Annotated in this window: 39 protein-coding genes (2 of these 39 cut by a window edge); 15 read left to right on the top strand and 24 right to left on the bottom strand. The window is 40.6% G+C overall.

The genetic code is table 11. The features are described 5' to 3' along the window. From pbpC to ACT8YW_RS00595, 6 genes are all read left to right on the top strand, one after another. Window positions 1-12: the final stretch of a penicillin-binding protein 1C gene (gene pbpC / locus ACT8YW_RS00620; protein ID WP_444103662.1), read on the top strand. It extends 2,433 nt beyond the left edge of the window; the window shows 12 of its 2,445 coding nt (coding positions 2,434-2,445); its start codon lies off the left edge, out of view; it ends in the stop codon at window positions 10-12. A gap of 26 nt (window positions 13-38) precedes the next feature. Further along, window positions 39-1,214 carry an MFS transporter gene (locus ACT8YW_RS00615; RefSeq protein WP_004296951.1) on the top strand — a complete coding sequence of 392 codons (1,176 nt, stop codon included), beginning with the start codon at window positions 39-41 and terminating at the stop codon, window positions 1,212-1,214. A 46-nt stretch (window positions 1,215-1,260) separates the two neighbouring features. Then, a complete protein-coding gene (locus ACT8YW_RS00610) occupies window positions 1,261-1,695 on the top strand; it encodes a hypothetical protein (RefSeq protein WP_004305936.1) in 435 nt (144 codons plus the stop codon). Between the two features lie 156 nt (window positions 1,696-1,851). Beyond that, entirely contained in the window at window positions 1,852-3,279 is a 1,428-nt protein-coding gene (gene nhaC, locus ACT8YW_RS00605; RefSeq protein WP_004296953.1) for a Na+/H+ antiporter NhaC, read from the top strand. A gap of 67 nt (window positions 3,280-3,346) precedes the next feature. Further along, the gene (locus ACT8YW_RS00600; RefSeq protein WP_004305931.1) at window positions 3,347-3,937 is read left to right on the top strand and encodes a DUF4251 domain-containing protein; all 591 of its coding nucleotides are present in this window, start codon (window positions 3,347-3,349) and stop codon (window positions 3,935-3,937) included. Between the two features lie 89 nt (window positions 3,938-4,026). Next, window positions 4,027-4,686, top strand: a complete 660-nt coding sequence (locus ACT8YW_RS00595) for a LuxR C-terminal-related transcriptional regulator (RefSeq protein WP_444103661.1) — start codon at window positions 4,027-4,029, stop codon at window positions 4,684-4,686. A 40-nt stretch (window positions 4,687-4,726) separates the two neighbouring features. On the opposite strand, the gene mnmA is transcribed toward ACT8YW_RS00595, so the two are convergent. After that, complete coding sequence (gene mnmA / locus ACT8YW_RS00590) at window positions 4,727-5,794, bottom strand: tRNA 2-thiouridine(34) synthase MnmA (RefSeq protein WP_444103660.1); 1,068 nt, start codon at window positions 5,792-5,794, stop codon at window positions 4,727-4,729. A gap of 180 nt (window positions 5,795-5,974) precedes the next feature. Between mnmA and ACT8YW_RS00585 the strand changes: the two genes are divergently transcribed. Together ACT8YW_RS00585 and ACT8YW_RS00580 are read left to right on the top strand one after the other, a co-directional pair. After that, complete coding sequence (locus ACT8YW_RS00585; RefSeq protein WP_444103659.1) at window positions 5,975-7,390, top strand: S41 family peptidase; 1,416 nt, start codon at window positions 5,975-5,977, stop codon at window positions 7,388-7,390. A gap of 6 nt (window positions 7,391-7,396) precedes the next feature. Beyond that, entirely contained in the window at window positions 7,397-8,191 is a 795-nt protein-coding gene (locus tag ACT8YW_RS00580; protein WP_444103658.1) for a DUF4595 domain-containing protein, read from the top strand. A 408-nt stretch (window positions 8,192-8,599) separates the two neighbouring features. On the opposite strand, the gene ACT8YW_RS00575 is transcribed toward ACT8YW_RS00580, so the two are convergent. Together ACT8YW_RS00575 and ACT8YW_RS00570 are read right to left on the bottom strand one after the other, a co-directional pair. Next, the gene (locus tag ACT8YW_RS00575) at window positions 8,600-9,418 is read right to left on the bottom strand and encodes an alpha/beta hydrolase (RefSeq protein ID WP_444103657.1); all 819 of its coding nucleotides are present in this window, start codon (window positions 9,416-9,418) and stop codon (window positions 8,600-8,602) included. Window positions 9,419-9,444: 26 nt separating this feature from the next. Then, the gene (locus ACT8YW_RS00570) at window positions 9,445-9,879 is read right to left on the bottom strand and encodes a putative signal transducing protein (RefSeq protein ID WP_008643234.1); all 435 of its coding nucleotides are present in this window, start codon (window positions 9,877-9,879) and stop codon (window positions 9,445-9,447) included. 181 nt (window positions 9,880-10,060) lie between these two features. Between ACT8YW_RS00570 and ACT8YW_RS00565 the strand changes: the two genes are divergently transcribed. From ACT8YW_RS00565 to ACT8YW_RS00550, 4 genes are all read left to right on the top strand, one after another. Then, the gene (locus tag ACT8YW_RS00565; protein ID WP_444103656.1) at window positions 10,061-12,439 is read left to right on the top strand and encodes a TonB-dependent receptor; all 2,379 of its coding nucleotides are present in this window, start codon (window positions 10,061-10,063) and stop codon (window positions 12,437-12,439) included. A gap of 32 nt (window positions 12,440-12,471) precedes the next feature. Continuing rightward, the gene (locus tag ACT8YW_RS00560) at window positions 12,472-13,254 is read left to right on the top strand and encodes a M48 family metallopeptidase (RefSeq protein ID WP_008774941.1); all 783 of its coding nucleotides are present in this window, start codon (window positions 12,472-12,474) and stop codon (window positions 13,252-13,254) included. Window positions 13,255-13,439: 185 nt separating this feature from the next. Beyond that, window positions 13,440-14,732: a hemolysin family protein gene (locus ACT8YW_RS00555; protein ID WP_444103655.1), complete on the top strand. Its 1,293-nt coding sequence runs from the start codon at window positions 13,440-13,442 to the stop codon at window positions 14,730-14,732. Window positions 14,733-14,789: 57 nt separating this feature from the next. After that, a complete protein-coding gene (locus ACT8YW_RS00550; protein ID WP_074706098.1) occupies window positions 14,790-15,266 on the top strand; it encodes a copper resistance protein NlpE N-terminal domain-containing protein in 477 nt (158 codons plus the stop codon). Window positions 15,267-15,427: 161 nt separating this feature from the next. On the opposite strand, the gene ACT8YW_RS00545 is transcribed toward ACT8YW_RS00550, so the two are convergent. The 20 genes from ACT8YW_RS00545 to ACT8YW_RS00450 all read right to left on the bottom strand — a co-directional run bounded on the left by ACT8YW_RS00545 (window position 15,428) and on the right by ACT8YW_RS00450 (window position 55,082). Continuing rightward, the gene (locus tag ACT8YW_RS00545) at window positions 15,428-16,648 is read right to left on the bottom strand and encodes a glycoside hydrolase family 88 protein (RefSeq protein ID WP_117514458.1); all 1,221 of its coding nucleotides are present in this window, start codon (window positions 16,646-16,648) and stop codon (window positions 15,428-15,430) included. Window positions 16,649-16,735: 87 nt separating this feature from the next. Then, window positions 16,736-18,385, bottom strand: coding sequence for a glycoside hydrolase family 43 protein (locus tag ACT8YW_RS00540; protein ID WP_444103654.1), 1,650 nt, complete (start codon window positions 18,383-18,385; stop codon window positions 16,736-16,738). Between the two features lie 247 nt (window positions 18,386-18,632). Next, the gene (locus tag ACT8YW_RS00535; protein WP_444103653.1) at window positions 18,633-20,036 is read right to left on the bottom strand and encodes an alginate lyase family protein; all 1,404 of its coding nucleotides are present in this window, start codon (window positions 20,034-20,036) and stop codon (window positions 18,633-18,635) included. A 5-nt stretch (window positions 20,037-20,041) separates the two neighbouring features. Further along, the gene (locus ACT8YW_RS00530) at window positions 20,042-21,574 is read right to left on the bottom strand and encodes an Ig-like domain-containing protein (protein WP_444103652.1); all 1,533 of its coding nucleotides are present in this window, start codon (window positions 21,572-21,574) and stop codon (window positions 20,042-20,044) included. 32 nt (window positions 21,575-21,606) lie between these two features. Further along, complete coding sequence (locus tag ACT8YW_RS00525) at window positions 21,607-23,340, bottom strand: RagB/SusD family nutrient uptake outer membrane protein (protein ID WP_444103651.1); 1,734 nt, start codon at window positions 23,338-23,340, stop codon at window positions 21,607-21,609. A gap of 3 nt (window positions 23,341-23,343) precedes the next feature. Then, the gene (locus ACT8YW_RS00520) at window positions 23,344-26,643 is read right to left on the bottom strand and encodes a SusC/RagA family TonB-linked outer membrane protein (protein ID WP_444103650.1); all 3,300 of its coding nucleotides are present in this window, start codon (window positions 26,641-26,643) and stop codon (window positions 23,344-23,346) included. A gap of 69 nt (window positions 26,644-26,712) precedes the next feature. Next, entirely contained in the window at window positions 26,713-27,228 is a 516-nt protein-coding gene (locus ACT8YW_RS00515) for an RNA polymerase sigma-70 factor (RefSeq protein WP_117935089.1), read from the bottom strand. Between the two features lie 699 nt (window positions 27,229-27,927). After that, window positions 27,928-30,753: a two-component regulator propeller domain-containing protein gene (locus ACT8YW_RS00510; RefSeq protein ID WP_444103649.1), complete on the bottom strand. Its 2,826-nt coding sequence runs from the start codon at window positions 30,751-30,753 to the stop codon at window positions 27,928-27,930. A gap of 106 nt (window positions 30,754-30,859) precedes the next feature. Next, window positions 30,860-32,416: a glycoside hydrolase family 28 protein gene (locus ACT8YW_RS00505; RefSeq protein ID WP_444103648.1), complete on the bottom strand. Its 1,557-nt coding sequence runs from the start codon at window positions 32,414-32,416 to the stop codon at window positions 30,860-30,862. Window positions 32,417-32,485: 69 nt separating this feature from the next. Then, window positions 32,486-35,617 (bottom strand): glycoside hydrolase family 2 TIM barrel-domain containing protein, encoded by a 3,132-nt coding sequence (locus ACT8YW_RS00500; RefSeq protein WP_444103647.1) that lies wholly within the window; start codon window positions 35,615-35,617, stop codon window positions 32,486-32,488. Between the two features lie 128 nt (window positions 35,618-35,745). After that, window positions 35,746-37,002, bottom strand: coding sequence for an alginate lyase family protein (locus ACT8YW_RS00495; protein WP_444103646.1), 1,257 nt, complete (start codon window positions 37,000-37,002; stop codon window positions 35,746-35,748). 14 nt (window positions 37,003-37,016) lie between these two features. Then, window positions 37,017-38,432 (bottom strand): Ig-like domain-containing protein, encoded by a 1,416-nt coding sequence (locus ACT8YW_RS00490; RefSeq protein WP_444103645.1) that lies wholly within the window; start codon window positions 38,430-38,432, stop codon window positions 37,017-37,019. A 29-nt stretch (window positions 38,433-38,461) separates the two neighbouring features. Further along, on the bottom strand, window positions 38,462-40,192 hold the full coding sequence (locus ACT8YW_RS00485) for a RagB/SusD family nutrient uptake outer membrane protein (protein WP_444103644.1): 1,731 nt from the start codon (window positions 40,190-40,192) through the stop codon (window positions 38,462-38,464). A gap of 12 nt (window positions 40,193-40,204) precedes the next feature. Next, complete coding sequence (locus tag ACT8YW_RS00480; protein WP_444103643.1) at window positions 40,205-43,414, bottom strand: SusC/RagA family TonB-linked outer membrane protein; 3,210 nt, start codon at window positions 43,412-43,414, stop codon at window positions 40,205-40,207. Between the two features lie 44 nt (window positions 43,415-43,458). After that, window positions 43,459-43,974 (bottom strand): sigma-70 family RNA polymerase sigma factor, encoded by a 516-nt coding sequence (locus ACT8YW_RS00475; protein ID WP_444103642.1) that lies wholly within the window; start codon window positions 43,972-43,974, stop codon window positions 43,459-43,461. A gap of 231 nt (window positions 43,975-44,205) precedes the next feature. Further along, window positions 44,206-46,980: a ligand-binding sensor domain-containing protein gene (locus ACT8YW_RS00470; protein WP_444103641.1), complete on the bottom strand. Its 2,775-nt coding sequence runs from the start codon at window positions 46,978-46,980 to the stop codon at window positions 44,206-44,208. Window positions 46,981-47,106: 126 nt separating this feature from the next. Further along, window positions 47,107-49,380: a heparinase II/III domain-containing protein gene (locus tag ACT8YW_RS00465; protein ID WP_444103640.1), complete on the bottom strand. Its 2,274-nt coding sequence runs from the start codon at window positions 49,378-49,380 to the stop codon at window positions 47,107-47,109. Between the two features lie 44 nt (window positions 49,381-49,424). Then, window positions 49,425-51,338, bottom strand: coding sequence for an alpha/beta fold hydrolase (locus ACT8YW_RS00460; protein WP_444103639.1), 1,914 nt, complete (start codon window positions 51,336-51,338; stop codon window positions 49,425-49,427). Between the two features lie 120 nt (window positions 51,339-51,458). After that, window positions 51,459-53,381 (bottom strand): glycoside hydrolase family 127 protein, encoded by a 1,923-nt coding sequence (locus tag ACT8YW_RS00455; protein ID WP_444103638.1) that lies wholly within the window; start codon window positions 53,379-53,381, stop codon window positions 51,459-51,461. 78 nt (window positions 53,382-53,459) lie between these two features. Continuing rightward, window positions 53,460-55,082, bottom strand: a complete 1,623-nt coding sequence (locus ACT8YW_RS00450; protein WP_444103637.1) for a hypothetical protein — start codon at window positions 55,080-55,082, stop codon at window positions 53,460-53,462. 153 nt (window positions 55,083-55,235) lie between these two features. On the opposite strand from ACT8YW_RS00450, the gene ACT8YW_RS00445 reads away from it, so the two are divergent. The 3 genes from ACT8YW_RS00445 to ACT8YW_RS00435 all read left to right on the top strand — a co-directional run bounded on the left by ACT8YW_RS00445 (window position 55,236) and on the right by ACT8YW_RS00435 (window position 57,542). Beyond that, on the top strand, window positions 55,236-56,018 hold the full coding sequence (locus ACT8YW_RS00445; protein ID WP_444103636.1) for a HipA family kinase: 783 nt from the start codon (window positions 55,236-55,238) through the stop codon (window positions 56,016-56,018). Next, a complete protein-coding gene (locus tag ACT8YW_RS00440; protein ID WP_444103635.1) occupies window positions 55,996-56,379 on the top strand; it encodes a DUF3037 domain-containing protein in 384 nt (127 codons plus the stop codon). Before ACT8YW_RS00445 ends, ACT8YW_RS00440 begins: the two co-directional genes overlap by 23 nt. A 320-nt stretch (window positions 56,380-56,699) precedes the next feature. Further along, window positions 56,700-57,542 (top strand): aldo/keto reductase, encoded by an 843-nt coding sequence (locus tag ACT8YW_RS00435; RefSeq protein WP_444103634.1) that lies wholly within the window; start codon window positions 56,700-56,702, stop codon window positions 57,540-57,542. Between the two features lie 100 nt (window positions 57,543-57,642). Here the strand turns inward: ACT8YW_RS00435 and ACT8YW_RS00430 are convergent, their stop codons facing one another. After that, window positions 57,643-57,671, bottom strand: partial view of a glycoside hydrolase family 97 catalytic domain-containing protein gene (locus ACT8YW_RS00430; protein ID WP_444103633.1) — the end only. It continues 1,939 nt past the right edge of the window; the window shows 29 of its 1,968 coding nt (coding positions 1,940-1,968); its start codon lies off the right edge, out of view; its stop codon occupies window positions 57,643-57,645.

The raw sequence follows: 57,671 nt of genomic DNA, 5'->3' as shown, positions 1-57,671 counted from the left end.
TTCATCGAATAAACATCTTATTTTATTATCTTTGCCGCATGAAACAGCCATTAAAAGAAAACGGTGGACTACCGGCATCTATCCTCTGGACACTTGCTATTGTGGCCGGTGTCTCGGTAGCCAACATCTATTATATTCAACCTCTATTAAATATGATACGCCATGAACTTGGCATATCAGAGTTCAGAACTAACCTGATTGCCATGGTCACGCAAATAGGCTATGCGGCAGGATTGTTGTTTATCACCCCTCTGGGAGATTTATATCAGCGTAAGAAAATCATCCTGGTCAACTTCACCGTTCTGATATTCTCTCTATTGACTATCGCCCTAACGCACTATTTTCATTTGATACTTATCGCTTCATTCCTCACGGGAGTTTGTTCGATGATTCCACAAATATTCATTCCGATAGCCGCCCAGTTCTCCCGTCCGGAAAATAAAGGCAGAAATGTAGGGATTGTCTTATCAGGACTATTGACCGGCATTCTGGCTTCACGTGTCGTCAGCGGATTTATCGGTGAACTGATTGGCTGGCGGGAAATGTATCACATCGCTGCAGGCATGATGTTTATCTGCGCAATCGTTGTATTAAAAGTCCTTCCTGACATTCAGACCAACTTTCAGGGAAAGTATAGCGGCCTGATGAAATCTCTGTTAGCCTTAGTGAAAGAATACCCGCAACTGCGCATTTATTCGATCCGGGCGGCACTGAATTTCGGTTCCCTCCTCGCCATGTGGTCCTGTCTGGCTTTTAAAATGGGACAAGCCCCGTTCTTCGCCAACAGCGACGTAATCGGTATGCTGGGACTTTGCGGAGTGGCCGGAGCATTGACTGCTTCTTTCGTTGGAAGATACGTAAAGCAAGTAGGTGTACGCCGCTTTAACTTTATCGGTTGCGGATTGATTCTCTTTGCCTGGTTACTGTTCTTCATCGGTGAAAACACTTTTATTGGTATCATTGCCGGAATCATCATCATTGACATAGGGATGCAATGTATCCAACTTAGCAACCAAACAAGTATCTTCGAACTAGACCCGCGCGCTTCGAACCGTATCAATACAGTTTTCATGACTACTTACTTTATTGGCGGTTCAATGGGAACATTTCTGGCGGGCAGCTTTTGGCAACTGTATGGTTGGCACGGAGTTATCGGTACCGGAGTCGTTTTAACCGGAATTTCTTTATTAATTACGACTTTCTACAAGAAGTGAGTCAACAAAACGGACGGTCAAACCGTTTATTACAATAAAAAAGCCAATGAAATACGGAGTTAACAGACAAATCTTACTTATCACAGCCGGCACCGTCTGGATTATAGCCGGTGCGAATATTCTGCGAATAGGAATTGTAACCTGGTTAAACACCTCCCAAGATTGGATGTTCAAAATAGGAGAAGCTACCGTCGTTTTCTTGTTATTCTTCGTTCTGGTGTTCAGAAGGCTTTATTATAAACATACCCAGCGAATCGAACAAAAGAAAGAACACAAAAATTGCCCGTTCTCCTTTTTCGATGTGAAAAGTTGGATTACAATGATCTTCATGATTTCTCTGGGAATTACCATACGTAGCTTCCATCTTCTGCCCGAAACGTTCATTTCTGTTTTCTATACCGGATTATCCATTGCCCTCATCCTGACAGGGGTACTTTTCATCCGTTACTGGTGGATAAGGCGTAAGACTTTCGCTAATTGAGCCGGTCTTATACATATTCCAATCAAATACAAACTTATAATAATTTTTATTGCCTGACGTTTTGAAGCAAAAGATTTCATTCTTTTTTGTTGTATCTTTGCGCGGCTATAAACAAAACAGTAGCCGGAAAACAAATAAAAGGTTATAAGAATCAACATGAAGAAAGCCCCCTCTCCCATTGTATCATTGATACCGATCATTGTACTGGTGTTATTATTGTTTGCCACTATCCGCACATTTGGCAGTGATGCCCTAAGCGGCGGAAGCCAAGTGTCACTACTCACCACTACAGCTATTTGTATCCTTATCGGTATGGTGTTTTATAAAATTCCCTGGAAAGATTATGAGCTCGCCATCACCAACAATATTGCCGGAGTGGCAACAGCCATTATTATTCTATTGATAATCGGTGCGTTGAGCGGGATCTGGATGATTAGTGGAGTAGTGCCTACGCTAATCTACTACGGGATGCAAATTATCCATCCCAGTTTCTTCCTGGCATCTACCTGCATCATCTGCGCATTGATTTCCGTTATGACCGGAAGTTCGTGGACTACCATTGCTACCATCGGTATCGCCCTGATGGGTATCGGAAAGGCGCAAGGTTTTGAAGACGGCTGGATTGCCGGAGCCATTATTTCGGGAGCATACTTCGGAGATAAAATATCTCCTTTATCCGAAACCACCATCCTGGCTTCTTCCATCACAGACACTCCCTTGTTCCGTCACATCCGTTACATGATGATTACGACGGTTCCATCTCTTGTCATTACGCTAATTATTTTCACCGTAGCAGGATTCTCTCATGATGCCAACAATACACAACACATCGCAGAAGTGGCAACAGCTCTGAATGAAAAGTTTCATATCACTCCGTGGCTGTTGATAGTTCCCGTAGCAACCGGCATATTGATAGCGAAGAAAGTGCCGTCTATCGTTACGCTGTTCCTGTCCACCCTGCTGGCTGCTGTTTTTGCTTTAATCTTTCAGCCGGATTTGTTGGAAGAAATTTCAGGAATTGCCGCTTCCGGATTCGATTCACTGTTTAAAGGACTAATGATGACTATCTACGGAGAGACAAATTTACACACGGATAATGCCGTTCTGACAGATTTAATTGCCACACGTGGCATGTCAGGAATGATGAATACGATTTGGTTGATACTATGTGCCATGTGTTTCGGCGGAGCAATGACAGCAAGCGGCATGGTGGGAAGTATCACTTCCATCTTTGTGCGCTTTATGAAGAAAACAGTCAGCGTGGTCAGTGCGACGGTTTGTTCCGGTCTGTTTCTTAATCTGACCACTGCCGATCAATATATCAGTATTATTCTGACGGGAAATATGTTTCGCGATATTTATGCCAAGAAAGGGTATGAAAGTTGCTTACTAAGCCGTACCACGGAAGATGCAGTAACCGTTACATCCGTATTGATCCCGTGGAACAGCTGTGGAATGACTCAAGCCACTATCTTGAGTGTACCCACACTTGTGTATCTCCCTTATTGTTTTTTCAACATTATCAGTCCCTTAATGAGTATCACCGTGGCAGCCATCGGATATAAAATTGCACGACGTTCGTGAACAATCTGGCATACACTTTGTTTTTGCAATAAACGAACAACGTATTAAACCTAAACAAAAAAAAGTTATGAAAAAGTTTATTGCATTAGTAGCATTAGTATTAGTGAGTGCAAGCACAATGATGTATGCACAAGAAAGTAACGCAGCAGCACGCCGCGCAGAAAGAAAAGCTCAAAGAGATGCAGAAAGAGCGAAACTCCGTGCCGAAGAAGAGGTGCAGGACATGGCAGCCTATCAACAAGCTGTACAAGCTTTGAAGAACAAGCAATTTGTATTGGAAGCTAATCAGGTTGTCTTCCGCAACGGTATGAGCGCTTTCGTTACTTCAAACACCAATTTCGTTTTGATGAACGGCAACAGAGCTACCGTACAGACTGCTTTCAACACTCCTTACCCTGGTCCTAACGGAATCGGTGGTGTGACAGTAGATGGTAATTCTTCGGATATGAAGATGAATATCGACAAAAAAGGAAATGTGAACTGTTCATTCAGTGTTCAGGGTATCGGCATCTCCGCTCAAGTATTTATTAATATGAGCAGTGGAAACAATACAGCTTCGGTTAGTATCAGCCCGAATTTCAGCAACAACAACCTGACATTGAACGGAAATATCGTTCCGCTTGACCAGTCAAATATCTTCAAGGGACGTTCCTGGTAATCCGGATACAAGAATCTTATCATAACTCCGCTACAAATCGCGCAAAATGCGTACATTTGTAGCGGAGTTTTTTTTATTCAGTATGGCTTATGAGAGAATTTATCATTGCAGACAATCAGGATATCAGTAAGGCAGGAATGATGTTCCTGTTGAGTAAACAAAAGGAGGTATCCCTTCTTTTAGAAGCTGACAACAAAGCTGAACTGATTCAGCAGCTACGATTGTATCCGCAAGCAGTGATTATCCTGGATTACACCTTGTTCAATTTTGCGGGGGCAGATGAATTGATTGTCCTGCAGGAAAGATTCAAGGAAGCCGACTGGATTCTATTCTCTGATGAACTAAGCCTGAACTTTCTCCGTCAGGTATTATTCAGCAGCATGGCTTTCGGGGTAGTGATGAAAGATAACTCAAAAGAAGAAATCATGACTGCCATTCAATGCGCCACCCGCAAACAACGGTATATTTGCAATCATGTCAGCAATCTGCTGCTTTCGGGAACTTCTTCTCCGATGGCAGCGTCAAGCATGGACGACCATTTGCTGACGCAGACAGAAAAGAATATCCTAAAAGAAATTGCATTAGGGAAAACAACGAAAGAGATTGCTGCAGAGAAAAATCTTAGTTTCCATACGATCAACAGCCATCGTAAAAATATCTTTCGTAAATTGGGAGTGAATAATGTGCACGAGGCTACTAAATATGCGATGAGGGCAGGGATTGTGGATTTAGCCGAATACTATATCTGACACCGCTATTCACTAACCTCTACCCCTCTAAGAAAACTATTTAACAGATGATTTCTCCGCTTCCCACACAAACTTTCGCCTCTTCATCATAAATCACCCCAAACTGTCCCGGAGCAATGCCTTGCAACTTTTCGGACGACAAAATGTGAAACTGCTTCTCCTCTTCCTGTATCAGTTTTCCTTTTGTAAATTCGGGAGTATGACGAATCTTGAAAGTGATATCTATCTCCTTCTCCTGCCCTTTCCAGGGATTATCAGTAATGAAATGGAAATCATGCATCCGGAATTCATTGCCGTACTGTGTTTCCACACCGTAACCGCGGGACACATAGATTGTATTTTCTTCAATATCTTTCTTGACTACGAACCAGGGACCACCACTCAATCCAAGCCCTTTGCGCTGGCCGATTGTATGAAACCAATAACCGCGATGTGTACCCAATTTCTTTCCGGTTTCCAATTCAATAATCGCCCCTTCCTTTTCTCCTAAAAAGCGACGGACAAAATCATTGTAGTTTATCTTCCCGAGAAAACAGATACCCTGACTATCTTTCCTTCTGGCACTCGGCAATCCGGCTTTATTGGCAATCTCACGTACTTCTTGTTTCATCAAACCTCCAATGGGAAACATGAGTTTGGAAACTTGCAGGTAATCAATCTGTGCGAGAAAGTCTGTCTGGTCTTTCACAGGGTCTTTCGCTGTGCCCAACCAAGTTTTACCGTTGCGTTGCAAGGTGGTGGCATAATGACCGGTTGCCGTAAAGTCGAAGTCTTTCCCGACACGCTGTTCAAAGCAGCCGAATTTGATAAGCTTATTACACATCACGTCCGGATTCGGTGTCAATCCCTGCCGGACTTTATCAATGGCATACGCCGCTACATTTTCCCAATACTCCTGATGCAGGTCTACCACTTCCAAAGACAGACCGTATTTACGTGCCGTAGCAGTAGATAATTCAATATCTTCCTCTGCCGAACAGTCCATATATTCCGCTCCGTCCATGCCTATCTTAATATAAAAAAGAGTGGGCTTATATCCTTGCTCACAAAGGAGATGTACAACAACCGAACTGTCGACACCTCCTGATAATAATGCAGCTATATCCATGAATAATGATTCGTCTATTAATAACGTTCTATATGTAAGCTAATACCTATTAAAAAATTCTATGCTACAAAGATAAGGCAAGAATCTCTAACAGCCAATCACATATTGAAGGCATTTTTATACCATAAATGTGGTAGATAAGCAAAGTATTTCCTACATTTGCACAGTAAAAAGCTTTTTATGATGACGAAATTAAGAAAGATAATCCTCATACCTGCCCTGAGCATCATATTTATCAGTGGCTTTTTCTCCTGTGGTGTCGACCGCTGGCCGGAGTATGCCCATCAGACCGCACTGGATACATGGATGTACGACATCATGCAGCAGAACTATCTGTGGTATCAAGATCTACCTTCCTACGATGATGTGAATCTGTTTCTGGAACCTGCCTCGTTTTTATCTAAAGTAAAATCAAAAAACGACAGTTATTCGTTTGTGGACTCTGTGATGGAGACCCCGCTGCCTACTTATGGATTCGACTATTCACTGGTTCGCAACCCAGACATCGATACTGCCTACAACGCATTGATTACTTATGTAATTCCTGGTTCGCCAGCTGCTGCCGTACTAAAGCGAGGCGACTGGATTGTAAAAGTAGATACATCGTATATCAGCAAAAAATATGAGGCTCAACTACTGCAAGGCACAGGACCTTTGGAAATAACTTTGGGAAAATATCAAAAAGTACCACCTACAGAGCCGCCAGTAGAAGGCGAGGAAGAAGAAGATATTTACCGAGTTGTACCGGTAGGCGACCCTGTAGAAATGGGAGCAGCCGTATCATTGGTAGACAACCCTATTCACTGCAAGAAAATATTAACGTTGACTGATGGAAGTGAAGTCGGTTACCTAATGTACAACAGCTTTACAGCAGGTACTAAAGACAATCCGGAAAAATACAACACTGAATTACGTGAATGGTCGGATGAGCTTGCCCAAAAGAATATCCATCAAGTGATACTCGACCTACGATATAACAAAGGAGGAAGCATTGATTGTACGCAACTATTAAGCACTATTCTTGTGTCTTCTTTTTACCTTGACCAAACAATGGCATTCTTGGAATATAATGATAAGAATACGGCAAAAGATGCAACTCTGATTTTTAATTCTGATTTATTAGGCACCTCCGGTGGCAAGAACCTGGATTTAACGACTCTTATCGTTTTGATTAGTGGAGAAACGGCAGGAGCTCCGGAAATGTTGATGCATAGCCTGAACGGAAAAATCCAACAGTTAATAGCTATCGGCAGTTCAACCAAAGGACAAAATGTAGCTACGGAACAATTTATCAATGAAGAATTTTTGTGGTCTATCAATCCGGCTGTATGCACTATCTATAATTCAGAACATGACACTTATGGTGGATTCAAACCGACATACGCAGTCAATGCTTCAACCGATTACTTAACTTTCCTACCTTTCGGTGATGAAAAAGAGACTTTGTTGAGTGTAGCTCTCGGGGTATTGAACAAAACTTATCCACCAAAGGATGAAGAAACCGAAGAGACCACAAAAGCGCAATTCAAAATAGAAAAAAGCGTAATAAGTCCGGCAAGTAGACGTTTTAGTAGTAACGGATTACGATTAAAATAAGAAAGGATGAAAAAAGTAGCTATTTTATTGCTGGCAATACTGATATTCAGTTGTTCGGATGATGACGAAAAGGGCACAGTAGAGAATAAAGGGCAATGGGCTATGATTTTCAATGAATCCGTCAAGAACGATTCAAACCCTGTAGATAAGACAGAGAAATTTATGTTCGATGGCGAGCGCCTGATTCAACATATTATAAAACAACGTTATTTCGAAGAAGAAATCAGCAACGAAGTAAACTTGAGCTACTCTGATAATCAGGTAACAGTTACCACTGACTATCTCACTTTAGTATATACATTAAATAGCGAAGGCTATGCCAGTCAATGTGTATACAGTTTGTCTTCACAAAATCGTATTTATCAATTCTCTTACTCTGCAGAAGGATACTTAACCGGAATTGTCGAGAATATTGACAATACAGAATACTCATCAACATCACTTACATACGAGAACGGAGATATAACCTCTATCAGTTCCAAGATGAACGGCCTTGAAAACAAGTTCATTTATGAACCGGGAGAAGAAAGTTCGACATACCATTTGCCCTGCCTCGGTTTATTAGAAATACACCCTCTGACATTCCATATTGAAGCTCTTTACGCTGGGTTATTGGGTAAGGACCCGCGCCATTTCACCATACGCAGTTGTCCTGCAGGAAGTAACGATGAAAAGACAATCTATTCGTATGAGTTTGATAAAAAAGCGAATCCATCCAAGATGATTTGTCAAACGACCTATACCGGAGGACAGGCCAGCTATTATCCATACACACGCAACATTTCGGTTTCTTTCGAATAATCTTTCATTCCGAACATCGAATTCTCTTTTAAAGTAGCACAATCACTCTATTTCTGTCAAGAGCAGAATTATAGATTCTTAACCTATAAAGCCCCTTTTCATACCTCAACTTTGTTTATTCCGAAACAAAGGCTCTGATTTTGCCTAACAAAGGCTTCAACTTCTCCTAACGCAGCGTTTAATGAGTCGTAACGCACCGTCTAATTTTTATAAAGCTGCGGTATAAAACACGTTAATCTCTGGTTTCATCCCTTTTATAAGCCGGGATAAAGCTCACGCCTCCCAAGTATACAACAAAAAAGGAGAAAGCTTCCGCTCCCTCCTTCTATCGTAGTTTAACCTCAATCTATTTTATGATTCTGTACCAAAGATACAACATTGAAAAGCCAAAGTCAAGTATTCCCGGTTTTATTTCTTGAAAAACTTATCGAAGAATAGAATCTGATAATCAATGGAGTTATTCCAATACTGTCCATTATGCGCTCCCGGGCGGGTAATAAAATCATGATCGATCTTCCTTTCCAACAGGCGGTTATGCAAATCCTTGTTCACATTCAGGAAGAAATCTCCTTCTCCACAATCGACAATGATAGCCAAATCGCCATTCTCTATCTTATCAATCTGATTGATAACGGTATGATTATCCCATACCTCCTTGTTCGATTCATATTCTCCCAACTGCTTGGACATATCCCAGTTTTTCGGGAACGGGCGAATATCCATCCCTCCGCTTGTACTTCCACTGGCACCAAACGTATCTTTATGACGGATTGCATTCCACATCGCTCCGTGTCCACCCATACTCAATCCGGTGATGGCACGTCCCTTGCGGTCGGCAATCGTCTTGTAATGTTCGTCGATATACTTCACCAATTCCGATGAAATAAAAGTTTCATAACGATAAGACGGATTGAGCGGACTATCCCAGTACCAGCTATTCTTTCCGTCCGGACAAACGAATATAATTCCTTTTTCGTCCGCAATTTGAGGAAGATTCGGTTTAATTCCAATCCATGTTTTAGCATTTCCACCGTAACCGTGCAACAAATAAATAGCGGGACAAGCTACTGCTTTCTTCCCCAGCGCAGCATCCGGCGTTACCACCACCACTTGCACATCCTTATTCATGGAAGGACTTTTAATTAACAAGGTATCTACTTTGGCAGCAAAAGAGGGAGCTACCCAAATTAAAAGAAGAGCAATTAATAGATTTTTTTTCTTTTCCATTGTGTGTTATAAATAGTTAGATATAATTATTCCTCTGGCTCTGCAGCAGGATTAAATTTAGCAACCGGCATTTCAAAGGTTTTATGACATTGTTTACAGGTATAGTTCCAGTGGTTGTCTCCCGGGGGAATGACCATTAATGCAGAAATGATAGCAGCCCCCATAGCACGCCAACGCTTTCCTTTTCTCAAAACCAACTGAATGTCCGATGAACCGCAGTACGGACAAAGCGTTAATTCTTCCGGCCAACTATCGTTATCCTTCAATACTTGGACAGCATTCTCGTAGTCTTCGTCTGCCACCAATATATCCACCCCTGCAATACTACTTACGCAACTTTTATACAAAGTAGAGAAATTCTCATTGTGCAGAATAGACTCGATGCCTTCATTCTCCAATGCTCCCTGAAGGATATGTGCCTTCATCGCATCATTACAAGTGATCAATTTTACAGTCTTCATAAGGAATCTGTTTTAATATGTCCCACAAAAATAAGATATAAAAATGAAATGTGAAACAAAACCCGGCTAACTTTATCAGCAGGTAAAACGAACCAAATCAGAAGTGATTCTATTTTTATTCACGGAAGGTATCATTATTTAATACTTTTTTCGTACTTTCGCAGCGACAATTGGCAATCACATGAAAAAACTATTGACACTGCTACTATTTTCCAACATCCTGTTTTCCCTGTTACAGGCACAACCTGTACATCAAATAAAGGGAACGGTGATTGAGAAAAACAGCCGTCAGCCATTAGAATTCATTAACGTAATGATTCTTGGGCTGAACAAAGGTGGTGTCACCAATGCGGAAGGTCATTTCACCATCGAACAAGTGCCTCCCGGCATCTACCGCCTACAAGCGACAGCCATCGGCTACAAGAGTGTCACTACTCCCGAATATATCTTATCTACCAAAGATCTGAACATTTCGATAGAAATGGAAGAGAACCTGACCGAACTCGCAGGAGTAACCGTCACCGCTTCTCCTTTCCGGCGCGACCTGGAAAGTCCGGTCAGCCTGCGTATCATCGGATTGCAGGAAATAGAAAAGAGTCCGGGAGCCAATCGGGACATTTCGCGTATTGTTCAGTCTTATCCGGGAGTTGCCTTCTCTCCTATCGGCTACCGCAATGACCTGATTGTACGCGGTGGGTCTCCTTCTGAAAACCGTTTCTATCTGGACGGAGTGGAAATTCCCAATATCAATCACTTCAGCACGCAAGGAGCATCCGGCGGTCCGGTGGGGATTCTCAATGCCGACCTGATCCGTGAAGTAAATTTCTATACAGGTGCTTTTCCCACTGACAGAGGAAACGCGCTTAGCTCCGTGCTTGATTTCAAATTGCGCGACGGAGACATGGAGCATAACTCACTAAAAGCTACCCTCGGAGCATCCGAAGTCTCTCTGGCCTCCAACGGACATATTGGAAAGAAAACCTCCTATCTGGTATCTGTGCGTCAATCTTATCTGCAATTCCTGTTTGATATGCTCGACCTGCCTTTCCTGCCGACTTTCACCGATGCGCAATTCAAATTGAAAACCCGGTTCAACGAACAGAACGAATTGACGGTATTGGGGCTTGGAGGAATCGACAATATGCGATTGAACACGAAAGCAGATAGCGAGGACAATGAATATATCCTTAGTTACCTGCCAAAAATCAAGCAGGAAACGTTTACCTTAGGTGCTGTATATCGTCACTATGCAGGCCCGCATGTGCAATCGGTGGTAGTCAGTCACAGTTACCTGAACAACCGCAATACCAAATACCGGCAGAATGATGAAAGCATTCCGGAAAATCTGATGCTCCGCCTCCGTTCTACCGAACAGGAGACGAAGTTCCGCTTCGAAAACAATTCTTCTTTCCGCAACTGGAAAGTCAATCTCGGAGTGAATCTGGATTATAGTCAATATACCAACACCACCTTTCAAAAGGCATATACCAATCAGGCACAAACGTTTGATTACCACACCTATTTGGGAATGATACGTTGGGGACTTTTCGGCACTATCAGCTACTCTTCGATGGACGAACGTTTCACAGCTTCCTTGGGATTGAGAGCTGATGCCAACAATTATTCGTCGGCCATGAAGTCACTCTCCGATCAGCTTTCTCCCCGCATATCGCTTTCCTACCAACTTGCCGAGCACTGGTTCGTAAGCGGAAATGCAGGACTTTATTACCAGTTGCCTCCTTACACGGCTCTCGGTTTTAAGGATAATAACGGAACGTATGTCAACAAATACAATCTCCGCTATATGAAAGTCAGCCAGGAAAGTCTGGGTATCAGTTGGCGCAAAGGAGATACTTTCGAAGTTTCCGTGGAAGGATTCTACAAAGATTATGATAAAATTCCGCTCTCCGTTGTAGATGGCATTCCTCTTACCTGCAAAGGGAATGACTACGGGGTGATTGGCAACGAATTGCTGACCTCCACCGCCCAGGGACGTTCGTATGGTGCGGAGATTTTGGTGAAATGGCTGATCGCCAAGAAACTGAATCTGGCTTCTTCCTTTACCATCTTTAAAAATGAATACCGCAACGACAAAGAGAGTGAATACATTGCATCCGCATGGGACAACCGGTATATCTTCAACTTACGGGGAACCTACAATCTGCCACGCCAATGGAGTGTCGGGATGAAAGTCAGTTGCATCGGCGGTGCTCCTTATACGCCTTATGATGAAGAAAAGTCATCTTTGGTATCTGCCTGGGATTCACAAGGTAAAGCATATTACGACTATTCTAAATATAATAAAGAACGTCTTCCGGCTTTTGCACAGGTAGACCTCCGTATCGACAAGACATTTTATCTGAAACATTGTATGCTGGGATTCTATCTTGATTTGCAAAATATCACGGTAAGCAAACTGAAACAGCAAGATGTACTGATGAGCACCGGTATCATCGAAAATCCGGAAGCCCCTGCCGACAGTCAACACTATAAAATGAAACGCCTCAAACAATCGAGCGGGACATTGCTCCCCACATTAGGAATAACATTTGAGTATTAATTTATGCATAAAACTGTAAACTAGAAAAGAGTATGAAAAGAGAAATCGCTATGATTGCCTTCGTATTGTTAGGCATGGGTATGACAGCTTCTGCACAATTCGGCAAGAAGATTAATTTGGGAAAAGCGTTACAAGCCGGTAAAGACGTAGTATCAGCCGTTACTTTATCTGATGCGGACATCGCCAACATGAGTAAGGAGTATATGGTATGGATGGATGCTCATAATCCATTGACCAAACCTGATACTGAATATGGCAAACGTCTGGAGAAATTGACGGGACATATCAAAGAAGTGGATGGACTGAAACTTAACTTTGGTGTATATGAAGTGGTAGACGTAAATGCTTTCGCTTGTGGCGACGGTAGTGTACGTATTTGCGCCGGTCTGATGGATGTGATGACGGATGAAGAAGTGATGGCAGTGGTAGGACATGAGATTGGCCACGTAGTTCACACAGATTCTAAAGATGCCATGAAGAATGCTTATCTCCGTTCAGCCGTGAAGAATGCAGCAGGTGCCAGCAGCGATAAAGTAGCCAAACTGACCGACTCCGAGCTGGGAGCTATGGCTGAAGCTCTGGCAGGCGCACAATATTCACAGAAGCAGGAAAGCGAAGCGGATGATTACGGAGTAGAGTTCTGTGTAAAGAACGGTATCGACCCGTATGCAATGGCTAACTCACTGACTAAGTTGTCCGAACTGTCGAAAGATGCTCCACAAGCTTCTTACCTGCAAAAGATGTTCTCGTCACACCCGGATACCATGAAACGTATCGAACGTGCGAAAGCAAAAGCAGCAACCTACGCTAAATAATAACGGACATCGTTCCTAAATCAAATAAAGGAGGAGATACTGCGGTTGACAAACCAATGTATCTCCTCCTCTGTTTTTGATAAAAAAGGACACACTATTATTAAAAAATCATTAATCTATAACATAGATTTGCATAGTGCCCTGATTTCTTGTAATTTCGACCCTATAACCATTTTAATCCATTTATGGAATTTCTTATCATACTTCTCTTACTTGTACTGAATGGCATTTTTGCCATGTATGAAATTGCGCTGGTATCATCCAGCAAAGCACGTCTTGAAACACTTGTCGCAAAAGGTAACAAATCAGCCCGTGGAGTTTTAAAACAATTGGAAGAACCGGAAAAGTTCTTATCTACCATTCAAATCGGTATTACGCTGATCGGTATCGTATCCGGTGCGTATGGTGGTGTGGCTATTGCCGACGATCTCGTTCCTTTCTTTTCCCTCATTCCGGGCGCAGAAGCATACGCACGCAACCTGGCAATGACTACTACCGTAGCAATCATCACCTATCTTTCTCTAATTATCGGAGAGCTGGTTCCTAAATCCATTGCTCTTAGTAATCCGGAGCGGTACGCCACTTTGTTCAGCCCGGTCATGATTTTGCTGACAAAGGTTTCTTATCCTTTTGTGTGGTTGCTAAGCGTCTCTACCCGGTTACTGAACAAACTTATCGGTCTGAAAAGCGAAGAACGCCCCATGACACAGGAGGAAATCAAAATGATCCTGCACCAAAGTTCGGAGCAGGGTGTGATTGACAAAGAGGAAACGGAAATGATACGTGACGTATTCCGCTTCTCTGATAAACGCGCCAACGAACTGATGACACATCGCAGAGATCTTATTATCCTTCATCCCGATGATACACAGGAAAAAGTGATGAAGATTATCGAAGAAGAACATTACAGTAAATATCTATTGGTAGACGAACGGAAAGATGAGATTATCGGTGTGGTTTCCGTAAAGGATATTATCCTGATGGTAGGCAACAAAAAGGTGTTTAACCTGCGCGAAATTGCCCGTCCTCCCCTCTTTATTCCGGAAAGTTTGTATGCAAATAAAGTTTTAGAGCTATTTAAGAAGAACAAAAACAAGTTCGGAGTTGTTGTTAACGAGTATGGCAGCACAGAAGGCATTATCACACTGCACGACCTGACCGAAAGTATCTTCGGAGATATCCTTGAAGAGGATGAAATGGAAGAAGAAGAAATCGTCACAAGGCAGGATGGTTCAATGCTGGTGGAAGCTTCAATGAATATCGACGACTTCATGGAGGAAATGGGTATCCTATCCTACGAAGATCTGGAATCGGAAGACTTCACCACTCTGGGTGGATTGGCCATGTTCCTGATTGGTCGCATCCCGAAAGCAGGAGACATCTTCACCTACAAGAATCTGCAATTCGAAGTAGTGGACATGGACCGCGGACGAGTAGACAAACTGCTTGTCATCAAACGGGACGATGAACAGGAATAGGATAGCAAAAAACGAGCAATAGCTCACTATATTTATATTAACTTAAAGCACTTAACGATGAAAAAAGTAATTATGTTAGCAGCAGTCGTAGCTGCTTTGGCATCATGCCAATCAAAAGCAAACAAAGCCGCAGAGGCACAAGCAGACAGTCTAGCTCTTGCGATGACTCCGATTACCGAATTGACTGAAGTTTATGAAGGTACTCTTCCTGCTGCCGACGGTCCGGGTATTGATTATGTACTGACCCTGAACGCTGCAACTGACGGTGTGGATACTGCGTATACACTGGATATGACTTACCTCGATGCTGAAGGTCAAGGACAAAACAAGACTTTCACTTCAAAAGGAAAACAACAAACAGTACACAAAGTTGTGAACAAAAAACCTGTTACTGCTGTTAAGTTAACTCCGAAGGATGGTGAAGCTCCGATGTATTTCGTGGTTGTTAACGACACCACTCTTCGTTTGGTGAACGATAGCTTGCAAGAAGCTGTCAGCGATCTGAATTATGATATTATCAAGGTAAAACAATAAAATAAACCTAACCCTAACCAGTAAAAAAAAGCTCTGCACGGAACCTTCGTTCTTGCAGAGCTTTTCGTTTTTTAGCTTATAATCTATACTAATCTAATTATTCACTTTATCAGTTCTACCGATACTTTGATATTACCGTATTCATAAGCCCGGTAATACTGTTATCCCAATACCCCATGTCCTTCTTGCAGACGTTTCAGCCTCAACAAGGCTTCGATATAATAATAATCTGCATAAATAATAGAAGCATCTATCTCGGAATGAGCCGGCCAGTGTCCTACACTATGCAACAGGAATGACGGTTTGCTTTTACCACTCTGATAACTGTCAGAGTTCAGGCTTGCCAGCATTTCAATAGCTGCATCTTTATACCGTTTTCCGGTTCCGTTCGGGAGGTAAGTGGATAGTTCAAGTAAAGCAGAGGCCACCACTGCCGCAGCCGAAGCGTCACGGGGAGCATCCGGTATTCCCGGTGCACTGAAATCCCAATAAGGAACTTTATCTTCCGGCAGGCGTTCGAGGTAAACATCTGTCACTTTCTGTGCGAAATCAAGATACTTAGGATCTTTCGTCTCCCGATAGACTACAGTATATCCGTAGATTGCCCATGCTTGACCACGCGCCCACATGGTACTGTCTGCATAGCCCTGATGGGTTACTCCTTTTATCAGATTACCTGTGATGGTATCATAGACTGCTACATGGTAGGATGTATAATCGGGACGGAACTGACATTTCATTGTTTTATCAGCATGAGAAACAGCAACATCATACAAATAAGGATTTCCACCATTCTTCGCTGCCCAGAAAAGCATTTCGAGATTAATCATGTTATCCATGATGGTATTGTGAGGCCAGTTGCGTGGTTCCACTTCACGAGGCCATGAAAGCATTGTTCCTACAACCGGATTGAATAAAGTAGCCAGCGAATCGGCTGTATCCAGAATCACTTTCTTATAAGCAGGATCTTTCGTCAAGCGATAGCCGTTTCCATAACTGCAGAATACGAGGAATCCCAAATCATGGTCATAAGCCGGTATTTGAGAAAGGAACTCCAATGAGTTCGTAAACTTCTTCGCTTCTTCCAGAATGTGCTTATCCTGTGTATATTCGTAATCATACCAGAGCACACCCGGCCAGAAACCGGCACACCATTCTTCTTTCGTTGCCTTACGACAGTTCCAGTGGTGTTCGTCAGCCATAATGTTACGTGGCATCATCGTATAGTCAATGCCGGAATCTGTTTTCAGTTCCGTAAGCGTACGTTGTGTCTGCTCTGCACAGTAGTCTAATGCCCTATTCACATCCAATGTACCGGAAGGCTTGTGAGTGCACATACAAAAACCTAACATCACAGCCAGACCTACTACAATCTTTTTCATCTTAGTTCAATATATTCGCGTTAATTCTTAATCTTTATTTCTCTTTGTCAGTTACTTGAGCGGTCAGTTACTTAGTCACTCCATCAGTTACTTAGTCATCCGGAACCAGTCTACATCTGCCCATCCACGATTGCCCTCATTCGGAGTTACGCAAAATACTCCAACTTTGGCTCCAATCCATTTGCCTTGTCGGGCTGTGAAAGGCTCTCCCACTGTCGTGTATTTCTTTCCGTCCAGACTATAAGCGAATGTACAAACGGCTCCTTTACGAACCTTTACTTGCAAGTAAACTGTTTGCCACTCATTATCTGCTACTCCCGGCATCTTCAGATGTTCCACCGGAATGTTTGCCAATTCTTTTATCTGTTCGGGATTTTGCTGTTCCGCATCCTTGCAGACTGCTTGTTGCAGAATAAACTGATCTCCCGCCTTACGAATGGAAAGATAACTATAATCCCATCCCATTACGATGATTCCGGCTTGTTCCCCATCCTGCTTGGCAGTAAATGTCAATTTGGTCGTAGCCGTAAACTCTTCAGCCGGAAACTTTTGCATCAACAAGTTAGGAGCTTCCCAGAAGTTCACAAATTCTTTTGAGAGACTGCCTGCATAAAGACGAATATACCCCAAGTCGGTCGTGAACCCGTAAGTGTCTTTTTTATTGGCATGCCATTGCCATTGTAACCCCAAATGACGGGTATTGAATTCATCACTCTCCGGCGGAGTGGCTATCGGATATGTCTTTCCTACATTCGGTTTCTTATAGGTCGTTACCGGTTCACCGCAACCATCTTTATCCTTATCTACTCCGATTACAGGCCAATCATTTACCCAAGTCATCGGATTCAGATGAATCACGCGTCCGTAAGCTCCTTTATCTTGAAAATGAACGAACCAGGATTCTCCTGTATTCGTATCTACCCAACCGCCTTGATGAGGCCCGTTGATATTTGTCTTTCCTTGTGCCATTACGTTCTTCGATTCGTAGGGGCCGTAAATGTTCTTCGAGCGAAGTACTAATTGCCAACCGGTTGCTACTCCACCTGCCGGAGCAAAAATATAGTAGTATCCGTTGCGTTTGTAAAGCTTCGGTCCTTCTACCGTATGATTCTTTCCATCATTTCCGTCAAATACCATCACCGGATCGGAAATTACTTCTGTTCCCTCTGCATTCAGTTCGCAAATAACGAGAATACTATTCACTCCGCTACGGCTTCCGGCATAAGCATGTATCAGATATACTTTTCCGTCTTCGTCCCACAAAGGAGTGGCGTCAATCATTCCTTTCCCGGCTTTCACCAATACAGGCTTGCTCCATTTTCCTTTCGGGTCTTTGGTTTTAATCATATAGATTCCATAATCCGGATCACCCCAGTAAATGTAGAACTCCCCGTTATGAAAACGAATAGCCGGTGCCCATACGCCTTTACCATGCTGTGCCTTATCGAAGAATTCTTCCGGCTCCTGAACCGGTAACGCATAGTTTACCAGCGACCAATTCACCAAGTCATTGGAATGAAGAATAGGAATTCCGGGAATACAATTAAAACTGGACGCTGTCATATAGAAATCATCTCCGGCTGCACATACATCCGGATCCGAATAGTCTGCATGAAGAACCGGGTTCTGATAAGTTCCATTTCCCTTATCAGCCACCCAGGTCTTAGAAATTTCTTGTGCACCTGCCAATGAACAGCAAGCCATCATTCCTGCTAAAAACAGAATCTTTTTACGCATAGTACCTAACTAATAATTCTTTTCTAAATTCAAATGTTATTCCTAAAAACAGATTCTTTCTACCTTTATATAAAACTAATCACTTTAAAGACTGAATCTATTATCTGATTCCAAACAATCTATTTCTTAACCTATTTGCTTATATATACGAAGGGGATTAGGTAAATACCTAATCCCCTTACAACTTTTTTCTATTTATCCAAGATTATTGTAAAACAATCATGCTATATAAGCAACAGCGTTTTCTTTACTCTTTTGCAAACATCAGCGTTCCAAAACCTAATTGGTCATAACCACCGCTATTAGGTCCATAATCACCTGCTCCGCCATCAGAATTTCCGCGTGATGCATTTTCACGCATTTTATCAACCCACATCTTAGCATAGATGCTTGATTTACCGTAATCCTGTGCCAAACGATTCACCAACTCCCATGCAGGACGCACTTCACCACGTGAATCTTTTCCTTCTCGTCTTTCTTGTGCAGAAATGGTATCCCAGCTTCCACTACAATTTGTATAAGTAGTGTAAGGCAGATCATTATCTGTATATTTAAAACTCGTCATCTTCCAACTGGTACTTGAACTACCGGTTTCGGCACCACCAATATTATACTTAGCTACATATTCACACATAGCCAATGCGCGTCCATCATCAAATATGAAAAGGTCTTCACCTACATTCTTTGCCATCTGACAAAAGGCACCCAGCAGACTGACACATAAGGTAGCATGTCCCTGGTCACGGCCTGATTCCTGACATTGTCCCAGCATTTCATTACTATCCGGATCTAAATGGATGAAAGGAACGCCATTTCCTATATTTCCCGAACCAATACCGAATTTAAAATATTGAATAGCCTCATTGATTTTAAAGTTATCATCCGCCAAAATACCGATGGAAAGCAAAGCAGTCATTGCGGATAAATCCCAGTTTAGCCAATAATGAAGTGCACATTCGTTTCCATTGTGTGTAGACAGGAATTTTGTGATATGAGGATAAAAGACATCCGTAATCCATGCTTTAAACTTAACGAAATCAGCTTCCTGCCATCCTGAATAAGAACGCATAATTTCCGCAGCATTAGCCAATTGATGCACCTGAATAAAAATCAAGAACTCATTCGGATCTATAAATTCACCTTTATCATTCACGATAAATCCTGTACAAGTTTTAGCCCAATCATTCAGAATAGCAACAGCCGCATCCGCATACTGTGCACCATCAGTCTCTGACAATTTCCATCGAAGAGCCAACTGATAGGCTGCTGCCGCATCCTTCATCAACTTCGTGTAGTTGTTCCAGTCATTGGGATATTTGCCTGCCCAATTATTTTGATCGAGACGCGCCAATAACTTCACCGGAGAAGCCTTATAATTTGATTGTGACAAGCTATTCCCTCCACGACTTAAATGATCGAATGCATTTTTCCAAGGCTGCGCACCGGATTGCACCTTTCCTTTTACAAACTCAAAATCTGTTTCTGTATGAAGCATACAAGGATGCTCCAAAGTCGTAACATAATCTTTCACTTCCGGCCAACTGCTCATATCATTAGAGCCGTCTTCTATTTCGCTACATGCTAAAAGCGTGGTAGAAGTCAGGGCAAAAAGCCATGCTCCTATTATTGTATGTAATTTCATCTTATTCATGGTAGTTATTCGTTAGTTTCACTATTAACAAATGCTTGAAGTTCTTCCACAGTCTTAAACGAACGAATCCAATAAAGATCATAAGTTTGAGCTGCTTCCGAGAAGTCTGCAATTATAAATTTGCATTGCGACAAATCAAAGACCTGATTCCAATCTGTAGGGGTCACGGTTTTATATCTTGCCTGCAAATCATAATACAACACATTAGGTTTTGTAGTTGATATTTCACTTGCACCCAAAATGGCATACCTGTTATTTGCATCTCCAGCCGTACCCCAATATTCAGGACCAATTTTCTTAACGCCATCATCAAAAACTTCAAATTTGATACAGCCCTGACTATTATTGCCAACATGTAATTGAGACTTAAATCCAATTTTAACAGCAAGATATCTATATTCAGCAGGAGTTATATTAACAACTTTTCCCTTACCACTTCTCGCAAGCCATAAATCACCACGATACTTAACCTTACTATCAGGTCCACCCATTTGAACAATGGTCTTCTTTCCGTCAAATGAAACTACAGACGCGCCGTTACCATCCAGATACCAATTATTATCCTGTCCATTACCCAGACCATTACCTAATGAATACCAGAAACGCCCATCGGCAACTGTTACGGTTACATTTTGTACAACAGGACCATAAGAAGCGGTTATAACAGCAGAAGCAGTCTTCGTGGTATGTACTTTCAACTTACCTGTTTTATCTACACTTATCATATCAGGATTATCACTCGTCCAAGTCAGTAATGAGGCAGTAGCATCTACAGGTTCCAATGTATATTTAATCTGATATTCCTGTCCATATCCTAACTGATTGAGTTCCTTATCTTCAGTAAATGTCATTCCGGTGATTGGAGTAACTATTTTCACTCCTATCTTGCAACTTGCAGACACCGGAGTCGAACTAAAATCATCGGCAGTCACTGTAATAGTTGCATCACCTTTACTAATTCCGGTCACCAATCCTGTCTTTTCATCTACAGTTGCTACCTCCGGATTACTACTTATCCACTTATACCGTTTAAATGTAGCATCCGACGGTTCCGATACAACTTCCAACTGATATTCATCCCCGGCTGCAATTTCTTCCGAAGGAACATTCTTAATGTTAATAGATGACATATATGTATATTCTTCCAAGACCTCCACTGTTCTGGTCACGATAGTAGCTTCCGGTCCGAAACCGATTTCCGGCATTAAAGTAATAACAGCCTTTCCTGTTTTATCCTTAGTTACGACCTTACCTTCCCGTGTAACAGACACAATAGATTCATCCGACGAAGTCCATTGCACATTCACATTGGTTGCACTTTCAGGTGCAATACTCCAGGAGAGTTGCAGTTCCTTATTCTTCAGCAAACAAATTGCTTTATTTCCTGCATCATATTGAGTTTCGTTCAGAGTAATGGTGGATATGGTAATCATCTCATCCATCTGTCCTCCTAAATCCTTATCATCATCACATGAAGTCAGACCTAAAAACGAACAAGCCGCCAGCCCAACAAAATATTTTATATAATCTCTTTTCATGATTCTTATTCTTTAAGTTATTTCAGACTCGTTTATTGCCATCCCGGATTCTGTCCCAAGTTCGGATTCAACTGACACTGATCTACCGGAAGCGGATACAGATCATTTTTGCTACCCCAACGCCGACTATTTTCCAAAATCAAACAGCCATCCGAATCTTTTGCCATATTAGACGCACCAGGCCATGAAGTCGCAAAATCTGTTCCTGTCCATTTCACACCTAAAATAGGTTTAGGCATCTCTACAATAGCAGTATTCCAACGTTTCAAATCATCAATACGAAAACCTTCATTGTACAATTCGATGGTACGTTCACGACGGATCTCTTCCCGCATATTCAAATTATTTTCCGAAACAAAAGAAGTAGTCAGTTTGGGCATATCTGGGTTTACACGCAGGCGAACCAGATTCAACGAGATATTCAATGCATCATCCAAAGCCTTACCGGTAGTCCCCAGCTCATACATAGCCTCTGCATAATTCAATAAAACCTCCGCATAACGAATGATCGGGAAGTCATATCCTTCAAATGTATCGGCAACTTTACGTTCCGTACCCCATTTTTTATTCTGATAACCGGAACCCTGGAATACATTACATGTGATGGCATTAGTGGCATCCTCTCCATCCATACCCTTCCAATCGATACGCGGTTTGTCATTATCCCAATATTTAGTACCATGAGCCAGAAGACAGTTCTTCATACGGTTATCCCGATTTTCGAATTCTGTAGTCAGTCCTCCATAACCTTTAAAGACATCAGCACTTTTGGCATGGTCAATGGGCAATCCGTTGCTACAAAGGTACATATTCACAAATTTGCGATTAATATATTGCACGTTAGCCACACAGCCATGAGTGATATTAGTCCCGATCGGAGCAATCGTTTCATCATGACGGCGATAGAATATATATTCTTTATTAGCACTTTTTGTCAGATTCGCAGGATTAGACTGCACATTTTCTAAAATGAACAGGAATTTATAAGCCATATCTCCCAGCGCTGCAGGTTTGAATAGTTCGAACTGCTTACTGTCAATAACCTTCTTCGCTGCATCTGCTGCAATACTCAACAATGCTTTGCCACGTTCTTCATTATTACGGTTTTGTTGCCATGTGCCTTCATATAAAGCAACCCGTGAAAGAAATGCATAAGCTCCCCACTTTGAAATACGTCCTTCATCATCCGTTGTGATTGTCTCCGGCAATACTTCAGCTGCTTCCCGTAAGTCCTGAATGACGAAATCAATCACTTCACTACGATCGTTACGGCTCATGCGCAGTTCGGGAGAAGTAATATCCAGCGGTTCTTTGGTAATAATCACATCTCCGAATAATTGTACCAAATCAAAATAAGAATAAGCACGGAAAAACTTTGCTTCTGCTACATAGCGACTAATGTCACCGTTACCGGAAAAAGACGCTGCTTTTTGCAACAACAAATTACAACGGCGGATATGAGCATAGTTGCCTGTATAGTTACCATCTGAAGTAGGAATCGGATTACTACCATTGCTGTACATGTTTACAGAACTGGAAGTCATCAAGTCCGAACGCCAGTCAGAATGTGCACCATCAGAAATTACCGATGTGAAATCGCGGGTCCAACCATAGAAATTAGTTGCAAAATACTTAAAATCATCTGCTGCCCCCCACAAGTTGCCATCTGCCAGTTGATCCTGCGGATCAAGATCCAGACACGAATTCAGTGTCAGACCAAGCGATAAAATCAAAAGAGCTTTCTTATATAGTTTCATATTCTTCATACATTAAAAAGTTAGATTTAATCCAAAAGTCACAGTACGAACAAAGGGGAAACGTCCTGCCGCTGATACCTTACGGCTAGCCTCCGGGTCCCATCCGTCATTAATCTTTGAATATTCCCAAAGATCAGCACCTGCTACATATACACGACAAGAACTTATTGCTTTCGTTTTAGCTAAAAAGGCAGCAGGTACATTGTATCCTAATGTCACATTCTTCAGACGAATGTAAGAACCATCTTCCACTGACCAGGAAGAAGCCTGATAGTTGTAGTCATTGATTTCATTCTTATTGCTATATGTCGGATAATAAGCACCCCGATTCTCCGGACTCCACGTGTTACCTACCGATTGATTAGAAGTGTTCATATATAATGCCTTCATCGGTATACGCCAAGTCTCATTACCGTTATTATCTCCCGTACGGAAGATAGTACGTTTGGCAGCACCCTGGAAAACCAATGATAAATCAAATCCCTTCCATTCTGCTCCTACATTAAAAGAGAAGGAGATTTTCGGATCATCTGTACCCAGATAAACAATATCATTCTGATCCAGTTTACCGTCATTGTTTACATCAGCATACATATTATCTCCCAAACGGAAGTTTTGTTCTGTCAGTCCGATGGTATTACCAGTCAGGAAACGATATAGATATTTTTGACGTTCTTCTTCTGTCTGTGCTTTACCGGCATAACGCAGACCGAAAATACTATTCAACGGATAGCCTTGTTGCTTATCGATGAAACCGGATTTCAGGACTGATACTGCACCAATATCTGTCAGTTTGTTGGTATTGAAAGAATAAGTACCTCCTACATGATAAGTGAAGTCTTTTCCAATCTTATCAGACCAGTTTACCATAATTTCCCATCCATGTGATCTGAATTTTCCATTATTAGACATACCTGCGTTATCACCCAGAACTCCCGGATAAGAAACATTAATCAACATATTATCATTACGTTTCATGTACACTTCGGCAGTACCTGTCAGACGGGAATTGAATAAAGAGAAATCCAATCCTAAGTTATAATTCTTAATGCGTTCCCACTCACGCCCCAAAGAAGCGATTTTACCATTCGTATCTATGATAGTACCTTTGTTAGGACCGATATAAGCTCCGCTTTGAGATTCAAATTTATAGAACTGCGTACCATCGTAACGATCAATACCACTTTGATTACCTACTTCACCATAAGAAAGACGGATTTTCAAATCGTTCAGCCATTTGATATTCTTCATGAACGCTTCTTCCGTAATACGCCATCCACCGGATATTCCATAAAAGAAGTCCCAGCGATTCTCCGGTTTGAATTTGGAAGAACCATCATAACGCATATTTACTTCCAATAAGTATTTTGACTTATAATTGTAGTTTAAACGAGAATAGTAGGACATCACAGCCTCATGCCACTTCGTACCATGTTTGTCTGTCAGATTCACAAGTCCCGCACCATTTACAGTTTCCAATGAGTTCTGTATATCTTTCACCGATACACCAAAATAATCATATTCTTTCAATTCATATTGAGTACCAAGCATCGCACTTACATTATGGTGCTGCGCAAATGTATTGTGATAATCAACATAACCTGCCATAGAATAAAAGTCTGTACGTGAACTAGTTTTCTCGTATGACGATTCTTCCTGCTTATAGCCATCGGCCTTGGTGTTTATCTTAGTCCCTGCATAATTATAAGAGGTAATGGCCATCTTCTTTATATCACGTGAAGCTACTCCGGAGTTATAACCGAGATTTGCTACTACATCCAGATGTTTATTGATATTGTAAGTGAATTTTTCACTGATATTAATTTCAGATACTTTCAATTGATTATCCCCACCTAGCTCGGCAAACCAGATTGGCGACAGCCAAGTTCCCCATGAATAAGGTTTTCCATCAATTGTAGAAGCCGGAAGACCCGGTTGCGGATAACTGGATGTCAACGTTTTATTCAGTTGTGAGGGAGATACCTGATCCTGGCGGTTGTAGGCAATCACTGATTCAATAGCAAAGTTATCAAAGACCTTCAGTTTATTAGTCAAACGAAGATTGAAACGCTGATTATTATTATTTCCCCACTTCAAATTACTGTCATCATACATATACCCTACGGACAAGCGATATAAATTCTTTTCCGTACCTCCGGAAACAGCCAGGTCATGTTGCGTAGAATAAGAATTGCCGAACAACACGTCTTGCCAGTTGGTATCCATAAACACGAAATCCATTACATCTGAATAGCCGGGAGCAAAAGGATTTGCACTGTGATCCAAATCAATGTATTTACCTTCACTGGCCAATGCCATTTTCGCATATTTCACCCATGAATAAGAATCCGGCTGACCGTCATTCTGACAAGTCTGCAACACAGCATTCGCCCATTCGTTCATTGTCATCAGTTCCGGCTGCAATCCCACCATCTTATAAGTGTATGAACCGCTATACTCTATTCTCGCTTTTCCTTCCTTTGCCTGTTTGGTGGTTACCAATACCACACCACCTGCGGCACGGGAACCATAAATAGCTGCCGATGCATCTTTCAGAAAGTTGATAGACTGTATATCGGAAGGGTTGATATTACGCAATGCATTTACGCCATCATAAGCAACTCCGTCAATAACGATCAACGGCTCCGCATTATTTGCAGAAACAGAACCACGCAATTTCAAGCCCCAGCTTTCATCTCCCGGAGCAGCTGAATTACGAGTAATCGTCACACCCGGAACCTGCCCCTGCATTGCCTGTAACGGACTTGACATCGTTCCTTTATTCTTCAACATTTTATCAGATACCACCGTTACAGCACCTGTCAATGTTTCCTTCTTCTGTGAACCATATCCCACTACTACAACTTCATCCAATACTTCGCTATCTTCTTGCAACTTTACATTTATCACAGTTTGCGAAGCTACATCTATGATCTGATCTTTATAACCGATATAGCTGAACTTCAACTTGGCTCCAGCAGATACACCAATTGTATAATTTCCGTCGATATCTGTAATCGTTCCTTCTGTCCCACCTACTACAGTAATATTCACGCCAATCAATGGCTCGCCCATTGCATCAACGACTTGACCTTTCACTTTCTTTTGAGCCTGTGCCACTACTTGACTATCGTTCATGTTTGTATCAGCCCATGCCTTTGAAACAGGACAAAGTCCCAGCATTAATCCTAACGCAAACACTGCTGTCTTGTTAGGTCGCGAATTAAATATTAATCCTCTTCGTTTCATAAAATTAAATTTGAGGTTTAAAAATAGTATTAAATTTTTGTTCTCTAAAATAAGATAAGGCATACAGGTGCCTCTTTGTAAATTCTGACTCCTTTTCCATAAGCACAAAGGGTTATTTATTAATGAATAAGATTATATACAATTTCGGAAGAATTCGCGCATTTCACGACGTCCAAGAAATAGGTGATTTTCTACCGTCCTACAACTTAGATTCAGTTCATTAGCGATTTCCGGAGAAGTTTTATTTTCGAAACGGCTTAATGTATAAATTAACCGACGTTGTTCGGGCATGGCAGCCAGACGGGTCCGTTCCATTGTCATTAAATCATCACCGATAATTTTTTCTTCGGTCTCATTGGTAGAAGTAGACATAGTATCATAGATGTAGCTGTCTATCTCCTGCTTCTTATAATAACGACGGATATAATCGATTACAATATTGCGGGCAATAGTGAACAGAAAATATTTTACTGTGTCGGGACGGAGCATTTGTTTGTAGTCCAGCAGACGTACAAATACATCTTGGGTTAGATCCTCCGCTTCGTAGCGATGAGTGATACGATAAGTAATATAGGTAAGAATCACCTGATAATATTCTTCATAAGAACGGGTGATAATGTCGTCGTAAGTGTTAGCTATTGTCTCCATAATACTATCTTTTTCGGTTTTAATCACGATGCAAATATAGAGGGGATTTCGGATATAACGGTCGTAAAATAAAGCGGATCAATCTCAACGAATTTAGTTAGACTTATTTAAACACATACTCCTCATTATCAGCAATTTACATTCACATCAAATAGAGTATCACTTTATAAAATGAGACTCCATACACTAAAATCTACGCATTTTTGCTCCACTTACACCTGTTTGCCCTTACCTTTCTCTCCTTTTCAATCTCACCATTTCACGATCTTACCGATTCATTGTCTCATCAAAGCTGTTGATGAGACATAAACATTAAGAGAAAACTTTCATTTCATTAAAGATAAACTTGCTTTGCACTTATTGCAAAGTTACGTTTGATTAAGGGTAAACTATAAATGAAAGCTTCAATTATATAATTGCAAGCTTTGTTTTTATAAACGCAAGTTGCATTTATAAAAACAAAGCTTGCGTTTATAGATTACTCCCTATAAAAAACAACTTTGCAATAGGACCAAAAGAAGTTTATATAGGGAGAAGAAGAACTTATCTATTAATAGATAATGGAAAGAAACAAGTGAAAAGAAGAAAGTCACTTAGTGAATCGAGAACCTTCACCCTCTATCCCCGATGAACAGAGAGAAGTGAAGGGTGAAGGGAATATGGGTGCAAAATAGATTTCAGAGATAATAAGTCGAAAAGTTACTCTTCTTTGGCTGTTCCGCCTATACTACGGATGTATTCATTCGGAGTAACTCCTGTACTCTTTTTAAATGAACGGAAGAAAGAAGCACGCGAACTAAAACCACAAAGTTCTGCCAGTGCAGTCAAAGTATAGCGGGAATATTGGCTATCCGCTACCATCTTTTTGAATTGGGTAACACGGTATTCATTGATGAAGTCATAGTAAGACTGATTAAGATACTGGTTCAAAAGATACGATAATGAATGTGAAGAAGTATCCAATGCAGAAGCCAAGTCACCCATTTTTAAGTCGGGATTGATATATGGCTTTTCTTTCTCTACATAAGCCACCAGTTTCTTATGAAGTTCTTTACACTCCTCTTCGGTCAGTCTATTGGTCTTATATTTCTCTTCAACAGTGGAAGATTGTTGCTCTGAAATTACTTCCGAATGTTCTACAGTTTGTTCTCTCTGTTGTATTTCCTCCTCCGTTGATGTCGAAATCGACGAAGCAGAAGAAGCAAGCAAACGACGCATACGTTTCCAAACATAATACCGTATAAAGGCTATAATTCCTACGATTAATAAAATGGAAAGTGCCCATCCCCACCAAGGTATCATAGGGCGTACTGTCACTTGACAGATAGCTTCCGATTGCTCATTTCCCGGAAGACGTACCCGGAAAGTATAAGTTCCGGAAGAAAGTCCGTAATAAGAGACTTCGTTCTGCGCAGCCAATAGTTTCCAGTCCTTGTCCACTCCCTCCAATCGATATTCATATAGTAAGGCAGATGGCAGACCATAGGCGAAATCTGTGAAACAGAAAGTCAAATTATTCTGGTTGTATTTCAAAGAGGAACTGGTAAAAGGTACGCCATTAGCCAGTATATCGGTAAATACAATCGGACGAACCTTGCCACGCACTTCGTCCACACGTTTCGGATCAACATAAATTAGTCCTTTGGTGTTACCAAACCACAATAGTCCTTTTTCATCTTTATAAGCGGCTCCATTCGTAAAAGTTGGTCCCGGCACTCCATCATTGAAAGTGAAAGCATCATACTCCTCCCCTTCTTCTTTGATACGCAACAACCCGTCATTACAGGCTACCCACAGCCAACCTTGGTTATCTTCTATAACAGACATCAGCGAATTGTCCGGAAGAGTAGAAAAGATAGAGCGATTCTGGAAACGATCCATCGTTAAAGTAGATGTAAACAGACTCCCTTTCTCACGGATAAAATAGAGATTGTGTTCAGCATCTTCGTAGATAGTACGCACTTTATCCCGATGAACGAATCCCTCCGGAAACACATTAGAGCGTAAACTTTGAGAAGCCGGATCATAAATACACATACCGGTTTCGGTAGCAATCCATCCTTTGCCCGTAGAATCAAAACTTACTTCATACACATTGCCCTCCGGCAGTTGGGAGTTAGCACTGGTAAAGTGTTTGATCTGTTTGGTCTGTCCGTTATAACAGAAGAGTCCTTGTGAGGTCCCTATCCAAAGATTTCCTTTTGCATCCGGTTTCACACAGAATATATGTCCCTTTTGAAAAAGCTCCATATCGCCCTGTGCAAAATATTTCAGAGATAATGTTCCCGGATTCAGTACCATCATACCGCCACCATACGTACCGATATAATATTCTCCTTGATAGAAGCTGATTGTCAGTATCAAATCTGAAGTTAAAACGGGCTTTACAAAACTTTTCACAACTCCGGTAGCTTCGTTTATATAAAACAAACCGTCACGTGAACCGATGACTTTCTCTTGCCCTCTGTTTACGAAAGAACGAATGGAAAGATTTGCCGAATTGAACAAAGGTGGATAGTCATACGTGCGGAAAAGGCCGTTCTGATAGAGTGAATAATCCAGCCCTGCCTGAAAATGCCCCACCCAGACAGTACCTCTATCATCTACAAGTAAGGAGTAAATAGAATTACTGCGAATTCCTTCCTTATCATTGACATCATGGTAGAAACGATGTGTCACTTGTTGGTCTTTGTGTGAAAGGAAATGGACGCCATTACCGTCAGTAGCTATATACACAGTCTCTTTCCCATCGCTGGATATGTCAGAAATGACATCGCAGCCTAAAGATACCGTATGAGAGAATATCTCCTTTTTTATATCGAAACGCACTACACCTTGGCTCATTGTGCCCAGGTAAAGAGTTTCTCCGATACGGGTCAGGCAACGAAAATAATCAGCTTCGGGCACATTCTCCTGAAAATGCCAGGAATCAATCTTTCCGTCTTTCAGTGAATAAGAGTACAGCCCCTGCACCGTAGCCAGCCATAATACGGTTTTATCTTCATTCAGACAAATATCCATGATTCTGTTACAGGCGGCAAGCATATTCCGGTCTGTCAAAACCTGCAGTAATTGACCGTCTTTATGAATGAATAAGCCTTTCTCTGTGCCGATATAAAGAATATCTTCATTAGCCAACAAAGTATTTACGGCAAAATCAATCTTTTCGGGGACAATTCTTTCCAATTGACTGTTTGTACGGTTCAATCGCCAAAGTCCGATTCCATTTCCCACCCACAGTTGTTTGTTGGCTGTTTCTGTAACGCTGTTTACCCGTTTCTTTCTTCCTGATTCAATGCCTCGGAATTCAAAATGGCGTACTTTTACTCCATCGAAACGGTCGAGACAGTTATCCGTTCCTAACCAGACAAAACCCTCCGAATCTTTATAAATAGCGTTCACCAACAACCCGGAAAGGCCGTCGGACATCACGACATTACGGAATGTGTAATCTTGGGCTTGTAATTTTACACCGCAAGCCAAACACATTATTAAAAGAATCAGATATTTAATCGTGTTTTTCACCTACACTGGGCTTTTTTTCATATTAAACATGTGACAAACTTACACAAAATTCTCCAAAAGAGAATATATCTTTTATTAAAATGAGAAAAATCCCATTTTAAATCGGCTATTGTTCGATACGAACCTTCAATGACGGATCTGCATCAATGTCCGGCACTTTATGTAAAAGTACCTCGGAGGATGAGTTTTGCCCGGCATTTATTTGGTGCAAATACAGCTTATCTACGTTCACTGCAATAATAGGATTACGAGGTTCCGGCTTTTCTGAAGTGAATGTTCCATTGCTCAACTCCAAAGTCTCTACATTTCTGATAAACAGGCCATAGCTGGGAAGATTGCGCCATACTGTGGGCTGCGGATAGCCTTTTTCATCCTCAATAATATCCTTGAAAGAAGCCCAATATTTATCCGGATACATACTTTTAGCCATATCATGACGTACTCCTTCTACAAGTTCTTTTGTCAAAAAGTTCCCCTTTGCCAAACCTCCTTTATTCACAAAACGGATATTATTCAAGTAGATATTCTCTATTTTACGTTCGGGAATACCGGTAATGGAAGAACAGAAGTTTCCTGTACCGTAGGCAGTGATATTACTAATTTGAATGTTCCGCATAATGCCTATCGGAGGAACAGGAGCACTACTGATATGCTTGCGTCCTCTATTAGCCAAACGTATATACAGTGGACATTCGGTACCTTCAATCAATATATTATCAACGGTTACACCTTCCATCACTCCACCGTCGACTACTTCCAGAGATATTGCCGTTATACCGGTAGGGGTTGATTTGATAACCCGTTCACCTTCAAAACGACTTGGCTTCACTATGCAATCGGAAATAAGAATATTACGAAAACCACCGGTGGATTCCGTTCCGCATTTTATTGCATTGGCAAAACTGCTGACGATGCAATTAGTTATTACAATATCCTCACAAGGAGCAATGCCGGTACTTTTTAGAACAATACCGTCATCATCGGAGTCAATAACGCTATCAGACAATATAAATCTGCGACAGCCATCAATATCAATGCCGTCATTGTTACCGTTGGCATGATTAAAAACTCTGATATCTGTAACGGTCACATCTTCACAATCCAGATAATGCTGATTCCAAATGGCAGAATTAAGCATCGTCACACCCGAGACTGATACATTCTTGCAAGATATAAGGAGAATATTACGCGGTCGTCCGTTGCAATCTCCTGCAACTCCCCGCACACGTCCCTTTCTCCCTTTCCCTTTGCCATCAATCGTTCCTTTTCCTGTGATACTTATATGACTAGCCTTTTCGGCATAAATTAATGCAACCCATCCACCGGCATCTTTCAATGAGCGATAGGTAGCAGGCGGGATAAGAGGAAAATCTGCATAATCGTCACTAGCTTCCAATATGGCTCCACCCGATAAGTGTAATTCGATATTGTCTTTCAGAAAAATAGTACCCGATCGGAATCTTCCGGCAGGGATTATCACTTTCCCACCACCGTTTCGGTAGGCACTCTCAATAGCATTGTTTATGGCTTGTGTGCAGACATTCAGTGTGTCCGCGCCATAATTCAAAATATTGTAAGTTCCATCTATATTTTGGTTTGCACTTTGCACATTCGTGACAACCGCACAAGTGATAAATATAAATAATAAGAATTGTCTCTTCATATTTGCTATAAGTTTATAGACAAATACGAAGAGGCAATTGCATTTACTCAATGCTATTTAAATTATTTATCAGCCTATCAACTCGATCATATAGCTATAACTATACTTCTTATCAAGTAAACGATATTCGTTATGCGGATACATCCCCCAGCTATTATCTCCTCCAAGTCCTCTTTGTTTCAGATCTATATGCAAGAAAATATTCTTTTGAGGAACAATATCAATAGTATGCTGCATCTTTCGAGTCAGCCCCGGATCAAGGTCTTCCGGCGAAAAGTGCAAAGCGGAGAAGGCGATAGGTTGCAGACCTGTAATCTTCACTCCCTGCCCCTTATTGTCTAATAAAGATAGCCAGCGAACATCTGTTTTATTTCCGGTTTCCTGCGGACGGATATACCAGTAAAACTGGTTTTCTACTTTATCATTATAACGGCCGATGAATGAACTTGAATAACGGTCGATGTAGTTTTCAAAAGGCCCTCTTCCATAATAGTTCAGATTCTCATAGGGTTGTTGCAATTCCATCCGCATACCGAAGCGGGGAAGCTCGGGAAGTCTCGTCCCTGTCAGGTCGATGCTTCCTGTCACAATAATAGATGCATTACTACGTATCAAATATTCTATCGTGTAAGGAACCTGAATATCACTTAATATCCAATCAATCTTTACGGATAATCCCTTTTCATTCTTCTCGTCTATTATTACATTCTTCACATAACGGTTGATATGAGCTGTCCGCCAAACACCTGCCAAAGCTGGCATTTTATTGCCGAAGTCGTTATCAACCGGAGCACGCCAAAAGGCTGGTTCCGGATACTGCTTGATGGGTTGTTTGTCATTTATTGTATAATTAAATAAAACCCCTTTCTTCAAATCAATCTTGCCAGAGACAGCACCTGATTTAAAAGATAAAATATGGTCTTTCGTTTCATAAGACAACTTGCCCGAACAAGCCGGAAGAGAAGTAAAGAAACTGCTCTTATTCAATTTTATCTGCTCTTTAGCTACTTCATGATGTACGGGAACTAAATCGGTAGCAACCTTTGTATAGGCATAGAGGTTGAGAAAATATTCATTTTCATCTTCCGGAATGACTGGAAGATTCAATCGCACCTCTTTTTCTGCATGAGGTTTTAATTCAACATTGAAATTTCCTGTAGAGAATTTCTCTCCGTTTTTATATACTTCCCAAGTGAAAGCATATTCATTCAGATTGGTAAAGTCATAACGGTTTCTAATTGAAATAATTCCTTTACTCAAATCTTTCGCATTAAACTGAATGTACTGATAGACTTTCTTTACTTCATACGCTTGCGGCTTGGGAATACCATTAGCGGAGATTAAGCCATCGGTTCCTGTATTTAGTTCCCCTTTCTTATCTTCCAACCATTTATAACTTCCCATTTTGCCATTATACATCCAGTAGGTACGTCCGTCTCTCGGTTCTGTCTTCATTTTAAATCCTTGATCCATAAAATCCCAGATAAAGCCACCTTGTAAATTAGGACTGTCATAAATAACATCCCAAAGGTCTTTAAAATTTCCATTGCTATTCCCCTGGGCGTGAGCATACTCACACATGATAAACGGGCGCTGTTTACCGGACTTCGCATATTCCGTTATTTTCCACATATTAGGATACATCGGACATACAATATCTGTATTCCAATCTTCCCAAGCTTGTTCGAACTGTACAAAACGGCTTGGATCGTATTCTTTCAGTCGTTTATATTCATCATGGAATACGATTCCATTACCACATTCATTTCCTAATGACCAGCCTATGATACATGGATGGTTTTTATCTCTTTCTACCATTCGAGTGATACGGTCTACATGTGCTGCATACCATTCGGGACGATAGGCGGGATGCGGTATCGTATCTTTGAAATAAGGCACTGATCCCATTCCGTGGGTTTCAATATTAGCTTCATCTACAATGTAAATGCCATATTGGTCGCATAATTTATAAAACAACGGATGATTGGGATAATGACTGGTACGAACGGCGTTCATATTCAGTTGCTTTATCAGCTTCAGGTCATTCATCATAATTTCACGAGTTTGAGTATGACCCAAACTGTCGTTATGTTCATGTCGGTTGACACCCTTTATATAAGTCGGAACGCCATTCACTAATAGTTGGGCATTCTTTATTTCTATCTTTCTGAAACCTGTCTTATAGGCAGTAACTGCAAGCTGCTTGTTTTTATCATCCAAAAGTGTGATGACACAATCATAAAGAGATGGTTTTTCGGCATTCCATTTAGAAACATTCTTTATGACGCCCGAAAAAGCTAACCGGGTAAACTCTTCTTCTACGTTAAATTTCTTTTGTTGTGACAAAACCGTTTTGCCGGTTTTATCCAATAATTCCAGTTTGAGTGTTCCTTTTTTTATATGGTTGCCTGTAAATTCACGCAAATCAACAGTGGCACTGAATATACCATTTTTATATGCGCCATCCAAATTTGATTTTAAGAAGAAATCCCAAATAGTCAGTTTAGGGTAAGCTTGCAAGAATACATCACGCTCAATCCCAGTCAGTCGCCAAAAATCCTGATCTTCCATATAGCTACCATCATGCCAGCGATAAACCTGCACTACCAGTACATTCTCTCCTTCTTTCAGATAGTTAGTCACATTAAATTCAGCCGGAGTTTTGGAGGCTTTGGTCATACCAACCTTTTGACCATTTACGTATATTTGTGCATAGCCTGTTATGGAACCGAAATGAAGCATTACCTCTTTGTTTTGCCAGTCAGACGGAACAGTGAAAGTCTTTCGATAAGTTCCTACCGGATTTTCCACATCAATATAGGGTGGATTAGGTGAAAAAACATATTGTATATTGCGGATAATGGGTTCTCCAAATCCTTGTAGCTCCCAGTTGGAAGGTACTTCAATATCAGACCAGTAATCGTTAGATAAATCCATACGATAAAACTGTTTTTCACTTTTATCAATAGCAGGTGAATAGATGAATTTCCATTTACCATTCAGTGATTTATACCAAGGAGACAATTCATATTCATCTTTAATAGCATCCCCGGAACGATCATAAATCATAAAATCAGTATGTGGTTGTTCCTTATTCCACTCGTATTTTACAGGATTCTCCCATTCATTCTGCTGGCTATATACAATGGTTGTTCCAAACAAAAAGAAAAGAATAGAAAGAATAAATGCGCTTTTTATCATATTTTCCAATAAATCAAATAAGTTTAAATCAACAAAAGAGAGAGAGTGCCAAAAGCTCGTTTAACCATAGAAAGAACTTTTGGCACATCATTCTGTTAAAACTCTTCAGTAAACTTTATATAGACTTCTTATTCTCTAGTGTACATGAGCGTACCAAATCCTAAATCATCAGCTTCAGCCGTCCCTCTGTGACCACCTCCTTCCGGACGCATTTTCTCTGCAAACTCTTGTGAATAGGGTGCTTTTACTCCCTTTACTTTTACATAATGGTTATAGATAAGCTCCCATCCCGGACGAGCACGCCCTCTTCCGTCAGCCGCAACAACATTATGCCATCCTTCTTTACCTGAATAATAAGGTGTATAAGGTAAATCAACGGCTTCTTCGGGATTCACATTATATTTGGCTGTATATTCACACAAATCAAGCACAATATTATCTTTATAGGAAAATAAATCTATACCTATATTATAGGCCGTTTGACAAAAATAAGCATGGAGAGGAACATTCAAGGTAGAATGTCCTTGGTCGCGTCCCATTTCCTGACTTTGAGCTAAATGTTTACCGATAACTTTTCCGGCAGGATCTTCATGCATCGCCACTACAGAGTTGTCAATACACCCCATACCTTCACCTTCATAAAAGTATCTCAATGCCAAGTTAATCTTATCTGCATCATCACACAGGACACCTATAGAAAGAATTGTCAACATTGCAGGTAAATCCCAACTCATCCAACCATCTTCAGGTGCCGAATTAAAATGGTCCCCGAGGAATTGATAGCAGATAGGATAAAAAACATCGGTTATCCATTCTTTGAAATATTCAAAATCTTCTTTCTTCCATCCCGGATAATCACGCATAATTTCTGCCGGATTGGCAAATTGATATCCAATAAAACCGGCTGCCAGTAAACGATGCCCGTCAGTCTGACCTGTCGTTACATTCACTCCCTTACAGGTTTTCGCCCATTTATTCAGAATATCAATGGAAGCTTTGGCATAATCCTCATCACCGGATATTTTCCATCTTAAAGCCAGTTGATAAGCTGCTGCCGCATCAAAAGCTGCAGTATTAAAGTTTCCTCCACTAGAGGTTCTGATAATTTCCTCTTGTGGCCTGGCAGTCCAGGTTAGCTTTGCTCCATCGCTTTCCAGCAATTTATTCCATCCATCAAACCAGGGTTGGGCTTGTTGGTCGACTTTAGATTTTACATAATCAAAGTCGGCCTGCGTATGCACCAAACAAGGATGCTTTATTGTAAATTCATAACTTACAGGTTCCCATGAGTCAATGTCAGACACACCATTCTCGAATTCTGCGCTGCAACTTGTCCCGATAAAGGATAAAGAGCCTATTACTAAATTTAAAATTATCTGTTTCATATCTTTCAACTATTTTATTCAGCACCTATATATGCCTTAAGTTCTTCTACCGATTTAAAAGATTTCACCCAATACACTTCATAAGATATATTTTCTGCCGTTCCCAAGTTCTGTATACGATAAAGATACTCATCCAATGTTTTAGCTTCATTCGTTGGCAATTTTGCCTTACCCAAATTATGCTCGGCCAAATTAGCATAGAATACAGGAACTCCATCAGCAGAGTCTATTAATGTTTGAGGTTTCCAAACATCATAACTACCATTACAACCGGCATAAGCACCCCCTAAATCCTTACCGGTCCATGAGTCAAATGTCAAATTACAAGTCGTCTCTATCTTTGTCATCTTAATTGCGACAATAGGATATAGTCCTGCATGGAAATCAGTATCCGGTATTCTGTGTATAGATGCTTTTTTCAAGGAAGCAGAAGCCTTGACCAACAATTTTCCATTCACAATTTCCGCGGATTCCGCATCACTTCCAAATTTCTCCCAATTACTTACACCATATAAAAAGGTATCATTGATTTTCCCTTTAATCACAGTTACTTCAAAAGACTTCTCTATATCTCCACTCTTAGCTATTAAACGAGTGGTACCGTAAGCTTTAACCGTAAAGACTCCGCTTTCTTTATTTATGCTCACCACATTCGCATTCTCACTCGACCATTCTATTGCTGAAACCGTTGCATTCGCCGGCACAGGGGTTATATTCAATACAGAGGTTTCATTCAATGCCAGTTCTTTCTGCGATTCATCAAAAAGAATATCTCTTAATGGCACAATTTCTTTCACCTCCACCGTTATAACCTTTGAAAAATGGCTACCGTCTCTCGCTTCTATTCTGATTCGTGCCGTCCCCGGAGTAATACCTTTTATCAATCCACTTTCCGAAACGGTCGCGATTTCGGGTGTTTCACTAATCCAATTCAAGGTAGTATAAGTTACAACTTCAGGTGTAAAACTCGTCTCTAACTGAAGCGAAGCGGTAACATACACTGATAACTGGTCTTCACCTTTTACATGAATATCCTGAATCTTTATAATCTCATCAATCACTTCCACTTCTATTGTTTTAGTTGCCGCAAATCCTACTTCCGGCATAGCAGTGATATACACCTTACCTAGTTTATGGGCGGTAATTCGTCCTTCTGCATTTACACTGGCAATCTCTTTATTTGCCGAAGTCCAAAGCAGATTCTTATTACCTGCATCATCAGGAAGTACAGTATAGGCAATCAATGAATCCGTATTAACCAACAACGGGAGCCGCTCTGTAACTTTCAGCTCTATCGCCGAAATTATTTTCTCACTTTCCAATGCTTCAAAATTGTCTTCGTCTTTACAAGATGCTCCCAATAAAGATAAGGCCATCATGGCTATCAACGAAAAGACTCTATATTTATAGATTAAATTCATCTGTTTCATAATTTTCTGTTTTATTATAAACATAGTATTTACTTATCCCATCCCGGATTCTGCTTCAAATTCGGATTAAGCAGTAACTGGTCTGTCGGCAATGGATATAAATAATGTTTGTCATTCCAAATTCGTCCGGATTCTAAGATTAAGCATCCATCCGCATTGACAGGACTGGAAACACTTGGCCATTCTTTCTCAAACTCGGTACCTTTCCATTTTACTCCCAGCAAATCCATTTTCATTTCTTCTCTCGCCGTATACCATCTTTTTAAGTCGTCCATTCTGAATCCTTCATCAAAAAGCTCTACAGTGCGTTCTCTGCGAATTTCTGTACGCATATTAAGTCCATTCTCCGCTACAAACTGATTAGTCAGGTCTTTCATATCAGGATTTATACGTTTACGTACCAGGTTCAATGATTTCTTTAAATCGGTATCCGAAATCTCGTCATCACGCTCGAATATTGCTTCTGCATAATTTAATAATACTTCCGCATAGCGGATAATCGGAAAATCATATCCCTCTTTTCCTGTTGCAACCGTTCGTTCGGTACACCATTTTTGTGTAAAATAGCCGCTGCCTCCTTTTTGTGCAGGATTAAACGGAGCAAAAGTGGCATTCTTCTTATCATCGGCATCCCCTGTCCAATTCACCCGTCCGGGGCCATTACTCCAATAATAGTCACCATTGACCATCATCGTATTTACCATGCGATTGTCACGGCCTTGAAACTCGGATTCCATATCCTGATAATTCCAAACAGCCGGATCAATCGGAAGCCCGTTTTTATCAAGATACATATTAGCCATTTTACGTGTAATATACAGTGCATTACCTAAACGCCCCTGGGTAATATTAAATCCAATGGCGCTAATAACCTCATCATGTCTCCGGTAAAAAATATATTCCTTATTATCCTTTTTGGTTAATCCTGCCGGATTGGATTTTACATTTTCCAGTATAAAGAGATATTTATAGGCAGTAGTAGCCAGATCTTCTCCCGGTTTGAATAGAGAGAATGTGTTGCTTTTGATAACTTCGTCAGCAGCCTTAACAGCTATGTCCAATAAAGATTTAGACCGCTCTGTATTCTGATTTCCATTACGGGATTTCAGCCAGGTACCTTCATATAAAGCTACTCTTGACAAAAAAGCCTGTGCCGCCTCTCTTGAAACACGTCCTTCATCAGATGCCGCAATATTCTTAAAAGCAGGAAGCATATCTATCGCTTCTCTCAAATCCTGGATTATAAAGTCGATGACATCTTCGCGGGAATCTCTCGCTTTCTGCAATTCCGCAGATGTGATTCCCAACGGTTGCCGTACTATAATAATGTCACCATAAACCTGTAATAAATCAAAGTGTAAATAAGCACGGAAAAATCGTGCCTCGCCAACTGATGTCTTTATATCTTCTTTTATCGGATAATTTTCCGCATTCTGCAAAAGAAGATTTACTTGACGGATGCGGTCATAATTATCGGTATAATTCTTATCCGAAGAAGGTATGGAATATGTACCGTTACTATACACATCCAAGGTAGCACCAGTCCTTAAGTCTGAACGTCCGTCGCTATGAGGACCGTCATCCAAAGCTTTAAAATCACGTGTCCAACTATAAAATTGACTGGCAAATAATTTATATTGTTCGGGATTCTTCCAAAGATTCGTCTCTGCCAATTGAGCTTCCGGTTCCAAATCCAAACATGACTGGAAAGAAAAACAAAGAGCCGACAATAAAACCATATATAATTTAAACTGTTTCATAATTCATTCTATTTAAAAAGTTGCATTAACTCCTACCGTAAATGTTCTATTGAATGGATAGCGTTGTTTATTCTCTACTTTCCGGGTTGCTTCCGGATCCCATCCATCATGAATGTAAGATTTCTCCCACAAATCACTTCCTGATACATATACTCTCAAGTTGGTCATGAAATTCCCCATTTTATTCAGTACAGATTTGGGTAATGTATATCCCAACACCACATCTTTCAGCCTTAAATAAGCACCATTATCAGCAGACCACGTAGAAGACATATAATTATAATCATTCAGATTCGTGTTGTTTGTATAAGTCGGATAGTAATTATCCGGCGTTTCCGGACTCCAGACATTGCCTACCGATTGATTGGTGGTGTTCAGCCAAATTGCTTTAAAAGGTACTTTCCAAGCATCAATGCTACGGTAAACAGTTCTTTTTCCTACTCCCTGAAGAACTGCAGAGAAGTCAATTCCCTTCCATGCAAATCCAAGATTAAAAGAGAATGAGAATTTGGGATCATCGGAACCTAAATAGATCAAATCTTCCTGACTCAACTTACCGTCATTATTAACATCCTCATACATGTTGTCTCCAAGTCTCAAATTAGCCGGCATTCCGATACTATTATTCATAAGATAGCGTTCCTTGTATTTCTTTAATTGTTCCTCATTCTGTATTTTACCGACGCAACGATAACCAAATACAGAATTCAACGGATAACCGTTCAATGCAGAATTGTAACCTACAGCTTTCACATTCTCACCACCGCTGATTAACTTATTCTCCATATATGTCAAAGTCGCTCCTACATGATAGCTAAAGTCCGAGATTTTATCTTTCCATGTCAATGTCCCGTCATATCCTTTACTTTCAAATTTACCGCTGTTCATATCAGGAGCTTTGCTTCCCAATACTCCCGGATATAGTTTGCCTACAAGCATATTATTATTCTTTTTCATAAAAAGCTCAAAACTACCGGATAAACGACCTCCTAGTGCTGTGAAATCCAAGCCCAAATTATAATTGTGAATACGTTCCCAGGTTCTCTCCGTACTAACCAAGTTGCCAGCTTTCAAATATGAAGTCAATCCGTCACCCAAATATGCTCCTGCATTGGATACCGATTCATATAACTGAATGCCATCATAGCGACTAATACCACTCTGATTACCAACCTCACCATAGGAAGCCCTCAATTTGATTTCATCTACATAATTTCTTACCACTTCCATAAAAGGTTCCTGGGTAATTCGCCATCCACCGGAAAAGCCATAAAAGAAATTCCAACGGTTTTCCGGCTGAAACTTTGAAGAGCCGTCATAACGGGCATTTGCCTCAATCAGATACTTTTCTTTATAATTATAATTCACACGGCCAAAATAGGACATGATAGCTTCTTTCCATTTATCCACCTTATCAATAGATACGATACCTGTTCCATTCAAAACTCCTAAAGTCGGATCTACATTCTTGGCCTTTGTACTGCTATATTCATATTCTGTCCGGTCATACTGGGTTCCTACCATGGCAGTAAGACCATGCACCTCATTCAATTGGGTAGTATAACTCAAAAATGCTGCTGCTGTATAATTATCCGTGCGTGCCGAACTTTTCGTATAAGAACTGTCATCCTGAGTCGGGAACGGACTATTTTCACTTTTTATCGGATTTCCATTATAGCTATACCACTGGATGGAAAGGTATTGTTCATCCCTGATTGCGCTATTCGTGCTATATCCTAATGTTACATTGACATCCAATCCTTTCATCAGATTATATTTAAACTGTTCGTTCACATTCATTGCAGTTACGACCAATTTATTGTCACCACCTAATTCCGCCTGCCAGTTACGAGTATATTGTCCACCCCATGCATAAGGTTTACCATCAATAGTGGAAACCGGAAAACCCGGCTGCGGAATGGACACACCTAATGTAGCCCCTATTTGAGTGGGAGATACTTGATTTTGGCGACTTGCCGACATTACAGACTCAACAGAAAAGCGTTCTGTCAACTTAAAGCTGTTTGAAAGACGTACATTAAAGCGCTCATTTGAATTATTTCCCCATTGCAAAGTTCCTTCGTCATACAAATATCCTGCGGATAAACGGTAAGTATTTTTATCAGTCCCCCCTGATATACTCAAGTCATGCTGTGTTGAGTTGGCACCTCCCCACAAAACATCAGTCCAGTTAACATCATCCATAAATACGAAGTCCGCAACTCCTGCAAATGAACCAGGAATCGGATCAGGGTTTTGTCCATCGGTCAGGTCTATATACTTTCCTTTCATCTTCTGTGCCAGTTTAGCATAACGTACCCAAGTGTAGTCATCTCCCCTACCATCATTATAACATGCCTGGATAATGCCATCCATCCACTCGTCATAGCTCATCATCCGGGGTTGTAGCCCTACTTTTTTACGGGTATATGAACCATTATATTCAACTCTCGGTTTTCCGCCCTTCGCCTTTTTAGTTGTAACGAGAATTACTCCACCTGCTGCTTTAGATCCGTAAATGGCGGCAGATGCGTCTTTTAAGAAATTGATGGATTCTATATCAGCAGTATTCAGTTGAGCCATTTCACTCACACCGCTAGCCGGAACACCGTCTATTATCAGTAAAGGTTCTGTAGAGTTTTTAGATACTGCACCACGAATAGAAATGCCCCAGCCTTCTTCTCCAGGAGCTGCTGAAGAGCGTGTAATCCGCAAGCCCGGCACTTGTCCCTGCATTGCCTGGAGTGGGTTGGCTACTGTACCTTTGTCTTTAAATATTTTCTGGTCTACTACGGCTACCGAACCGGTCAACGATTCTTTTTTCATTGTACCATAACCGACTACTACGACTTCATCCAATACTTCTGTATCTTCGTGCATGACAATACGTGCCAAATTCGTACCTTTCACGGGAATTTCCAATGTCTTATAACCTATAAAAGAGATAGTCAAAGTACCGCCCGATACATTATTCAAAACAAAATTTCCATCTATATCGGTTATTGTCCCGTTAGTGGTACCTTTAACCATAACATTGGCACCGATGATAGGATCGCCATTGGAATCCACAATTTTTCCTTTGATTGCACCAGCCTGTAATACGGCTTGTAGTTCCCCAGCATCTGCAAAGACAGTCTGCGAACCACCTGCTAGAAGAGCAGAGGCTATCACCGTGGAGAATAGAATCCTTCTCGATGAAAATCTGAAGAGATTTTTTTTCATATACATAAAATTTAAAACTAACATTTATACTATTTATTCTAATATTAGATACACTGTTGGATATATTCGCGGATTTCTTTCCGGCTGATAAACAAATGGTTTTCTACTGTACGGACAGATAACCCGAGACAAGCGGAAATATCTGCTGATGATTTATGACCGAAACGGCTCATTACATAAATCTTCCTTCGTTGCATAGGAAGTCGGAGAACTCTCTCCTGCTCACATGCAGATATATCATTAGCTATAATCTGGCTTTCTACATTATTGGTAGAGGTAGGAATCAGATCTAAAAAATAGGATGTGATTTCCTGCATTTTATAATGACGACGCAAATAATCAGTAACCAAATTCCGACAAATAGAGAAGATAAAGTACTTTATTGTTTCCGGCCGCAACATTTGCTTATAATCCATCAAACGTAAAAATACATCTTGAGCCAGATCTTTCGCGTCTTCATCTTTTCCTATCTTATATAAGATATACAAGTAAACGGAACGATGATAGTTCTGATAAGAATCAGTAATCAACTGTACGGATGACATATCTATATTTTCCATTGCTTAGATTTTTGTTTATCATTACGTTGGCAAATATAGAGGGTAAATATGAAAACGGATATTCAAAAAGAAAGAGATAAATTCCGTCCTATTGGCAGAGAGCAAGCAACCTAAATACAACCTAATTATCAAGCAGTTAACTTACAATTTCATAGAGTCTCAATTTATTATTTGAGACTCTAAAGAGATATTTATCAATCTAAAGTTTAAAATAAAAGGTACATAGGTATACTATTCTCCATTAGTCTTTCCGATACCTCGAATATATTCATTCGGAGTAATTCCAATAACCTTTTTAAAGTAGCGAAAGAAAGAGGTGCGCGAACTAAAACCACATAGTTCGGCTAAAGCTGTCAACGTATATTTAGAATATTCATCTTTATCAACTAAACGCTTAAACTCTTCTATGCGATAGTCATTCAAATAGTCATAATAGTTTTTATCCAAATATTGATTGAATAAATAGGATAATGTATAAGTGGAAACATTCAATATTGCAGCCAAATCTGCTATTTTCAAATTTGGATTAACATATAGTCGATCCCTTTGCATCAGAAGTTCCAGCTCGCCAGCCAAGCGTCTACATTCTTCTTCAGTCACATTGCTCTTTCTATATTTTTCCTCAATCACCGGCTGTTTTTCCTTCGATTGAATTAGGTTGTTTCGTTTTATTCTCCGGTGATAATATATATAAGCCAAAGCTATTATCAATATCACTAAAACAGTCACACTCCACATAACAGCATTGAAACGAGGAGCAATAGTCACCATCAGACAAATTTCTGACTCCGGATCATCCACCCGATGAATTCTAAACTGATAATTGCCGGATGATAAGTCATAATACGTTATTTCAGATTGTCCACTCAATAATTGCCAGTCGCTATCTATCCCTTCCATCTTACATTTATAAGACATATATGCAGGCTCCGAATAAGTGAACCCAGAGAAACGGATTGTCAGATTACGCTGTTCTGCTTCCAATTTTATTTTATACACGTTATTTTCTCTACTCATCTTAGCATAAACCGATTGCTTTCCATTCACTAATACATCGGTAATAGCAACCGGATAATGCCATTTTGCTTTTCCGCCGTTTTGTTCCGAGGTCAGATAAATCATACCTTTCGAATTGCCGAACCACATCGTACCCTCTTCATCTATCACAGGGAAACAAGTAATAAATATAGAACTAGGCAAGCCATCTACGAAATTATAGGGAATAAAATAATCTTTCTTATCATAACGATATAAACCCAAATTAGTACCAATCCACAACCAACCTTCATGATCTTCTATAATAAACATTGCATCCTTTCCATCCAAAGGAGTGCCCGACTGCATTCTCCGAAAATGATTCATCGACAAATCAGATATAAAAATTGCACCTTTATCCGGAAGGAAATAAAGCTCATGATTAGAATCTTCGTATACTGTCCGGATTTTATCTTTATGAATAAACCCTTCAGGAAACATATCCGACTTCAAACTATTGGTTGATGGATCCCAAATGCATAAACCGTTCTCTGTACAAATCCATCCTTTACGAGTGGAATCAAAACATATATCATATACATTTTCTCCCGGTAATTTCGAATTTTCGGTAGTATAATGCCGGATTTGCTTTCCATCTCTATAACAGTAAAGTCCCATAGATGTCGCCATCCACAAACTTCCTTCATCATCTGATTTTATGCAAAACACATGTCCTTTCAGGAATGGAGTTGATTTTAAGTCTGCTGTTTCAAAATCGGATAAAGTCAACGTGGAAGGATTGAGGATATATATACCGCCACCATAAGTACCTATGTAATACTTTCCTTCAAAAGCATAAATACACAAGATCATATTGGAACGTAATTCGGGAACCTTAAAACTTTTAAACCGCTGTTTCTTTTCGTCTATATAGAAAAGTCCATTGCGCGAACCTATCAGTTTCTCGTCTTTCGAAACAGCTATTGCACGAACAGGCATCTCTTTGGAGTCAAAATAAGGAAGATAGGCATAGGTAGAAAATAACCCGCTCTGATATAGTGTATAATCCAAGCCTAGCTGATAAAAACCAATCCAAATCACTCCTTCTCTATCAACCAATAATGCATAGACAGAATTGGAACGGATCGCCTGTTTATTTCCCGATTCGTAACAAAAAGAACGAACAATCTTCATGTTATTCGCAGAAACAAAATGTACCCCATTTCCATCGGTACCTATATACAACAGATTCTTTTCATCACTGGAGAGAGACATGATAACATTACAACCCAAGTCAATAATATTTTCTTTAAACTCACCCGTCGAGCTATCAAAACATAGCAACCCATGATCCATTGTTCCTAAATAGAGCTTTTGGCCGATACGTGTCATATTTCTATAGGAGAATCCCTGCTTGTATGGATAAGAGGTTATTTTCCGGTTTGAAATATTCAGGGAATGTAATCCACCTTTGGTAAGAATCCATAAAATTCCATTTTCATCCAAATTCAATGCAACGATGAAATTTTCTGCCGATAAGATGTCGGAACTTACTGCCAGTCGCTCCAATTGATTATTTCGATAGATAAATAATCCTTTTTCACTACCTATATACAATCCTCCATCCCGAGTTGGTAAAAGGGCACGAACACCACAATTAATAGTCTCCGAACTAAAGGATTCCAGTTTTTCTGTTTCCTTATTAATCGTCCACAATCCCATATCATTCCCTATCCATATCCTATTACCAGCCGTCTCTGTTATTACATTCACCCATTTTTGTTTTTCATTATTCCCTAATATAGGATAATGTTTCAAATGGACTCCGTCAAAACGTTCAACAGAACTTGCCGTGCCAATCCAGATATAACCTAATGAATCTTTATAAAAAGAGCTGACCATCAGGTCGGAAAGTCCGTCTGTTTCGGAAATGCTGCGAAAAGAGTAAGAAACCGGATAAATAGGCATGCTTATGAGTAGCAGACAAAGAGTAACTAAAGCCTTTACTATATGTCGTATTAGATTATGCATAGAGGATTCATATTTAACGAAACAATGCAAACCTACATAAAATATCTCGGATTTTATATAGGTTTGCACAAAAAACAAGGAACTTACTCTCTTTAAAAAGATAGAATCTATCCCGGATATACTTATTTATAATTTCACCTTCACCTGCGATTTCTGATAAACTACCGGGATTTTCTTATCATTCACTTCTACAGACACAGGCTTCTTTGCGCTTCTAAAGGTGGTATTTATCTTCGGCTGTCCATCTATCCAAAGATTCAGCTTTTTACCTTCCTCTTTCTGAATAACAAATAATTTGGAAAGAGAAGAAAAATAAGTCTCCTTGTCGCGTCTCAATGCACTGCCATGACAGATAAAGAAATCTTTTGCATCAGCTGCTTCCGTACCTTCGGGATAAGAGACAGCAAACATATAAGCATCTGTCATCCAACCATCCGGCATAATCCACGAGTTGCTATGCATTAGCCTGCCATCTGCCAATTGATTAATATAAAGATCGGTCACTTTCCCTTTATGACGGATACGAAGCCCAATCCAGTCTTGTCCTTCCCTCCGTTCCATTTGCGGCAAGTCTTTCTCATCAGGAGTCTCCTTTAAAATAATAGCTGTCATCCCTTTTACACGATTGACTTCTGCCGGCAAATGAAATGAATAATAGGTTTCAGTGCCTTTCAAGTCTTCGGTTGGCGCCTGTATTTCTTCCCAATATAAATCTTCCGGGTAGTCATGTACAAAATTAGACTTGGCTAGTAACCGTGGATAAAGTGGACGAATCACTACTGAAGATTTGCCATTTGTCACATTTACATCAATCCCGGACTTTTTATACGTTCCATTCGTATGCCAAAGCCATTCAAATTGCCCTACTTTATGTGTCTTCAAATCATCAATCATATAAATCACATTATCCATCCAAAGGAAATGGCGGAAATTACGACTGAAATTATTAGACACAGGACCTGTTCCATTAGCCAGAACGTATTTCACATTTCCCGCATCCAAAAGATGATGCAAATATCCTCTCAAAGTAGAGCCACTGTACTGCTGCTCACGAGGTTGCCCCTCTCCATTAAACAAAACCACATTGTGCGCCTGACTTTGGAAGAAGTAATTACGATAATTAGGATTAGGATACCAGCAATGTCCTCCATCTTTAATAATATCAACTCCTTTATGAAACACAATGAAAGAATTGGCATCCGCATGAGAGTGATTCCATGTGTGACCACTTTTAACTGCCAACATAGTAGCATCCTTTTCCCACGAATCACGCATCGTCGCCCAACCAAAATCGGCAAATAATTGGGAAGTCGGCAATTGAGGGATAGACGGAGCCTTGCTCAAATCAGGGGTATACAGAAAGCCCATCGGACGATTGAGGAAGTATCCATCACGATGTTGTCCTTGCTCTACCTGACTGATATACCATAGAATATTGGAATCTTTAATTCCCAATGCATACAGTAACATCAGACTGGATTCTGCCGTTATATTCTGGTGACTATCTCCGAAATTAAGACTGTGAAGTATGCCGGTACGCGGGTAACATACTTGTGAAAAGTAATTAGGAAGTTTTGATAACTGGGGAATATCACCCGCACTTTGTCCCGGATGCGTATTTATCCATGCGATACGGAACAACAAAGCTTCCTGAATACCGAAGTTAGCATAATTCAGACTTTCATACATGCCGCCGGCCTCATCAAAACTCTTTGCTTTCTGTTGCAATACATCACCGGCAAAATCAAACCATTCGGGCAGTGATTCGTGAAGTTGCTCCACCCAATCTTTTACTTCGGGAAGTTCATTTTGAAGACTCAAAGCCAATATTCCACCCTGACAGACACAGGAGGTCCACCAATTATGCCCCATCGAATTCAATGAGTGAATACGGGTCGGTTCCAGCAACCAGTCTCCCAATGCTGGTTCCACAGCCAACCGTTTCAATCCTTCGGCAATCTTTTTTCTTTCTGAAGAAGACATGACATTGTATGCAGCATCATACCCCACTGCGGAAAGAAAACTCTTATGAGCCATACCGAGTTGTGAACGCCATGCAGGAATACGCGCCATCATTTCCACATCTCCCCATGATTCGGCTTCCACAGCTTTCAGGAGGATTTCTTTGATTGCGTCTGCATACTCCTTATTATCAGTCATCAAATAAGCTAACGACAAATAGTCCAATCGATTAAAATCTTTCTCTTGCAAAGCTTCATCTGCTGTTCTCTTAATATCTCCCCATGCTTCCTGCAATTCAGGTTCATGCTGCATACGCTGTTTCACTTGTTGTATGCGTTGTGGAGTATACAGTAATGAAGGATGATTTATTTTTTGTGCTTGTATGTATAACGAGGGAACGCACAAAAAACAGATAACGGCAATAATAGTTTGTTTCATGATACTTAGTCTATTCTATATATAATCAGTTACAATATTATTCTTTATTGAACGCTTTTCAAAAATTCTTCCAATGCTGCATTAAATTCTTCCGGGCGTTCCATATTCAGCATGTGTCCGCAATCGTCAATTACTTTCAATTTTCCATTAGGAAGATATTGTAAAATAGGAGGTTCTTTTGAGAATCGGTTGTCGGAAGAATGACCTTCAACAATTAAAGCAGGTACATCGGGATGATTCTTTTTCAACTTCTCGATAGCATCTAAACCAGCTACCACCCGTACTTCTTTGTGTAAAGGTTGCCATGCATCCCATTCGTCGATCATTTGCCATAAAGGCTGACGCATCCGTTCCCGCTGACTTCCTCCAGACTTCATTAATCCTTCAAACCATTCTTTCTTCATCACATCTACCCCTTTCTCTTTTAAAGCTGCAATCTCCTTATCACGTACTTTTGCTTCTTCCGGAGTCATAGGTTCACTCGGACCTTTCGACTTTCTTATATTCCCACTGGCTAAAAAAGCAGATAACATCCGATCCGGGAAGTACGCCAACATATCAGCAGTAATAAAACCACCTAAAGAAAGTCCGACGATATGTGCTTTCTTGATGTGTAACGAATCCATCAAAGTAACTAAATCTTCAGTGTGTGTGAATTGATAGTCTTCCGTTTGTGAGGACGAAATGCCATATCCTCTCAAATCATAGCGGATTACACGATATTTTTTTGCCAATACAGAAAATTGTTCATCCCACATACGATGATCCAAAGAATGACCATGAACAAAGATGACAGGGTCACCTGTGCCGGCTTCCTCATAGTAAAGGGAACCGTTGCCCACTTCAACACGGCCTTGTTTCACAGCCAACGGGTGTCCCTTTACAATCTCTGAAACAGTTCTCGAAATTACAGGACTACCATAAAAAGAGGAAAAGCCATCTTTTTTACTGGAGGAACCCACTACATGGGTGATAAAGAAACCATAAACATTCTCCCGTTTATTGATCCACGGATAAGCACCAGCCCACCCCGGAGAACTGATTTGATAAGCCTCTCCTGTCTTTCTATCGACCAATTCACGCCACTCACCCAATCCGTAAATTCCATTATGAGACTGCCCCAATGCTCTTTCCGTATATTCTCCAGGAGAAACAACAGCGTTTTTCACTTGATCCGCCTGCATCTCCTTTACTGTCTCCGCTGTCAATATCCGTTTATCTTCATACATTCCTCCGTGATAAATCATAGACAAGAAATGAATATAATCATTCAACGTAGTACACAGACCACCACCCAACATCGGGGCATGTCCGCCATCGGTGTTTATCGGAGTAAAATGAGAATTCTTCATTTCCAATGGTTGCGCCAATAGCTCTTGAAAGAGGGTTTCAAACTCTTTCCCCATTGCCACTTCCGCCATTCTTCCGGCAATCTGCATGGCAAGTCCCCCATATTGAAAACGACTTCCCGGAGTAAATATCGTATCCAACGGCAGTATCTCAATAATGGCAGAATCCAGACGATTGTAATTATCTATACGAGGTTCAGGAAGATAAGGACGCACTCCGGAAGTATGAGATAGTAACTGTCGCAAAAGGATTTTACCTTTGGCATCTCCTTTAAATTCCGGCAACCACTTCTCCACAGGATCATCCCAACCCAAATCAGTACGGTCTACTACTGCTCCGATTACAGCCGCCGCCACCCATTTTCCGGCAGAGGCTACATATACTTTCGTATCAGGAGTATAGTTACCATAGTCTTTTTGAAAAATGATAGAATCATTCTTCACTACACAGATGGAAGCTCCGGGATAATATCCTTTACTAACCCATCCTTGAATGACAGAGTCCAATGAAGAGAAGTTATAACGACTCCCCTGTACGGATGATACATTGCAGGAACCTGCAATAAAACAAATACTTATAATAATTACTATTAATAATCTCCCCTTCATCTTCTTTATCTATTTAAGTAATAACTTCTTATTAGGCACGGATTACGCAGATTACGCTGTTGCTTAATGAAATTATAATTATAAAACCACGTAATCCATGCAATCTGTGCCTAAAATTTTCTATTTCGACTGCAAATCCCAATATACCACATAACGCTGATGATGCAAATCATAAAGCGGACGAATCACATCTCCTTGTTCTGTTGTAAATTTCAGATCTTTTCCTGTACGCTTCAAAGTACGTTCCGGATGTTTCATATCTACTTTCAAAGAGGTACGCAAATCGGCAGGTACATGGAAATTATAAGTATAATAATCATTATAAAGAGCAGGATTAGAAAAAGGTGCAGGAGCCTGCATACCTTCCGTACCCCGTTCTCCAGCAAGCACTAACGGGCCATACAGTAAAGCCACTTTATTCGGATTATCGGGAGTGGCTTCCAACTCGATCTGCATCGGGTAAGTAGCCGAGATACGGTCATTATCTTTCCAGTCACGGGTGATAGCGATGTAAGAACCCGGCTTTTGTTTTACTATTACTTTTTTACCGTTCACAAGAACTTCCGCTTTTTTACTCCATGAAGGATATCTTAGATAAACAGTAGTGCGAACCGGTTTCTCGGCACGAATAGTAAACCGGGTCGTTTCCTCTTTCGGAAATTCCGTTTCCTGGAGGAGGGTTAACCCTTTTTCTTCCCAAGTGACTTGGGAAGGAATAAACAGATTTACGTAGATTCCCAGATTGTTGTGGTAGTAGATAGCTTCTCCATATTTGGCATGATTTTCGAATCCGCTGCCGACACAACACCAGAAAGAATTCTCTTTTGTACTATACAGTTTATGTGAGCCCGAAAGTAAGGGTAAAAAATAAGTGACCATTCCTGTTTCCGGATCTTGCTGTCCCAGAATATGATTATATAGTGCCCTTTCATAATAATCGGCAATAGATGAATCGCCCGTCCAACAGAAAAGATGACGACTAAGCTTCAACATATTATAAGTGCAGCAAGTTTCTCCAGTATAGCCGGTCAAGTGTTTAGAGAATTTCTTAGGGTCGAAAAAATGCTCTTTATCACTACTACATCCCGGAGCAAAAGTATGGTGGTCAATCATGGTATGCCAGAAAAACTCGGAAAGTTTTTTGCTGGTCTCATTCTCTGTCAACTCATAATTACGCGCTTCTGCAATAACTTTTGGAATAAAGGTATTGGTGTGTTTGGTTCCCAAATCATCCCGAAGTTCTTTCAATGGGTCAATCACGTCATTATGATAGAAATATTCCGCTAACCAACGATAACGTTCATCTCCTGTGATAGCATACAAATTATAAAATGATTCATTAATGCCTCCAAACTCATTACGTATCATAAGCCTGCGAGTTTCTTCGCTAAGAGGCTTTAGTTTGTTATAAGCCCAGTCACCCATTTTGGTCACTACTTTCAAAGCCTGTTGATTATCTGCATACAGGTATTGGTCTATCAGACCGGAATAAAGTTTATGTAAAGTATACCAAGGTGCCCAAACACTTTTTCCCTGAATATTGCGGTTTATCAATTCTTCGGGATATGCGCTTAGATATCCGCCTTTGAGTGCATTCTGCACTTCAGTCAACCCACTAACAAGACTATCACCTTTAAGTTTGAAAATCTCACTTCCGGTAGCGGCATACATCAGTGCGTAAGCTGAAAGCAGATGTCCGGTAGTATGTCCGCGAAGTTCACAATCCAAGGATTCCCAGCCACCGAGTTTCTTCACCGTCATATAACCACCTTCACGACCTGCAAAGACTCCGGCATTTGTACGGAAGCTATGCAGCAAACGATTCACATCAATGGAAGTCATCCATGCAGAATCCCGCAACATATTATCACGAAAACGGCTCGGAAGTAACCGAACATCTTTCAAATCAAAACTTTGTACCCGTACAGGAGCTACTGTCTCTTTTTTCATTTTCCCCCGATGCTGACCGGGATACACAGATTGAGCCGACGATATAGCCGATACTGCCAATAATGCGATTGCAACTAAAGATTTCTTATTCATAATCATTTTTTATATCCTTTATTTATAGGATACGAATAAGCTTTGCTTAACACTCAATACAAAAATACAAATTCTAATTTAAGGGCGTAACACTTTGACTATGAAAAAACTTCGTTCCACCGGTTCGGCTGTCTGCACTTTTCCAGCCAAACCATATTGCCAAGCCACCACAGTCACTTTCAGCGGAAATTTGCTGCACGGAGGAATTTGAGTAAATATCAGTTTATTTCCTTCTATCTCTGCCGGCCCCTCTTTTACATAATAAGATACAGGCAGTCCACAATCGGAAGTTGCCTGAAGTGTAATTTCCTCTACCCCCTTTTTCACATCCTCAATACCCGGGAAAAGAATATGCTGGCGTTTACCTTCCGTATTACGGTATGGAATCCGAAAACTAAGTTCTTGAACAGTACTTTTATATCGACCGTCACCATCATTGCTTGCTAACAGACAAATATCTCCTGTACGACGCTTATTATACATCCCCATACGGTAAAAACAAACGGTAAAAGTTGTATCATTCACTTTTTGTACCGGACCACAAATACGTGTTATTTCCGGATGAGTTGACGAATGTTCGTCAGAAATTGCAGTATGCAAGCTATCCGTATATACAGCTTTCAAGTGAAAAGTCAGTCCATCTTTTTCCGGCAGGAAGCGGGCGGCAACTTTCACATGGGATTTGGGATTATATGTGAGTAATTGCCCTTCTTGTACAAATCCCAGATATTGAGTTTTCTTTCCCCTTTCCTGACGGTAACGGTCTTCCGTCATTTCTGCCATCTCTTTATCAAAATACCAAAATGCATCATGCGGGTCTCCTTTATATTGCTTATAAGGAGCAGCTTTAGCACGCTTCTTTTGATTAGGGTGCCAACGTTCGGCGAGCCATCCATTCTGTGGATTCAGCTTTTTTAAAACCACAAGCTTATTTAAATCATACGTTTCAGGCATACAATATTCCAGTGCTTTCTTTAAAAACAAAGCAATATATTCAGCCGTACGATCTGCTATATCAAAATGTCCTCGACCTGCGTCGCAAAGAAAAGAGACACAACTTCCAGGATACATCATACGAAAAGCCAGAGCCGGATTTACACGATCTTCCCACCATTCGTATTCGCCTTCAATCATTAATCCCGGAATACCGTCGATTGTACGTTTTCCCCACTCCATATTATCGCGACCATAACCTGTCAGATTGGTACGCGGCGCATCTCCATGCAAAGAAATGATAGCTAAAGTACGATCCGGATTCCAGGCTGCGAAGTTCCACGGGTAAGTAGCCATTGCCGAATGTCCTAAAGGGACAATAGGCGCATATTTCAATTCATTATAGCCACTGACATTCGCAAAATCCTCCATCATCTTTTCAAAGGCTTCCTGACATCCGGTAGTTATATCCCATCTTTGATCCCATCCGGGGGTAATCCATATCAGTGCTATACCCGTTTCTGATAATCTTTCACGAAATAGAGGATTTTCAAACAAAGTCTCCTCTGTCATATTATGATTGCCTACTATCACAGCTTTCACTTGCATACAATCAGAAGGTATCCACAAGAATGCTCGCGGATGATCGTTCGTTTCGTTGGAAATAATACCTGGCAGCTGTACAGACCATTGCCATTCGGCTGCCATATTGCTGGGTAACAGAATAACGGACATTATTCCAAACACCCAAAATCGAAGTAGTTTCATGTTTAATTCATTTATCATTGTTTTATATAATACGTAGCAGGAAGAAAGTATACTCAACCGAAAAATACAAAAAAACTATTATTATAGAAAGCCTTTCACTGACTATTCCATAAAAACGTTGTATCTTTATTCTCAATTTAAGAAAGGAGTGATATGGATTTACGTACAGCAAATGTAACAAGATATATTCTTCCCTTGCGGGAAGGAGGATCATTGCCGGCTTTGGCTGAAGCGGATGATGAATTCAAATATGTCGTAAAATTCAGAGGAGCAGGACATGGGACTAAAGCCCTTATTGCCGAATTGATAGGGGGAGAAATAGCCCGTACACTGGGATTCAGAGTACCGGAGATTATATTTTTAAATCTGGATGAGGCTTTCGGACGGACGGAAGCGGACGAAGAAATACAGGATTTACTGCAATGGAGCCGTGGGCTGAACATGGGTCTGCATTTCCTGTCCGGTTCATTGACGTTCGATCCTGTTGTGCATAAGGTGGACGATAAAACTGCTTCGCAAATTGTATGGCTGGATGCATTATTAACCAATGTAGACCGTACAATCAAGAATACGAATATGCTGATGTGGCATAAAGAATTGTGGTTAATCGATCATGGAGCTTCCCTTTATTTCCATCATTCGTGGACGAATTGGCAGAAACACGCACTTAGTCCGTTCGTACAAATAAAAGATCATGTACTTTTACCATTTGCCGATCAGCTGGAAGAAGTAGACGCAGCATTCAGGCAACTACTTACCGATGACAAGATACGGGAGATAGTCAATGCCGTCCCCGACGACTGGCTGAACTGGACGGAAGGACAGGAAACTCCGCAAGACTTGAGAGATGTTTATATTCAATTTTTAGAAGAAAGGATCAAGCATTCCGAAATATTTGTAAATGAAGCGCAACATGCAAGAAAGGCACTTATATGAATACGCAGTTATCCGTTTCGTTCCTAAAGTAGAACGTGAGGAATTTATCAATGTGGGTATTGTACTGTTTTCCAAACGATGCAAATATCTCAAATCTCTTTATACAATAGATGAAAACAAACTGAAACTGTTTTCTTCTGAATTGGACATCAACTGTCTGATAGAAGGTCTGAAAGTCTTCGACAAGATTTGTCAGGGAAATAAAGAAGGAGGAGTTATTGCCAATATGGATATTCCGGACCGCTTCCGGTGGCTGACTGCGGTAAAAAGCTCCTGTATTCAAGTGTCCCGTCCTCATCCGGGATTCTCTTCAGATTTAGATAATACTTTAGAAAGGTTATTCAAGGAATTGGTTCTTTAATTCCTTGAATAACCTTTCCACTCAATGAGTGAGTAGTGATACATTTGCATCAATAGATGCCAACAAAGCAACAAGAGAATATTATTCATAATGATTCTTTTAATTGATTTAACTCCATATAATATGAATATGGAGAACAAAATACTCCTCAAAAGACTATATATTAAAGACTTAATTCCAAAGATAGAGCTATCCGTAAAAATGGTAGTAAAACCTGTAATCTATATAAGAACAGATTAGTTTCTACAAACTAACTTTGCATACAGAGAATAAGGATCATGCAATCAGTGGAATATGACTTTAATTAAATATACTCGATTATGGAAAAAGTAAAGTTGAACAATGGCATTGAAATGCCTATTTTAGGTTATGGTGTTTATCAGGTTACACCTGAAGAATGTGAACGTTGCGTATCAGATGCAATCAGTGTGGGTTATCGTTCTATTGATACGGCACAAGCCTATCATAACGAAGAAGGTGTTGGAAATGCAATCAGCAAATGCAGCGTACCACGTGGGGAACTGTTCATCACTACAAAAGTATGGATTTCAAATGCCGGTTACGAAAAGGCTAAAGCTTCTATTGATGAATCACTTCGTAAATTAAAGAGTGATTATATAGACTTACTACTCATTCATCAGCCATTCGGTGATTATTATGGAACTTACCGGGCTATGGAAGAAGCATATAAGGCTGGTAAACTCCGTGCGATCGGTGTCAGCAACTTCTATCCTGACCGTTTTGTTGACTTGGCGGAATTCTGTGAAATCACTCCTGCCATCAATCAGGTAGAGACACACGTTTTCAACCAACAGATAAAGTTGCAGGAAGTAATGAAAGAATATGGTACTAAAATTATGTCATGGGGACCGTTTGCTGAAGGACGAAACGACTTCTTCACCAATCCGACTCTCCAGGAAATCGGTAAAGAATATGGCAAATCAGTGGCACAGGTCGCACTGCGTTATCTGATTCAACGCGATATTATCGTGATTCCGAAATCGACTCATAAAGAACGTATGATTGAGAATTTCAATGTTTTCGATTTTTCGTTAACACCGGACGATATGGCGGCTATCGCTGCGCTTGACACAGCTAAAACGCTCTTTTTCTCCCACTATGATCCGGAGATGGTGAAGTGGTTGATTAATTATAGTAAATAAGAAAATGAAATCCCCTTTAATCCTTGTTATGACTTTCAACGAATGAAAGACAGGATTAAAGGGGATATTTCTTATTATTACACTTATCATAGTGTATTTATCAATAAACAGCTAATTTATTTTCCAGTG

Source organism: Bacteroides sp. (genome assembly GCF_052357945.1).
Taxonomy (GTDB): Bacteria; Bacteroidota; Bacteroidia; order Bacteroidales; family Bacteroidaceae; genus Bacteroides.
The sequence above is the reverse complement of the archived record's forward strand: the minus strand, read 5'-3'. Positions and strand labels throughout refer to the sequence as shown.

Bases quoted from the DNA above. Each gene is read 5' to 3' on its own strand.
- ACT8YW_RS00615 (WP_004296951.1), top strand. From the start codon at position 39: ATGAAACAGCCATTAAAAGAAAACGGTGGACTACCGGCATCTATCCTC.
- ACT8YW_RS00610 (WP_004305936.1), top strand. From the start codon at position 1,261: ATGAAATACGGAGTTAACAGACAAATCTTACTTATCACAGCCGGCACC.
- nhaC (WP_004296953.1), top strand. From the start codon at position 1,852: ATGAAGAAAGCCCCCTCTCCCATTGTATCATTGATACCGATCATTGTA.
- ACT8YW_RS00600 (WP_004305931.1), top strand. From the start codon at position 3,347: ATGAAAAAGTTTATTGCATTAGTAGCATTAGTATTAGTGAGTGCAAGC.
- ACT8YW_RS00595 (WP_444103661.1), top strand. From the start codon at position 4,027: ATGAGAGAATTTATCATTGCAGACAATCAGGATATCAGTAAGGCAGGA.
- mnmA (WP_444103660.1), bottom strand. From the start codon at position 5,794: ATGGATATAGCTGCATTATTATCAGGAGGTGTCGACAGTTCGGTTGTT.
- ACT8YW_RS00585 (WP_444103659.1), top strand. From the start codon at position 5,975: ATGATGACGAAATTAAGAAAGATAATCCTCATACCTGCCCTGAGCATC.
- ACT8YW_RS00580 (WP_444103658.1), top strand. From the start codon at position 7,397: ATGAAAAAAGTAGCTATTTTATTGCTGGCAATACTGATATTCAGTTGT.
- ACT8YW_RS00575 (WP_444103657.1), bottom strand. From the start codon at position 9,418: ATGGAAAAGAAAAAAAATCTATTAATTGCTCTTCTTTTAATTTGGGTA.
- ACT8YW_RS00570 (WP_008643234.1), bottom strand. From the start codon at position 9,879: ATGAAGACTGTAAAATTGATCACTTGTAATGATGCGATGAAGGCACAT.
- ACT8YW_RS00565 (WP_444103656.1), top strand. From the start codon at position 10,061: ATGAAAAAACTATTGACACTGCTACTATTTTCCAACATCCTGTTTTCC.
- ACT8YW_RS00560 (WP_008774941.1), top strand. From the start codon at position 12,472: ATGAAAAGAGAAATCGCTATGATTGCCTTCGTATTGTTAGGCATGGGT.
- ACT8YW_RS00555 (WP_444103655.1), top strand. From the start codon at position 13,440: ATGGAATTTCTTATCATACTTCTCTTACTTGTACTGAATGGCATTTTT.
- ACT8YW_RS00550 (WP_074706098.1), top strand. From the start codon at position 14,790: ATGAAAAAAGTAATTATGTTAGCAGCAGTCGTAGCTGCTTTGGCATCA.
- ACT8YW_RS00545 (WP_117514458.1), bottom strand. From the start codon at position 16,648: ATGAAAAAGATTGTAGTAGGTCTGGCTGTGATGTTAGGTTTTTGTATG.
- ACT8YW_RS00540 (WP_444103654.1), bottom strand. From the start codon at position 18,385: ATGCGTAAAAAGATTCTGTTTTTAGCAGGAATGATGGCTTGCTGTTCA.
- ACT8YW_RS00535 (WP_444103653.1), bottom strand. From the start codon at position 20,036: ATGAATAAGATGAAATTACATACAATAATAGGAGCATGGCTTTTTGCC.
- ACT8YW_RS00530 (WP_444103652.1), bottom strand. From the start codon at position 21,574: ATGAAAAGAGATTATATAAAATATTTTGTTGGGCTGGCGGCTTGTTCG.
- ACT8YW_RS00525 (WP_444103651.1), bottom strand. From the start codon at position 23,340: ATGAAGAATATGAAACTATATAAGAAAGCTCTTTTGATTTTATCGCTT.
- ACT8YW_RS00520 (WP_444103650.1), bottom strand. From the start codon at position 26,643: ATGCCTTATCTTATTTTAGAGAACAAAAATTTAATACTATTTTTAAAC.
- ACT8YW_RS00515 (WP_117935089.1), bottom strand. From the start codon at position 27,228: ATGGAGACAATAGCTAACACTTACGACGACATTATCACCCGTTCTTAT.
- ACT8YW_RS00505 (WP_444103648.1), bottom strand. From the start codon at position 32,416: ATGAAGAGACAATTCTTATTATTTATATTTATCACTTGTGCGGTTGTC.
- ACT8YW_RS00500 (WP_444103647.1), bottom strand. From the start codon at position 35,617: ATGATAAAAAGCGCATTTATTCTTTCTATTCTTTTCTTTTTGTTTGGA.
- ACT8YW_RS00495 (WP_444103646.1), bottom strand. From the start codon at position 37,002: ATGAAACAGATAATTTTAAATTTAGTAATAGGCTCTTTATCCTTTATC.
- ACT8YW_RS00490 (WP_444103645.1), bottom strand. From the start codon at position 38,432: ATGAAACAGATGAATTTAATCTATAAATATAGAGTCTTTTCGTTGATA.
- ACT8YW_RS00485 (WP_444103644.1), bottom strand. From the start codon at position 40,192: ATGAAACAGTTTAAATTATATATGGTTTTATTGTCGGCTCTTTGTTTT.
- ACT8YW_RS00480 (WP_444103643.1), bottom strand. From the start codon at position 43,414: ATGAAAAAAAATCTCTTCAGATTTTCATCGAGAAGGATTCTATTCTCC.
- ACT8YW_RS00475 (WP_444103642.1), bottom strand. From the start codon at position 43,974: ATGGAAAATATAGATATGTCATCCGTACAGTTGATTACTGATTCTTAT.
- ACT8YW_RS00470 (WP_444103641.1), bottom strand. From the start codon at position 46,980: ATGCATAATCTAATACGACATATAGTAAAGGCTTTAGTTACTCTTTGT.
- ACT8YW_RS00465 (WP_444103640.1), bottom strand. From the start codon at position 49,380: ATGAAACAAACTATTATTGCCGTTATCTGTTTTTTGTGCGTTCCCTCG.
- ACT8YW_RS00460 (WP_444103639.1), bottom strand. From the start codon at position 51,338: ATGAAGGGGAGATTATTAATAGTAATTATTATAAGTATTTGTTTTATT.
- ACT8YW_RS00455 (WP_444103638.1), bottom strand. From the start codon at position 53,381: ATGAATAAGAAATCTTTAGTTGCAATCGCATTATTGGCAGTATCGGCT.
- ACT8YW_RS00450 (WP_444103637.1), bottom strand. From the start codon at position 55,082: ATGAAACTACTTCGATTTTGGGTGTTTGGAATAATGTCCGTTATTCTG.
- ACT8YW_RS00445 (WP_444103636.1), top strand. From the start codon at position 55,236: ATGGATTTACGTACAGCAAATGTAACAAGATATATTCTTCCCTTGCGG.
- ACT8YW_RS00440 (WP_444103635.1), top strand. From the start codon at position 55,996: ATGCAAGAAAGGCACTTATATGAATACGCAGTTATCCGTTTCGTTCCT.
- ACT8YW_RS00435 (WP_444103634.1), top strand. From the start codon at position 56,700: ATGGAAAAAGTAAAGTTGAACAATGGCATTGAAATGCCTATTTTAGGT.